Origin of the sequence: Nostoc sp. CCY 9925, assembly GCF_963920935.1 — a bacterium.
Classification (GTDB): domain Bacteria; phylum Cyanobacteriota; class Cyanobacteriia; order Cyanobacteriales; family Nostocaceae; genus Nostoc.
Genome location: NZ_CAWUDO010000049.1, coordinates 1 through 57,671, shown reverse-complemented (window position 1 = coordinate 57,671; position 57,671 = coordinate 1). Strand labels below are relative to the sequence as shown.

The 57,671-nt window shown below is 41.4% G+C and carries 37 protein-coding genes; 23 read left to right on the top strand and 14 right to left on the bottom strand.

Translation table 11 applies throughout. From position 1 onward, the window contains the following. Window positions 1-726: 726 nt before the first annotated feature. From ACM0OY_RS22830 to ACM0OY_RS22800, 7 genes are all read left to right on the top strand, one after another. Window positions 727-2,628 (top strand): calcium-binding protein, encoded by a 1,902-nt coding sequence (locus ACM0OY_RS22830; protein ID WP_414571123.1) that lies wholly within the window; start codon window positions 727-729, stop codon window positions 2,626-2,628. Between the two features lie 2,099 nt (window positions 2,629-4,727). Beyond that, window positions 4,728-6,680, top strand: coding sequence for a calcium-binding protein (locus tag ACM0OY_RS22825; RefSeq protein ID WP_414571122.1), 1,953 nt, complete (start codon window positions 4,728-4,730; stop codon window positions 6,678-6,680). 746 nt (window positions 6,681-7,426) lie between these two features. Beyond that, window positions 7,427-9,046, top strand: a complete 1,620-nt coding sequence (locus ACM0OY_RS22820) for a calcium-binding protein (protein WP_414571121.1) — start codon at window positions 7,427-7,429, stop codon at window positions 9,044-9,046. 691 nt (window positions 9,047-9,737) lie between these two features. After that, window positions 9,738-11,570: a calcium-binding protein gene (locus ACM0OY_RS22815; RefSeq protein ID WP_414571120.1), complete on the top strand. Its 1,833-nt coding sequence runs from the start codon at window positions 9,738-9,740 to the stop codon at window positions 11,568-11,570. 1,065 nt (window positions 11,571-12,635) lie between these two features. Then, entirely contained in the window at window positions 12,636-14,591 is a 1,956-nt protein-coding gene (locus ACM0OY_RS22810; RefSeq protein ID WP_414571119.1) for a beta strand repeat-containing protein, read from the top strand. Window positions 14,592-15,332: 741 nt separating this feature from the next. Further along, entirely contained in the window at window positions 15,333-15,533 is a 201-nt protein-coding gene (locus ACM0OY_RS22805; RefSeq protein WP_414571118.1) for a hypothetical protein, read from the top strand. Continuing rightward, the gene (locus ACM0OY_RS22800; protein ID WP_414571117.1) at window positions 15,505-17,721 is read left to right on the top strand and encodes a beta strand repeat-containing protein; all 2,217 of its coding nucleotides are present in this window, start codon (window positions 15,505-15,507) and stop codon (window positions 17,719-17,721) included. The genes ACM0OY_RS22805 and ACM0OY_RS22800 overlap by 29 nt, the downstream gene beginning before the upstream one ends. Before the next feature lie 155 nt (window positions 17,722-17,876). On the opposite strand, the gene ACM0OY_RS22795 is transcribed toward ACM0OY_RS22800, so the two are convergent. After that, on the bottom strand, window positions 17,877-18,923 hold the full coding sequence (locus ACM0OY_RS22795; RefSeq protein ID WP_414571116.1) for a 3-deoxy-7-phosphoheptulonate synthase: 1,047 nt from the start codon (window positions 18,921-18,923) through the stop codon (window positions 17,877-17,879). Window positions 18,924-19,549: 626 nt separating this feature from the next. Here ACM0OY_RS22795 and ACM0OY_RS22790 point away from each other — a divergent pair. Next, window positions 19,550-20,107, top strand: coding sequence for a GNAT family N-acetyltransferase (locus tag ACM0OY_RS22790; RefSeq protein WP_414571115.1), 558 nt, complete (start codon window positions 19,550-19,552; stop codon window positions 20,105-20,107). On the opposite strand, the gene ACM0OY_RS22785 is transcribed toward ACM0OY_RS22790, so the two are convergent. From ACM0OY_RS22785 to ACM0OY_RS22775, 3 genes are all read right to left on the bottom strand, one after another. Further along, on the bottom strand, window positions 20,036-20,824 hold the full coding sequence (locus ACM0OY_RS22785; RefSeq protein ID WP_414571114.1) for an SDR family oxidoreductase: 789 nt from the start codon (window positions 20,822-20,824) through the stop codon (window positions 20,036-20,038). The genes ACM0OY_RS22790 and ACM0OY_RS22785 overlap by 72 nt on opposite strands. A gap of 18 nt (window positions 20,825-20,842) precedes the next feature. Beyond that, a complete protein-coding gene (locus tag ACM0OY_RS22780; RefSeq protein ID WP_414571113.1) occupies window positions 20,843-21,664 on the bottom strand; it encodes an NADPH-dependent oxidoreductase in 822 nt (273 codons plus the stop codon). A 67-nt stretch (window positions 21,665-21,731) separates the two neighbouring features. Next, entirely contained in the window at window positions 21,732-22,841 is a 1,110-nt protein-coding gene (locus ACM0OY_RS22775; protein WP_414571112.1) for a sulfonate ABC transporter substrate-binding protein, read from the bottom strand. A gap of 825 nt (window positions 22,842-23,666) precedes the next feature. Here ACM0OY_RS22775 and ACM0OY_RS22770 point away from each other — a divergent pair. The 4 genes from ACM0OY_RS22770 (at window position 23,667) to ACM0OY_RS22755 (ending at window position 28,430) form a co-directional block, all read left to right on the top strand. Further along, window positions 23,667-24,035, top strand: a complete 369-nt coding sequence (locus ACM0OY_RS22770) for a hypothetical protein (RefSeq protein WP_414571111.1) — start codon at window positions 23,667-23,669, stop codon at window positions 24,033-24,035. Window positions 24,036-24,221: 186 nt separating this feature from the next. Further along, entirely contained in the window at window positions 24,222-24,572 is a 351-nt protein-coding gene (locus tag ACM0OY_RS22765; protein WP_414571110.1) for a hypothetical protein, read from the top strand. A gap of 145 nt (window positions 24,573-24,717) precedes the next feature. Beyond that, window positions 24,718-26,886, top strand: a complete 2,169-nt coding sequence (locus tag ACM0OY_RS22760) for a peptidase domain-containing ABC transporter (protein WP_414571109.1) — start codon at window positions 24,718-24,720, stop codon at window positions 26,884-26,886. Window positions 26,887-26,924: 38 nt separating this feature from the next. Continuing rightward, window positions 26,925-28,430, top strand: coding sequence for an HlyD family secretion protein (locus ACM0OY_RS22755; RefSeq protein ID WP_414571108.1), 1,506 nt, complete (start codon window positions 26,925-26,927; stop codon window positions 28,428-28,430). 95 nt (window positions 28,431-28,525) lie between these two features. Here ACM0OY_RS22755 and ACM0OY_RS22750 read toward each other — a convergent pair whose 3' ends face one another. The 5 genes from ACM0OY_RS22750 to ACM0OY_RS22730 all read right to left on the bottom strand — a co-directional run bounded on the left by ACM0OY_RS22750 (window position 28,526) and on the right by ACM0OY_RS22730 (window position 32,348). After that, window positions 28,526-28,876 carry a four helix bundle protein gene (locus ACM0OY_RS22750; RefSeq protein WP_414571107.1) on the bottom strand — a complete coding sequence of 117 codons (351 nt, stop codon included), beginning with the start codon at window positions 28,874-28,876 and terminating at the stop codon, window positions 28,526-28,528. Window positions 28,877-29,050: 174 nt separating this feature from the next. Then, complete coding sequence (locus ACM0OY_RS22745; RefSeq protein WP_414571106.1) at window positions 29,051-29,812, bottom strand: class II aldolase/adducin family protein; 762 nt, start codon at window positions 29,810-29,812, stop codon at window positions 29,051-29,053. Window positions 29,813-29,996: 184 nt separating this feature from the next. Further along, window positions 29,997-30,491 (bottom strand): hypothetical protein, encoded by a 495-nt coding sequence (locus ACM0OY_RS22740; protein ID WP_414571105.1) that lies wholly within the window; start codon window positions 30,489-30,491, stop codon window positions 29,997-29,999. Window positions 30,492-30,597: 106 nt separating this feature from the next. Then, entirely contained in the window at window positions 30,598-30,801 is a 204-nt protein-coding gene (locus tag ACM0OY_RS22735; protein WP_414571104.1) for an RRXRR domain-containing protein, read from the bottom strand. A gap of 650 nt (window positions 30,802-31,451) precedes the next feature. After that, window positions 31,452-32,348 (bottom strand): LysR family transcriptional regulator, encoded by an 897-nt coding sequence (locus tag ACM0OY_RS22730; protein WP_414571103.1) that lies wholly within the window; start codon window positions 32,346-32,348, stop codon window positions 31,452-31,454. Between the two features lie 259 nt (window positions 32,349-32,607). Here ACM0OY_RS22730 and ACM0OY_RS22725 point away from each other — a divergent pair, with 259 nt between their 5' ends. From ACM0OY_RS22725 to ACM0OY_RS22710, 4 genes are all read left to right on the top strand, one after another. After that, the gene (locus ACM0OY_RS22725; protein ID WP_414571102.1) at window positions 32,608-35,871 is read left to right on the top strand and encodes an efflux RND transporter permease subunit; all 3,264 of its coding nucleotides are present in this window, start codon (window positions 32,608-32,610) and stop codon (window positions 35,869-35,871) included. A gap of 373 nt (window positions 35,872-36,244) precedes the next feature. After that, window positions 36,245-38,098 (top strand): IucA/IucC family protein, encoded by a 1,854-nt coding sequence (locus ACM0OY_RS22720; RefSeq protein ID WP_414571101.1) that lies wholly within the window; start codon window positions 36,245-36,247, stop codon window positions 38,096-38,098. Window positions 38,099-38,458: 360 nt separating this feature from the next. Continuing rightward, the gene (locus ACM0OY_RS22715; protein WP_414571100.1) at window positions 38,459-39,721 is read left to right on the top strand and encodes an HhoA/HhoB/HtrA family serine endopeptidase; all 1,263 of its coding nucleotides are present in this window, start codon (window positions 38,459-38,461) and stop codon (window positions 39,719-39,721) included. A 645-nt stretch (window positions 39,722-40,366) separates the two neighbouring features. Then, the gene (locus ACM0OY_RS22710) at window positions 40,367-40,618 is read left to right on the top strand and encodes a hypothetical protein (RefSeq protein WP_414571099.1); all 252 of its coding nucleotides are present in this window, start codon (window positions 40,367-40,369) and stop codon (window positions 40,616-40,618) included. A 124-nt stretch (window positions 40,619-40,742) separates the two neighbouring features. Here the strand turns inward: ACM0OY_RS22710 and aroF are convergent, their stop codons facing one another. The 3 genes from aroF to rpsO form a co-directional block, all read right to left on the bottom strand. Further along, entirely contained in the window at window positions 40,743-41,801 is a 1,059-nt protein-coding gene (aroF, locus tag ACM0OY_RS22705) for a 3-deoxy-7-phosphoheptulonate synthase (RefSeq protein WP_414571098.1), read from the bottom strand. Window positions 41,802-42,340: 539 nt separating this feature from the next. Then, a complete protein-coding gene (locus tag ACM0OY_RS22700; RefSeq protein WP_414571097.1) occupies window positions 42,341-42,811 on the bottom strand; it encodes a PAM68 family protein in 471 nt (156 codons plus the stop codon). 12 nt (window positions 42,812-42,823) lie between these two features. Next, a complete protein-coding gene (gene rpsO, locus ACM0OY_RS22695; RefSeq protein ID WP_414571096.1) occupies window positions 42,824-43,093 on the bottom strand; it encodes a 30S ribosomal protein S15 in 270 nt (89 codons plus the stop codon). Window positions 43,094-43,711: 618 nt separating this feature from the next. On the opposite strand from rpsO, the gene ACM0OY_RS22690 reads away from it, so the two are divergent. From ACM0OY_RS22690 to ACM0OY_RS22675, 4 genes are all read left to right on the top strand, one after another. Then, complete coding sequence (locus ACM0OY_RS22690; protein WP_414571095.1) at window positions 43,712-45,130, top strand: AAA-like domain-containing protein; 1,419 nt, start codon at window positions 43,712-43,714, stop codon at window positions 45,128-45,130. Window positions 45,131-45,634: 504 nt separating this feature from the next. Then, complete coding sequence (locus ACM0OY_RS22685) at window positions 45,635-49,285, top strand: AAA-like domain-containing protein (protein WP_414571094.1); 3,651 nt, start codon at window positions 45,635-45,637, stop codon at window positions 49,283-49,285. Between the two features lie 1,197 nt (window positions 49,286-50,482). Further along, the gene (locus ACM0OY_RS22680; RefSeq protein WP_414571093.1) at window positions 50,483-52,594 is read left to right on the top strand and encodes a TIGR00300 family protein; all 2,112 of its coding nucleotides are present in this window, start codon (window positions 50,483-50,485) and stop codon (window positions 52,592-52,594) included. A gap of 350 nt (window positions 52,595-52,944) precedes the next feature. Further along, window positions 52,945-53,568 (top strand): hypothetical protein, encoded by a 624-nt coding sequence (locus ACM0OY_RS22675; protein WP_414571092.1) that lies wholly within the window; start codon window positions 52,945-52,947, stop codon window positions 53,566-53,568. A 107-nt stretch (window positions 53,569-53,675) separates the two neighbouring features. Here ACM0OY_RS22675 and ACM0OY_RS22670 read toward each other — a convergent pair whose 3' ends face one another. Together ACM0OY_RS22670 and ACM0OY_RS22665 are read right to left on the bottom strand one after the other, a co-directional pair. After that, window positions 53,676-54,131: a cupin domain-containing protein gene (locus ACM0OY_RS22670; RefSeq protein ID WP_414571091.1), complete on the bottom strand. Its 456-nt coding sequence runs from the start codon at window positions 54,129-54,131 to the stop codon at window positions 53,676-53,678. Window positions 54,132-54,339: 208 nt separating this feature from the next. Then, window positions 54,340-55,137 (bottom strand): cysteine hydrolase family protein, encoded by a 798-nt coding sequence (locus tag ACM0OY_RS22665; protein ID WP_414571090.1) that lies wholly within the window; start codon window positions 55,135-55,137, stop codon window positions 54,340-54,342. A gap of 81 nt (window positions 55,138-55,218) precedes the next feature. On the opposite strand from ACM0OY_RS22665, the gene ACM0OY_RS22660 reads away from it, so the two are divergent. The 3 genes from ACM0OY_RS22660 to ACM0OY_RS22650 form a co-directional block, all read left to right on the top strand. Beyond that, window positions 55,219-56,619 carry an amidohydrolase gene (locus ACM0OY_RS22660; RefSeq protein WP_414571089.1) on the top strand — a complete coding sequence of 467 codons (1,401 nt, stop codon included), beginning with the start codon at window positions 55,219-55,221 and terminating at the stop codon, window positions 56,617-56,619. A gap of 53 nt (window positions 56,620-56,672) precedes the next feature. Further along, a complete protein-coding gene (locus tag ACM0OY_RS22655; protein ID WP_414571088.1) occupies window positions 56,673-57,053 on the top strand; it encodes a hypothetical protein in 381 nt (126 codons plus the stop codon). A 360-nt stretch (window positions 57,054-57,413) separates the two neighbouring features. Further along, window positions 57,414-57,671 (top strand): hypothetical protein (locus ACM0OY_RS22650; RefSeq protein WP_414571087.1); only part of this gene is annotated, 258 nt, incomplete at its 3' end.

The window sequence follows — 57,671 nt, the reverse complement described above, 5'->3', positions numbered from 1 at the left end:
GCACAACGAGGGCATGAAAGTATTTATCTCCCAGTCCGCAGATCCTATTTTGAAAACAGTAAGACTTACGCATTGACAAACTAATTAAACTATAGGTTATGGGTTGAGCGCATTTCAGATTGGATTTTTAACTGTTTTTCAGCTATGTCTAAGGTAACTACTTGCCTGAGCTAGTGATGAAGCATGATTCAAATCACCCTCAAACTAATTGTTTTAGCTCTGAATCGACACCCTGAGAAATTTGTACAGTGCTTAAGACTTAGATAGTCCAAGATAGTTCGATAAATACTACTTGCAAGTTGCTCATACCGTTTCTTTGTGAAGCTGCATATATTTACCCCCCGCTACGCCGTCCCCCCTTGGCAAGGGGGGACTACAGGGGGGTCTTGATTATGTGCAGCTTCATACAGAATTGGTATCAGAGCCAATGTTGTGCAAAATAAAATCTGCTGAAAGCGTCAATTTTTAGCAAATTGTTTGGCTTTTCAAATATTATTGACCCGATTATTGACAACTGAATTATATCAGGTTCGATTGAATACTTAATAATTAAGGCTGACGCAAAGAGAAGTCTGTAGCAAGATCCCGCAGGGTGCGGTGACAATGTTTTGGAACGCCAAATGTGAACAGAACTTCCGGCGACGGACAGATGCGGATAACTTTGAATTATAGGTGATTTTCCGAATTTGATATTACTCTAAAAATCCTTTTAGGAAGGTAAAAGTTATGGCGAATATAAATGGGACTAATGCTGATGATTCTCTCAATGGCAGCAACTTACCAGATACGATTAACGGCCAATTAGGCAACGATACCATTACAGCGAAAGAGGGAAACGACACCTTAACTGGTGGAGGCGGCAAAGATACATTTGTTTACAAATTGGGCGATGGCACTGATTTCATCACCGATTTTGGTGGCATTGGTAAAGGGACAAGCCCAACAGCAGCGCTTATTGCCGAAGTTGATACGCTAATATTCCAAAGCTATGGCTTAATAGCACGAAATCTGCTACTTACCCAGAATGGCGCAAATTTGGAAATCACTTTTGAAAGGGTGGATGATGCCAAAGTCATCCTGCAAAACTTTGCCCTAGAAAACCTGGATAACCTGAGCAAATTGACTAAAGCTACTGTAGACTTGGGCAATATTGTGTTTTATGGACAAACTAGCACCACAGACAGCTTTGATGTTTTCGATGCTAACTCCAGCCAAAGCACTATTTTTAACAAGAATACAGTCACCTTCCTTAATGACTTGAACAATAATGTTAAAGGTTTTGATAACTCAGATGATGTCATCAATGGTCAGGGAGGTAATGACAAAATCCGTGGGTTAAGTGGCAACGACCTTTTGAGGGGTGGGACAGGCAACGATAGTCTCATTGGTGGTGTGGGAAATGATACTCTTATTGGCGGCGCAGGTAATAACTTGCTCAATGGTGACAGCGACAATGATTTACTCTGTGTCTATATCTACTACGACATTTATGATTACCCTCCCTATAAAAACAACCCTCGCTCAGATGGTAATAACACCCTCAACGGTGGCGTTGGGAATGATACCTTGATTGCTAGCCGTTCAACAGGCAATAACTTGCTTGATGGTGGCGATGGCAATGATTCTCTAGACATCTCTGGTTACGACGAGTATGTGCTACATAGCGACTATAGCGCTTTAGGCGATAACACCCTTAAAGGAGGTGCTGGTTTTGATAACTTGAATGCTAACTATTCATCAGGTAATAATCTACTCAGTGGTGGCACTGACAATGATAACTTGAGTGCTAGTGGTTCAAAAGGCAATAACCTACTCTCTGGAGGCGATGGCAATGATTTTGTCTCCGTCTCTGGTCAGCACCAATACGAGGAAGACTCATACGGACGTTTCCCTACCTTTAATTTCGACTCTCGCTCCTTAGGCAATAACACCCTCAACGGTGGTAATGGCCATGATACCTTGAGCGCTAGCGGTTCAAAAGGCAATAACCTGCTCAATGGTGGCAATGGCAATGATTATCTCAGCATTTCTGGCTCGTATTCTTATAACTACAGCGAATACTATGATGAATACGACCAAACCTACTACTACTCAGCCAGCGAAAACGACTCTCGATCGCTTGGCAATAACACCCTCAAGGGTGGTGCTGGTGACGATACCTTAAGTGCTGGCGGTTCAACAGGCAATAACCTGCTCTCTGGAGGTGATGGCAATGATTATATCTCTGCCTTTGATGCCTCTGGTAAAAACACCCTTAGGGGTGACTATGGAAATGATACCCTAAATGGTGGCTTTGGTAATGATACCCTTTATGGAGGAAGCGGTATCGATACCTTTGGTTTCAAAAGTTTCAATCAAGGGGTAGATACTATTTATGACTTTAATGCGACTAATGAGGTGATTAGCGTAGCTTTTGGCTACGATTTTGGCGGGAAAGGTATACTTTCATCTGCCCAGTTTACTATCGGAACATCTGCAACAACAACTGCTCAACGATTGATTTACAACTCTACGACAGGTGCATTGTTCTTCGATGAAGATGGCAGTGCCGGTACGTTTAGCCAGATACAATTTGCACAACTATCTGCCGGGTTGTTACTAACCAACAACAATTTTGTGATTGTTTAAGCTTAATTTGAAAATGCGAGGTGTTGAAAATAGCATCTCGCATTTGATTGCTTAATTACAGCTAGGTCGCATATTACCCTTGTTTAGTTTCTATTGTGCGTAGACGCGTTCGCGGAGCGTCTCGTTCGCGGAGCGTCTCGTTCGCGCAGCGTCTCCGACAGGAGAAGAGAAGCGGCTTGTCGTGAGACATCGCTTGAAATTTCAGCACCTGCCTCTGTATTCCAGGTATTTGCTATAGCCATCACTTCTTACTGTCGTCTTGCTCTCACTAGCCAGATTATCCAGACCTATACTACGGCATTCGTCTGGGTAGATGTTTTTGGCATGAGTGCGAATAGTTCGTAAATGTTCTTGGCTAAGTCCGAGTATGTCTGCATTTGTAGTTTTAGTTACTCCTAGCGATTTTCGCTTAGGTTCAAGATATTGCTACCTAGTGGTTTTTTCATAATAGCGATCGCCAAACAATCCCACAAAGACATCAAAAAGGTTTACTCCACTATTCCCCACTCCCAATTACCTAAGTAAGTTGGCATGATAAAACCAAACTCTACCAAAAAAAATCAACTCAGCTAAAACACTTATTCCTATTAGTTTTTTGCCATTTATTATTCCCTTATTTTAACGATAATTATTGACGCCGACTTACATATTTTCAAAAGAGCGATCGCCAAGTTAATATGTATTTTTACTCACTGCCTCGATCAACTGTTTTTTGGGATGAGTATGAAGAATACACAAAGATAAGTAAAGCTTGATTTGAATTAATAACGCTCTTTGTCCCATAAGGAATCCAGGCTTGCCCAGAATTATCTGTTTAGCAAAATTGACGAATTCTCAGCCTTTCGCCACCTAATTCACACAAAACATCAAAACTTAAAACATATACTTTTTTCAAGGAATAATATGAAGAGTATGCAAAGATATGATTTTAGGCGTAGACATCTAAGTAAATATTCAGTATTTAGTTAGTATGGTGTTACTTAGATGTTTCCTATTCTTATAGTTAAACGCCTACGGGTAATACTCTATAAAAAGGGCATGGCAATTTCTTTGCTTATTTCTTTTTGTCTGTAAACTGTCTCCTATTGTCAAGCTAGAGGTTCATGCGAACTATCGCACAACTATGGCATGAATGGATTTTTTACTGAGTCCCAAGTACCTAGTCCCCAGTCACTATTTTCAAGAAAGTCGCTCATGGAAAAAACTCACAATTAACAATGAGAAAGGTTTCGTCTTCTACTCACTTTTTCAAGCTCTACCCTCATGTGATAAATAACACAATAATCGCATGAAAATATTCCTTTCTCAGTCCGTATTTTCAAGACAGTCAATCACGGTAAAATCCCACAACCAACAATGAAAAAGCTTTCCTACCCTACTGCCTACCTCCTTTTTGAAGCTAGATTTTACAAACTAGCATCATTGATAGTTTTAGCAGAATAAAACCAGAAATCCTCAGAAGAGATATGTTTATAAGATCACTTCAATTTCGGCATTTTACATCCAAGCCTTGGATGTAAAATAATGTAAAGAATCTGCTAAGATATTTGTTGAAATATAGACATCTAAGTAAATATTCAGTATTTAATTAGTATGATCATATTTATATGTTCCCGATTCCGCAGTTAAACACTTTGGGGCGATCGCCCACAAGGAAAGCATAAAAATTTGTTTGGTTATTCCGTGTAAGCTGTTGGTTATTTTCAAACTAGTAGGGCTAGACCTTTCAAGATAGCTAAAAACCTTGCTCAAAAAATTCTTTTTTTAATCTGCTGACCACTGAAATGATTATGCCTTGGTTAGACATCGATGGCTGTGACAACACCAACGGGTAAGAAAACTTTCGTGGTTACAGAGGCAGAAAAAAGAGATTTACTCGCATTGAAAGGGTTGAACTGACATAATCCCAAATAGTTTAGATAAGACCTAATTGCAAGCTGGTTAACAAGGCGAGTATTGGGAAAATTGCTAAACCTGAAAGCGGATATTGAAGTATGCCGAAATATCTGATTTCGGTGTATTTTTGATGCCTCAGAACAGCATGAAAAATTGATAACTCAAGTTAGAAAAAAATTCATTGATTTAGGCAGGAAAAATTTATGGCGAATATTATTGGAACTCACGCTAACGATATCCTACTGGGCACCTCAAGCGCTGACACAATTAATGGTAAACCGGGGAATGATACCATCACAGGGAACAAAGGCAACGACACACTGACTGGTGGCGGTGGCAAGGATCTATTTGTTTATAACTTGGGCGACGGCACTGATACAATTACTGATTTTGGTGGCGTGGGTAAAGGCACAAACCCAACAGCAGGAGTTATTGCCGAAGTTGATACAATTAAATTTATTGGTGCTGGGTTGACTGCCGAAAATTTGTTGCTGACACAGAACGGTACAAACTTAGAAATCACCTTTGATGGGGTGGCTGGAACAAAAGTCATCCTGCAAAACTTCAAACTAGAAGATTTAGATAACCTGAAAGCTTCTGGAGGTAAACCAGCCATTGGCAATATTATCTTTAGTGGGCAAAGTAGCATCATTGATAGTTTTAATGTTTTGGATGCCAACTCTACTGATACGACCATCGGCATTAAGAACACAGTCACCTTTCTCAATGACCTTGCTAACAACATTAAGGGTTTAAATAACTCAAATGATGTAGTGAATGGTCAGGGAGGTAACGATAAAATCGACGGGTTAAGTGGTAACGATCTTTTGAGAGGTGGTGCAGGCAACGATACTCTCATTGGTGGGGTGGGGAATGACATCCTTAACGGTGGTGTGGGGAATGACAGTCTCGTAGGTGGTACTGGCAAAGACCTGCTGCACGGTGGTGCCGGAAATGATACTCTTGTTGGTGGTGCAGGCAATGACACCCTTAACGGTGGTAGCGGTAACGATTCTTTGAATGTTGACTCTTCAAGTGGCAACCATCTCTTAGATGGTGGCGATGGTGATGATACTCTCTCAGCTCTAGGCGACTACTACGGGTCTGTGGTGTCTGGTAATAATACACTCATTGGTGGCTGTGGTAATGATTCCCTGAATGCCGACTATTCAACAGGTGATAACCTGCTTGATGGTGGCAATGGCAATGATTCTCTTTCTGTTTCTGGCGATTATTACAGTCCTGAGGTCACTGGTAATAACACACTCATTGGTGGTATTGGTGACGATAATTTGGATGCTATCTTTTCCAAAGGTGATAATCTCCTGGATGGAGGCAATGGCAAAGATTATCTCTCCATCAGAGTTGCCGATGGTGATAATACGCTCAAGGGTGGTGCTGGTAACGATACCTTAGATGCTGGCATTTCTACAGGGAATAATCTGCTGTCTGGAGACAATGGCAATGATTACCTAACTGCGTCAGACTTCGAGGGCTACAGATTTGATAACACTTCAGGCAATAATACCCTCAACGGTGGCGCTGGTGACGATACCTTGAATGTTAACTATTCAAGAGGCGCTAACTTATTAGATGGAGGCGATGGCAATGATTATCTCTCCGGCTCTGACTACGGCTACGGCTATGGGGGAACATATTACAGTACCACTGGCAATAATACCCTCAATGGTGGCGCTGGTAACGATACCTTGAGTGTTGACTATTCAGAAGGCGATAATCTACTTGATGGTGGCGATGGCCATGATATTCTTTCTGCCTTGAATGCCACTGGAAAGAACACCCTCAAAGGTGGTAATGGCAATGATAGCCTCTATGGAGGAGGTGGTGTTGATACCTTTGTTTTTAATAGTTTCAATGAAGGTATCGATCGCATTTATGATTTCAACGCCACTAATGAAGTGATTGAAGTATCGGCTGCTGGTTTTGGTGGCGGTTTATCAGCAGGTGTACTATCTGCTAGTCAGTTGAGAATCGGAGCATCTGCAACTACAAGTAGTGAGCGATTTATTTATAATTCCACTACAGGTGCATTGTTCTTTGACCAAGATGGCAGCACTGGTGGGTTTGCTCAAGTACAATTTGCACAACTATCTACTGGTTTGGCTTTAAGCAACGAAAATTTTGTAGTTGTTTAAGGCTAATTAGCGTTCCATTACTGGACGGCAAGTAATATCAGAAATTATGAGAATGGGAGGTGTGTAGAATCACACCTCCCATTCATTATCAGTAAAAGGTTCCAAGGTTATGTAAAGTTATTTATTTAGAGAACAATAGCTCAGTAAATATTTTGTATATTAGTTTATTGACGGCTTATTGCAACCTTGCTAAAAATTAATCTCTTTATTCCCTCTTACTTAGTTCCCTATTTTTCAGCTAGACATCAAAGGCGATCGCTCAAAAAAAGTACGTAAATACAGCAAACTTCCAGAAGCCTGAAGTACACCATCTAGGTCTGGTAGCTAGACAAAGAGGCTATTCTAATTCTGAATTCCGTTCGGAGTAATGGAAAAGTCTCCGAATTTGCTCGTGAATTTTAAATTCTGCTGTATTTGTTTCCTTATTTTCAAGCTAGTAAGACTTATGCATTGACAAAAAGAAATATACCGTGTGAAAATCGGGCATTAAAGCCAAATTTTGTGATGCTTTTTGAGCGTTTATAAAAGCATAATAATGACTAATTTCGCACACCCTTAAAAATTTGTAAAGTGCTTAAGACTTAGATAGTTTGATACTTAAATAAGTCATATTTGCAAGCCAAAAAAAGAGAATTTTCCGAAAAATTAGTGACCCTTAAGGGTGACACGAAAGTATGCCAAAAGCGTCAACTTTTGGTGAATTATTTGTATGTTCAAACAGCACTAACATCAGCTAGAAAAAAGTTATGGCAAATATCATTGGAACCAACGGGAACGATACACTACTAGGCACCACGAGTGCCGACACGATTAACGGTAAACTTGGCAACGACATTATCACAGGTAATAAGGGCAACGATACTTTAACGGGTGGCGGTGGCAAGGATAGATTTGTTTACAACTTAGGTGACGGCATTGATACGATTACTGGTTTTGGTGGAGTGGGTAAAGGTACAAATCCAACAGCAGGAGTGGTTGCCGAAGTTGATACGATCAAATTTGTTGGGGCTGGGTTGACTGCGCGAAATTTGTTGCTCACCCAGAATGGCACAAATTTGGAAATCACCTTTGAAGGAGTGGCTGGTACAAAAGTCATCTTGAATAATTTCAAACTAGAAAACTTGGAGAACCTCAAAGCTTCTTCAACAAGACCAGCGATCGGTAATATTATCTTTGATGGCCAAACTACAATTATTGACAGTTTTAATGTTCTCGATGCCAACTCTACTGATACGACTATCGGCATCAAGAACACAGTCACCTTTCTCAATGACCTCGCCAACAATATTACCGCTTTAGACGACTCAAATGATGTGATTAATGGTCAGGGTGGTAATGACAAAATAGACGGCAAGAGTGGTAACGACTTGCTGCGGGGTGGTGTAGGTAACGATACTCTTATTGGTGGTGCAGGTAACGACATTCTGCGTGGCGATGCAGGGAATGATTCGCTGATTGGAAATGCAGATAGCCTCTTTGCTGGTAGCAATGATAATGATACTCTCTTTGGTGGTAATGGCAATGACACTCTTTCCGTCTCTGGTTACTACTCATATCCTTATGGTGGTGGATACAACGATTCTCGCTCCTCTGGTAACAACACTCTCAACGGTGACGTTGGTGATGACAACTTGAGTGCCAGCGGTTCAAAAGGCAATAATTTGCTCAATGGAGGCGATGGCAATGATACTCTATCTATCTCTGGCTACTACGAATCAATTAGCTACTCTGATGACTACGACTCTCGTTCTTCAGGTAATAACACGCTTAATGGTGGCGCTGGTAACGATAGCTTGAGTGCAAGCGGTTCAACAGGTAATAACCTCCTCAATGGAGGCGATGGTAATGATATTCTCTTCATATCTTCTGGCTACTATTCATACACCGTATCTTCAGACCCATATGATCCCCGCACCATCACTGATGAATACGACTCTCGTGCCTTAGGTAATAACACACTCAATGGTGGTAATGGCGATGATATTCTCAATGGTGGTTTGGGCAATGATATCCTCACAGGTGGCAATGGCAACGATACCCTTTATGGAGAAGGTGGTAATGATACCTTTGCTTTCAATAATTCTAATGAAAGCGTTGATATAATTCATGATTTTAACGCAACTAATGAAATAATTCAGGTATCGGCTACTGGTTTTGGTGGCGGCTTATCAGCAGGTGTACTCAAAGCTAGCCAGTTTACAATCGGTACATCTGCAACCACCAACGCTCAGAGATTTATTTACAACTCAACCACAGGTGCATTGTTTTTTGATGCAGATGGTAGTGCAGGTGCATTTACCAAGGTACAGTTTGCTTTAGTTACTGCTGGGTTGGCATTAACTAACAACAATTTTGTGGTTGTTTAATTGTAAATTAGCGATCGCACATAACTAATCCAGTAGAAGAAAATCAGAAATCCTTTGAATGCGAGGTTATACATACTTCGCATTTTGTAATTATATATACATTTATGTACTGATACAAAAGAATGTGAAGACTATGCAAAAATATTTCTCAAAATTTTATAAATCTACGTAAATATTCTGTATTTAGTTAGTAAGATGTTATTTAGATGTTTCCTATTTTTCAGTTAGACAGCCAAGGGCGATCGACCACGACAACGGGATGTAAATTATTTTGCCTATCCGCTGTCAAAGTTCCCTATTTTTAAGTTAGTAATACTTACGCATTGAGACAAAACTGAATATGAAGTGTGTATTAGACATTCAAGCTTTAATTTTTTGATGTTTTTTGAGAGCTGCTGGGTCTTGATGACGGCTGAGTTTGCGATCGAGGATACTTAAAAAAGCCTAAAGCGATCGCTATTACTCAATACACAGCCTCATAAATTTTTACAGTGCCTAAGGCTTAGATAGTCCAAATTATTTGGATAAGTGTTATCTGCAAACCATTGAAAATGTAAAACTTCCAGAAAAATTGCTAACCCTCAAGGGTGAAATCAAGTATATCGAAAGCGTCAACTTTCGAGAGGTTTTTGTGCGCCAAAATAGCACTAACAACCAAGAACTTAAACATCGATTGAAGTAGGAAACAATTATGGCAAATCTCATTGGAACCAACGTTAACGATACTTTACTAGGTACTACTAGCACCGACACGATTAACGGTAAACTTGGCAACGACACGATTACAGGAAACAAAGGTAATGACACCCTAACTGGTGGCGGTGGCAAGGATAGATTTGTTTACAACTTGGGTGACGGCATTGATACGATTACTGATTTTGGCGGAGTGGGTAAAGGCACAAACCCAACAGCAGGTGTTATTGCCGAAGTTGATACCATCAAATTTATTGGTGCTGGGTTGACTGCCAAAAATTTGTTGCTCACTCAGAACGGTACAAATTTGGAAATCACCTTTGAAGGGGTGACTGGTACAAAAATTATCTTGAAAAACTTCAAACTAGAAGACTTAGAGAACTTAAAAGCTTCTGGAAGTACGCCAGCGATCGGTAATATTATCTTTGATGGACAAACTACTATTATTGATAGTTTTAATGTCCTAGATGCCAACTCTGGTGAAACAACTATCGGCATTAAAAATACAGTTACTTTTCTCAATGACCTTGCTAACAATATTACTGCTTTAGACAACTCAAATGATGTGGTAAATGGTCAGGGGGGTAATGACAAAATCGACGGCTTAGGTGGCGATGACTTACTACGGGGTGGTGCAGGCAACGACACACTCATTGGTGGTGCTGGTAACGACGTATTGCGCGGTGATGCAGGGAATGACTCGCTCACTGGTGGTACTGGAAATAACCTGCTTGATGGTGCTGATGGTAATGATACTCTCTCTGTTTCTGGCTACTACGAAGATGAGCAGTATGACTATCGCTTGTCTGGCAAAAACACCCTCAACGGTGGTGCTGGTGATGATAACTTAAGTGCTAGTGGTTCAACAGGCGATAACCTGCTCTCTGGAGGCAATGGCAATGATTCTCTCTCTATTTCTGGTTACTATACCTTTCTATATCTCAACGATACTTACAACTCTCGCTCACTAGGAAAAAACACCCTCAACGGTGGTGCTGGTGACGATAATTTGAGTGCTAGCGCTTCAACAGGTAATAACCTGCTGTCTGGAGACGATGGTAATGATACTCTTTCCATCTCTGGCTACTACGACGGAGATAACTACGAGGAATACAACTCTCGCTCTTTAGGGAATAACACCCTCAACGGTGGTGTAGGTAACGATATCTTGAGTGCTAGCGGTTCAGAAGGCGATAATTTGCTCTTTGGAGCCGATGGCAATGATTCTCTCTCCATTTCTGGCTACTACAAGTACACTCCCTACGATAACCCATATGAACCCCGCGACTTATCCAACACATACGATTCTCGCTCCTCAGGCAAAAACACCCTCAGCGGTGGCACAGGTAACGACACCTTAAATGCTGGCGGTTCAACAGGCGATAATCTCTTGGATGGTGGCGATGGCAATGATATCCTCATAGCTTCTAATGCCACTGGTAAGAACACCCTCAAAGGTGGAAATGGCAATGATACCCTCACAGGCGGCAAGGGTAATGATAGCCTAATTGGAGGAAGCGGTATTGATACCTTTGTTTTCAATAGTTTCAATGAAGGTGTTGACAAAATTTCTGATTTCAACACTACTAATGAAGTGATTCAGGTATCTGCTGCTGGCTTTGGTGGCGGCTTAGCAGCAGGCGTACTCAAAGCTAATCAATTTAGAATCGGTGCATCTGCAAACACTAGCGCTCAAAGGTTTATTTATAACTCTACTACAGGTGCATTGTTCTTTGACCAGGATGGTAATGCGGGTGGGTTTGCTCAAGTACAATTTGCTTTAGTTACTGCCGGGTTGCCATTAACCAACAACAATTTCGTAGTTGTTTAATCGTGATTAAAACTTTATTAATCTAGGTAGAGAAAATCGCAAATGCTCGGAATGCGAGGTGTGTTAAATAGCAACTCGCATTCGACAGAGCAATGCAATTATAAAATTCCTTTGGAGAATATACATCCTCATCCATTTGGCTGATTCTGCTCATCCCGTAGGCGTAGTTAGCTGTAGGCATCGCTGCCATCAAAAAATAAAACATTTCTTGTCTTCTAATTCTTTGGAATATCTATTTTTTACTTCATGTAAAGAATTCGCTAGAAAAATATTAAGCGTATATAAAAAATTATCTGGCGAGATAATTATCAGTAAATAATTCATCAAATATGTAAAGATATTTTTTGATAAATCAATTAATCAGTAAATATTCTGTATATTAGTGAGCGGCAGTTGATTGGAATGTTCTGTTCGGTTTGTTTGTTTATGCTTTGCAATTAATTTGTTTTCTATTTTTGGCTAGATACCCAGGGAGAATAACCGACAACAAGGGCAAAAATATCTGTAAATCTGTTTTTGAGGCTAGTAAGACTTACGCATTGACAAAAGGGCTAGATTATAGTTTTTGGGTTTGAGAGATTCAAGCTTGATTTTTCAACTATTTCAGTGATGTCTATAGTAAATGCTTGCCTGCATAACTGATGACTGATGAATCAAATCATGTTGAAACCAGTTTTTTGTGAATCCACACACTGATGAATTTGTACAATGCCTAAGACTTAGATAATCCTCAATACTTGGATCGGTAATATAGGACTAGTATTTGATTTCTGAAAAAATCTAAGTATGTGTAGGGTGTGTTACGGCTTCCGTAACGCACCACCCGAAGGTTTTGGTGCGTTAGCCTACGGCATAACACACCCTACGTATATTTCAAAAATCAAATATGATTCCTATAGTTGCAAGTCAATCAAAAGGAGAATGTTCATTAAAAACTTGTAACGGTCAAGTGTGAGATTTAAGTACGCCGAAAGCATCAACTTTCAATAGATATTTTTGAGCCAAACAGAACTATAAACTGAGAACTGAACTTACTCCAAAAATCGATTCAGGTAGGAAAAATTTATGGCAAATATCATTGGAACCGAGGATTACGATACCCTACTAGGCACTAAGAGCGCTGACACGATTAACGGTAAAACTGGCAGCGACACCTTAACGGGTGGCGGTGGCAAGGATAAATTTATCTACAACTTGGGTGACGGTATTGATACAATCACTGATTTTGGTGGAGTGGGTAAAGGCACAAACCCAACACCAGGTATTATTGCCGAAGTTGATACGATTAAATTTATTGGTGCTGGGTTGACTGCGCGAAATTTGTTACTAACACAGAATGGCAAAGATTTGCAAATCAGCTTTGAAGGGGTGGCTGATACAAAAGTCATCTTGAAAAACTTCAAACTAGAAGACTTAGAGAACCTCAAAGCTTCTTCAACAAGACCAGCGATCGGTAATATTATCTTTGATGGCCAAACTAAAATTATTGATAGTTTTAATGTTCTGGATGCCAACTCTACTGATACGACCATCGGTATTAAGAACACAGTCACCTTTCTCAATGACCTTGCTAACAACATTAAGGGTTTAGATAACTCAAATGATGTAATCAATGGTCAAGGGGGTAACGACAAAATCGAGGGTTTAAGTGGCGACGACTTGCTGCGAGGTGATGCAGGCAACGATGTGCTACGTGGTGGTGTGGGGAATGACTCGCTCAGTGGTGGTGCTGGTAATAACTTGCTTGATGGTGGCGATGGCAATGATTCTCTAAGTGTCTCTGGCTACTATCAAACTGGTTACTATCAAGACTACGACTCCCGCTTGTCTGGGAAAAACACCCTCAACGGTGGTGCTGGTGATGATACCTTGAGTGCTAGTGGTTCAATAGGCGATAACCTGCTCTCTGGAGGCAATGGCAATGATTCTCTCTCTATTTCTGGTTACTATACCTTTTTATATATCAACGATATCTTCGACTCTCGCTCTATAGGCAAAAACACCCTCAATGGTGGTGCTGGTAACGATAACTTGAGTGCTAGTGGTTCAACAGGTAATAACCTGCTGTCTGGAGAAGATGGTAATGATTCTCTCTCTATCTCTGGCTACTACAACGGAAATAGCTACAACGAAGATGACTCTCGCTCCTTAGGGAATAACACCCTCAACGGTGGTGCAGGTAACGATACCTTGAGTGCTAGCGGTTCAAAAGGCGATAATCTGCTTTCTGGGGGGGATGGAAATGATTCTCTCTCCATCTCTGGCTACAATGAGTCCTACGTAGATGATAATCCCGATCCCCGCAGCTACTACGGCGGATACAACTCTCTCTCCTCAGGCAATAACACCCTCAACGGTGGCATTGGTGATGATGACTTGAGTGCTAGCGGTTCAATAGGTGATAACCTACTCTCTGGTGGCGATGGTAATGATACTCTATCTGTCTCTGGTGTCTTCTACGTAGTAAATAGTGATAGTTCATCCACAACGTTCAGCTCTCGCTCTATAGGCAATAACACCCTCAATGGTGGTGCTGGTAACGATAACTTGAGTGCTAGCGGTTCTACAGGCAGCAATCTTTTAGATGGTGGTGATGGTAATGATACCCTCACAGCCTTTGATGCCACTGGTAATAACACCCTCAAAGGTGGAAATGGCAATGATACCCTCACAGGTGGCAAGGGTAATGATAGCCTAATTGGAGGAAGTGGTATTGATACCTTTGTTTTCAATAGTTTCAATGAAGGTGTTGACAAAATTTCTGATTTCAACGCCACGAATGAAGTAATTCGGGTATCAGCTGCTGGTTTTGGTGGCGGTTTATCAGCAGGTGTATTAAAAGCTAATCAATTTAGAATCGGTGCATCTGCAACCACTAGCACTCAAAGGTTTATTTATAACTCCACAACAGGTGCATTGTTCTTCGACCAAGATGGCAGCGCGGGTGCATTTGCTCAAGTACAATTGGCTTTAGTTACTAGTGGGTTGTCGTTAAACAACACCAATTTTGTGGTTGTTTAATCGCGATTAAGGCTCTATTAATCTAGGTAGAGAAAATTGCAAATGCTGAGAATGCGAGATGCCTGAAATAGCAACTTGTATTTCCAGCATCAATGCAACCATAAAATCTATCTTGAGATAAAATACACCCTCATCCATTTGGTTGATTAGGCTCATTCTTTGGAGGTAGACAGCCATCAGTATCGCTGCAATCAAGAAATAAAATAGCTATTGTTTTCTGATTACTTCATGAAAGCATCTGTGTTATATATCATGTAAAGAATTAGCAAAAAAATTATTATGAGTCTATAAAAAATTGTTTCGTTAGATAATTATCATTCAATAATAATATTTCAAATATGTAAAGATATTTGTTCAAAAATCAATCACTCAGAAAATATTCTGTATATTAATGATGAGCAGAAAATTTGAACGTTCTGTTCGTTTGTTTACGCTTTACAATTTCTTTCCTATTTTTCAGCTAGATGCTCAGGCTTAACAACTGATAGCAAAGGCATAAATATCTGTTGCCCTATTTTGAGGCTAGTAAGACTTACGCATTGACAAATCATAAATGAGGTGGCTTTTTTAAATTCAAGCTTGATTGTTCGATATTTTTTGAGCAATATTTTAGTTCGGGTTAAGCTTGAAGTATTGCTTATAAAGATGATTGCAAAAAGCCTGAAATGAGATTTACTCAAATCCACACATTCATAAATTTGTACAGTGCCTAAGACTTAGATAGCTGAAATATTTTCCTCAGTGCTGCCTGCAAACCATGAAGATGTAAAACTTACCAAAAAATTGTTAGCCCTCAAGGGTGACATCAAGTATATCGAAAGCATCAACTTTCGAGAGATTTTTGTACGCCAAAACAGCACTCACAACCGAGAACTTAAATTACTCGAACAATCAATTCAACTAGGAGAAAGTTATGGCAAATATCATTGGAACCAACGGTAACAATACTCTACTGGGCACCACCAGCGCCGACACGATTAACGGTAAACTTGGCAATGATGCGATTACAGGGAACAAAGCCAACGACATCCTAACTGGTGGCGGTGGCAAGGATAGATTTGTTTACAACTTAGGTGACGGCATTGATACGATTACTGATTTTGGTGGAGTAGGTAAAGGCACAAACCCAACAGCACCAGTTATTGCCGAAGTTGATACCATCAAATTTGTTGGCGCTGGGTTAACAGCACGAAATTTGTTGCTCACCCAAAATGGTACAAATTTGGAAATCACCTTTGAAGGGGTGGCTGGTACAAAAATCATCTTGAATAATTTCAAACTAGAAGATTTGGAGAACTTGAAAGCTTCCGGTAGTACGCCAGCGATCGGTAATATTATCTTTGATGGACAAACAAGCATTGTTGACAGTTTTAATGTCTTAGATGCCAACTCTACAGAAACAAGCATCGGCATCAAGAATACTGTAACCTTCCTCAATGACCTTGCTAACAACATTACCGCTTTAGACAACTCGAATGATGTAGTAAATGGTCAGGGAGGTAATGACAAAATAGATGGTAAGAGTGGCGACGACTTGCTGCGGGGTGGTGCAGGCAACGATACTCTCATTGGTGGTGCTGGCAATAACACCCTCAACGGTGGTGCTGATAGCGATTACTTGAATGTTAAATATTCAACAGGCAATAACTTACTCAATGGTGGCGATGGTAATGATTCTCTCTTCGCCTCTGGCGACTTCAATGGTTCCACCGTATATATCCCTGGCTCTTCTGGCAAAAACACTCTTAATGGTGGCAATGGTAGCGATTATTTAAATGTTGACTATTCAACAGGTAATAATCTGCTCTCTGGGGGTAATGGCAATGACACTCTTTCTGCATCTGACTACAGCTACGGCGACTTTCCTGGATACCCTGGCGAACCATTTATTCTCTATAAGGGCGTGTCTGGCAATAATACACTCATTGGTGGTGCTGGCAACGATTACTTGAATGTTAGTTATTCGGCAGGAGATAATCTGCTGGATGGGGGCGATGGCAATGATATTCTATCAGCCCAAGGTTCTAATGATGACTACGGAAGCGATAGCAATAACACCCTTAACGGTGGCAATGGTGACGATAAGCTGAATGTTGACAATTCAAGAGGCGATAACCTCCTCAATGGTGGAGATGGCAATGATACTCTGAGTGCGTCTGGCTTTAGCTACAGAGGTTACGAACCAGCCTCAGGAAATAACACCCTCAACGGAGGCGCTGGTAACGATTACTTTGATATTAAAGATTCAACAGGTAATAACTTGCTCTCTGGTGGGGATGGTAATGATTCCTTCTATGTAACAGCCTCATATACTGCCCCCTCTTATTTAGTGACTCAAACGATAGATGGAGGCAAGGATAACGATTTGTTGTCAGGTGATTACAGGAGTTTTAGCGAAGGAATCACCTCGAATTTCAATGCCACTACTAATATTGGAGCTATTACGGCAGACACCTATCACTTTAACTACAAGAATATCGAACGATTAGATATCAAAGGTACAAATTACAATGACTTGATTGTGGGGAGCAATGGCAACGATACACTCAACCCAGGCTATCAGGGCAAAGATACAATAGATGGTGGTCAGGGTAACGATTTATTGTCGGTCGATTACATATATGCTACCGGAGGAATCACAACGACATTCAATGCCAATAATAACAGTGGCTCAATTAAGGCAGGTGCGGAATCGGTTAGCTACAAGAATATCGAACAATTAAATATCCGAGGTACAGAGTACAATGACCTCATTGTGGGTAACAATGGCAACGATACCCTTACAGGTGAGGGCGGTAATGATAGCCTAATTGGAGGAGCTGGCATTGATACTTTTGTTTTCGATAATATCTATGAAAATAGCGATCGCATTTATGATTTCAACGCCACGAATGAAGTAATTCAGTTATCGGCTTTTTTTGGTGGTGGCTTATCAACAGGTGTACTCAAAGCTAATCAATTTAGAATCGGTACATCTGCAACCACTACCACTCAAAGGTTTATTTATAACTCTACCACAGGTGCATTGTTCTTCGACCAGGATGGTAGTGCGGGTGAGTTTACCAAGGTACAATTTGCACAACTATCTGCTGGGTTGGCATTAACTAACAACAATTTTGTCGTTGTTTAATACGAGCAGAAAAAATTAGAAACTATTGGATTAGGAGGTGTATAAAAGAGATAGGAGGATGAGGAAATATTTTCTTCCCGATCTTCCCATCTCTTTTTCTGCCTCAATAAGACAATTTTGGAATCCTGAATTAATATTCTAGTCTCCCAAACAAGTTACTTCAGTTTTTCGTAAGCAGCCAAAATAATTTTCTCTGTTTCTTCCCAATTAATACATTTGTCAGTTACAGAAACACCATATTTTAATTCTTCTTTTTTCCCAGTAATTGGTTGATTACCTTCATAGATATTCGATTCCAACATCATACCAACTATTGATGTATTGCCGTCCAATATTTGCTCAATAATATTTTCCAAGACGGCTGGTTGTAATTTGTAGTCTTTATTTGTATTCCCGTGGCTACAATCAATGACAATCCTTGGTGCTAAATCTGCGTCTTTTAATTTCTTTTCTACCAGGCTGACGCTTGCTGCATCAAAGTTTGGCTGATTACCACCTCTTAAAATGACGTGACCGTAGGCATTACCTTTGGTTTGAAAGACGCTGACTTGTCCGTTTTGATTGATGCCCAAGAAATTATGAGGGTTTCTAGCTGATTGTAGGGCATTCAAAGCTACTTGAATATTGCCGTCAGTACCGTTTTTAAAACCCACAGGCATGGAAAGTCCGCTTGCCATTTCCCGATGAGTTTGTGATTCAGTTGTGCGTGCGCCGATCGCAGACCATGTAATCAGTTCGCTAATATATTGAGGGATAATTGGATCTAACGCTTCTGTACCAGCAGGTAAACCCAATTCTGTAATTTTTAATAATAGCTCGCGTGCAATTAATAAACCATTTTCTACATGAAAAGAATCATCCATTTCTGGGTCGTTAATTAATCCTTTCCAGCCGACGGTTGTTCTGGGTTTTTCAAAGTAAACTCGCATAATTAATAGCAGTTTATCTTGAACTTTTTCGGCTAATTCTTTCAATCTTTGGGAATATTCGATCGCAGTTTCAGGATCGTGAATTGAACACGGCCCAACTACTATGAATTTTCGGCGATCGCGAAAATCTAAAATCTCTTCTATTTCCTCTCTATACCTTAAAACTGTTTGTTCAGCTAATTGAGTTAATGGCAATCTTGATTTAATTTCATTGGGAGTTAATAGAACGCGATCGCTCTCGATGTTAGCATTAAATAATTGATGGTTGTGCATGGAGATTCTTTCGGATGTTTCTGAGTGAAATTTAATATACACAGTTTTAATCAAAAATACAATATGAGTTGATATTTTGTCTGAATAAATTTATAAAAATAGCTTATTTTAGTGAAACAATTACTGTTATGAATATTTGATTTGATTGTAAGATCGCTGTTTCCAATTGGGTCAAATATAGATGAATGTACAGTTATATATAAGTGTCAATTGATGCCAAGATATCAGACAAAATTTTGTTTTCACCTTAATATAGCCGTAGTCACACAGGTTAGGACATTTTGAAAGCATGGAAGCTAGGAATAGTAATACTTTTACCTCCTGCCTCCTGCCTCCTGCCTCCTGCCTCCTGCCTTCTGCCTTCTGCTATAACTGATAACTGTTCGATGTTCACTGATTTAAACTAATCGCCAAGGACGCCAAGCACGCCAAGGAAGAAGGAACGATCGTTTAGTGGAAGTTTACATTAGAGTTGGTAGAAGAAGGCAATAGTATTATTGAGCTACTGCGCTTATTATCGCAGATAGAGTGTTTGATATCATATACTGACAGCAAGAGAAGTTTGTAGACCCTTGTGTGGCTAGTTTTGCATAAGATTAAGAAATATTGTTTTTGCTCGATTGATTATGTATCTACAGGTGTTATCTGCTTCAATCGATGACAAACCGCTCATCCAAAGGATGATGGAGCTTTATCAGTATGACTTTTCAGAGTTTGAAGATCAAGACCTCAATGAACATGGTTACTTTGGATACCCTTATCTAGATTATTACTGGATTGAAGGCGATCGCTATCCGTTCATTGTGCGAGTACGCAAAAAGCTGGCTGGATTTGTTTTAGTCAATCAATTCACATACATTGCAGACAGTCAATATTCTATTGCAGAGTTTTTTATTTTACGAAAATATAGGCAGCAAGGAATTGGTAGATTGGTTGCCTCTCAAGTCTTCGACCGATTTTGTGGCAGGTGGGAAATTTATCAAATTACCACAAATACAGTTGCTCAAAAATTTTGGCGCAGTGTGATTTCAGATTATACAACAGGTAAGTTTACAGAAATTGCCATTGATGATGGCGATCGCCAAGGAATGATTCAATGTTTTGACAACACCTCAAAATGTTCCTTGAATAATTCCGCCATCTACTTGCAACATGACTCCATTCACAAACGAGGCTGCTGGTGAACTCAAAAATACTGCAACATTGGCAAACTCTTCTGGTGTCCCCATGCGACCTAAAGGAACTTTCGCATTAATGTTGGCGATTTCTGCTTCTTTGGTTTCGCCACTTTTAGTAATTTGGGCGTTGATTAATTCTTCAACTCGTTCTGTATATGTCCACCCTGGTAAAATACTGTTGACGCGAATTTGATCACTACCCAATTCTTGGCTGAGAGTTTTAGTTAAACCAATTACCGCTAATCGAATGGAATTAGACAATACCAGATTTTGGACTGGTTGTTTGGTTGACGTTGAGGTGATTGTTAAAATTGCAGGCGCAGTAGATTGGCGCAAGTGAGGTAAAGCGTACTTTACTAAACGGACTGCACTTAACAAAGTCAAGTTAAGGGAAGTTTCCCAAGTAGCTAAATCGATATCATCAAAAGTGCCAGCAGGTGGGCCTCCAGCGTTGGTAACGAGAATATCCAAACCGCCAAACTTCTCTACTGTGGCATTAATCACCCGTTCAATATCTTGTTGACTGGTAACATCTGCACGCAGAGATAGCACTTGGGTACCTGTTTCGCTGGTAATTTCCGCAGCAGCTTTGTCAACTGACTCACTGCGGGCACAAATGGCGACTTTTGCACCCTCACGGGCAAATTGCCTTGCTGTAGCTTTGCCCAAACCTTTACTAGCAGCTGTTACTAAGGCGACTTTGCCACGGAGTTGCAAATCCATAATTTTGATATTTTTTGTTTACAGTAACTTGAAGCCCAGGTTATTGAGAACTTGCCGCAAGCGATCGCGTCCTCTCAATGACTCAACGGTTGCAATCCGCCCAGCTGAGTGTTCTGACCAATCACCAGCAACATTCATCTTTTGTTCAGTATAGAACTCTTTGATGATGTTATTGTAATGAGCGATCGCTTCATCTTGTTCTGCCAATTTATAAGTCTCCCGGTGTAGCACAGCTGATTGTGGTAACCGTGGCTTAATTGCAGCATTCACTTCTGGATCTGGATAGCCTACACACAACCCAAACACAGCATACACAGAAGCAGGCAAATTCAAGGTTGCTGCTACTTCTTCTGGACGGTTGCGGATTCCACCGATATATACTGTTCCCAAACCCAGAGACTCAGCTGCTACTGTGGCATTTTGGGCTGCCAACGTGGCATCAACTGTTGCCATGACAAACATTTCCAAATATTCCAAACCATCATGGGATATACCACGGCTGTCAGCAACGTAAGCCAGACGTGCTAAATCTGCTAACCACACCAAGAATAAAGGCGCTTGGCGGATGTGCGCTTGATTTCCCGCCAGCTTCGATAACTCATCTTTGCGTTCTTGGCTTTCGACTGCTACCACACTCCAGGTTTGCAAATTTGAGGAAGTAGATGCAGATTGGGCGGCTGCAACCAGCAACTCCAGAGTTCCGGGTGGTAAAGGATCGGATAAATAAGCACGAATTGAACGGTGAGATAGTAGTGATGTCAGAGAGTCATTCCATTCAATTTCGGGATTGAAAGGAATTTCACCGTAGCGCGATCGCAATAGTTCTGTAGGATTGGTCATAATTCATTTCCCGATTCAAAATTTTCAGTTGTTTTATCAAGAAGAATTCAGGAGTCAAAATTCTTGATTAGATTTTGGATGAAAATGCAGCGTATTGTTCTTTGCTTAAAACTCCATCTCTGACATTCACCTTTTTGGGAATCAACTTTAACTGATAATATGTATCAGCTACTTGTTGTTGTAAATTTATCAGTTCATCATTAATTGCTACAATTCCAAACGTCCGCCTATTAGTAGCTTTTCTCATGCTTTCTATGTCAATTCCTAATACTGATGAGAGAGTTTGCGCTACTTCTTCTCGATGGGTTTTAGCCCATTCTTCTAGCTGTTGAATTTCCTCTAATACTGCCTTGACAATTTGGGAATTTTCAGTTACAAATTTACGGGTTGTTAAATAATATCCTCCCTGTTTATTAATTCCTGTACCATCAATCAAGACTTTGGCTTTAGTTGCTTCTTGAGCCGCTGCATAGAACGGGTCCCAAATCACCCAAGCGTCTACACTACCTTTAACAAATGCAGCACGCGCATCAGCTGGTGGCAAATATTTAGGCTCAATTTCACTATATTTCACTCCAGCTTTTTCTAAAGCTTGAACTAATAATAAGTGGGCGCTAGAACCTTTTTGAAAAGCAATTTTTTTGCCTTTCAAATCACTCACTTTTTGAATTGCAGAATTCTGGGGAACAAGAATTGCTGAACCCGCAGGACTAGAAGCAATACCAGCTATATAAGTTAATGATGCTCCTGCTGCTTGGGCAAATATCGGTGGTGATTCTCCGACATGTCCAAAGTCAATACTACCCACATTCATAGCTTCTAGCATTTGTGGGCCCGCAGGAAATTCAATCCATTCTACAGATATCCCATCTGGTGACAAACGCTTCTCTAAAACACCCTTATTTTTCAACAAAATATTCGATTTTTGATACCCAAATCGCACTAATGTTGCTTTGCTAGAAGCAGAGTTCGCCACAGATGTAGCACTAGGATTAGGAGAATTAACACTCGATGTCGATGAACAGGCAGCAAATAACAAGCTCAAACAAAGACTGGTAACAAAAGCCCCGACTATTGGTAAAGAAAAGAATAATTTATTTTGGTTGTTAAATGAATTCCTGATTTTTATCAAAGACATCCACTTGGCGATTAAGCGGCGAAAGATTTGGTTAACCATTAAAATCATCCCTCTGAACTATATTAATACTATATACCTATAGTGTTACCGTAGTATAGTCATTGGGCATAGGGGATTGGGTAGTGGGAAGAGTCAGAGGTTTATGAGGGGTTCATCTGGGATAGCTGCAAAATGGAACATGTTGTAAAGTCTTGTAATGCAAACAAAGCAAAACCCATGATACACGGTTGTTTCAATACCTAACTTTACTTGACTCCTCCAGCTAGAGACCATTTATAAAGTAAATCTTAAGTAGGGTGTGTTAGGCGCTAATCTCATATTTTTTGTGACAAATAATCTCCAAATACACACTTAATACACCCTACAAGAATTTTATTTTTACTTTATAAATAGCCTCTAAGCTAATCTAACTTTTGGTATTATCTAAACTCTTACCATAGCAAGGGAGATTTCAAAGCGTCTTCTCTTCTCTACCCTGCAAGAAAGGGTAGGAAAGATGTTTATAGAGAGGTTTTTCAGATTCTGTGAAAAGCAAAAGAAAAAATAAAATTTGTATAATTCGTATTTACAAATATCTTTTTCCTCATATAGTAAGAATAAGCGAGTTAATCATCCTCCTCTCGAAATAAATCCTGACGCTAAAAAGTTAACTCCTATTATTATGAATAGAGATAACTTTTGTTTTTACCTTTATGTCTACTCTGCAAGAAAGACTGCTGTCTGGGAACTACTAGTCTTTTATGACATTAAGGGTAAACGCCGTATAGGTGAGATTTAGATATTATTTATCAGCAACGCCTAACCTATCGGCGTTTAGAAATATTGAGCGTATTTTCTAAACACCAACTTTTAGGAGAAAATCACATGGCTATGACAGTGGAAACAGCCCAGTTAAACAACCAAAGCATCTTACAAAGTTTTGGTTGGGTTGAAGAAATTGACGAACAAGCTGCGGAAATAATTTCTGGTGGCTCTGAGAGATTTACGATCAGAAACAACACACAATATAACATTACTCATAATTTGGATGGTACTTTATTCACAATTCAACCAGGTGAAGCATGGATTTATACTACCCCTTACAACGGAATAATTGAATTTGACATTGACGGTCGAGATTATTTAAGGCTGGATAAATCATACAATTTGTCTGATGGGCAAATATATGAATTTCAAAACAACTACGACACTAGTAATCCCTATGATATTGATCTCTATCCGGTATACTCCTAATCAAATTTCTAGTTAAGAATAGGAGTCAGAAGTCTTCATATTCCAGTATTGATTAGATAACGAGCAAGTCATGAAGTCCTTTTGGCCACTTCAATGAATAATTTTTCTACTGAAGAAGAAGATTTTGCTGCGTTACGCTAACCCAATACAGTTCAGATATCTCTTAATTATTTTTGGAGTAATACCATGTTAGGAATGAATAAAGAGTACGACGTTTCTTTAAACGCTTTCAATAGCCAATTATTTCATGAATTAACCGATGGTGAAGCTTCAGTATTTGCTGGAGGATTAAGCTTGAGAAATGATACAGATAGGTCAATAAGTTTTTCCATTCTTAGCCCTGATTCTGACCCGAAAACGGTAGTTTTACAACCTGGGGAAGAAAGCTCTTATGATACTGAGTATGTACTTTACGATTCGATAGTAGGCGATCCATACCGTCCAGAACTGAAAGGATTAAAGAATGAGGGAAGTTACAGGTTTACTTTAAATGGAGATCAAATAAGTATTCTAGGTAAAGGCTCTAATTTCAGATAAAGGCTCTAATTCGATCTAAATACAGTCTCTTTCTGTTTTCAAAGAATAAGTCTAATTCGTAAATCCTAATTTTTCTGCGTAAATCTTCATTCAATATAGTCAATTTCTTTCACTGTACTTTTCGCCCCAAAAATCGCCCTGGAAAATGAAATACAAAATTGTCCTTCAACACAGTGAAGAAGATTGTGGTGCAGCCACTTTAGCCACGATTTCCCAACACTACGGACGCACATTTACCCTTAACCGCGTGCGCGAAGCTGTTGGTACTGGGGCGAGAGGAACTACTCTATTGGGATTAAGGCGGGGTGCAGAAGCCCTGGGATTCCATAGTCGGCAAGTTAAAGCCACTCCTCAACTCATCAACCAATTAGATCGAGCTCCTTTACCTGCCATTATTCACTGGAAAGGCTACCACTGGGTGGTATTATACGGGCAGAAAGGGAAAAAATATGTAATTGCCGACCCTGGTGTTGGTATCCGTTACCTGACTCACGAGGAGTTAATTAAAGGTTGGAGTAATGGGGTGATGCTGCTACTCCTTCCTGATGAAAGCCGCTTTTATCAACAAGAATCAGATAAAATTGGCGGTTTTAGCGGTTACCTGCAACGGGTTTATCCCTATCGGTTTATTTTAGCCCAAGCGATCGCCATGAATATCGCTATTGGGCTGCTTTCCCTGACATCACCCTTCATGATGCAACTACTTACCGATGATGTCTTAGTGCGGGGAGATACCCAATTATTAACCACCGTCGCTATTGGCGTAATCACCCTGAATTTAATTAGAAGCGCCATTAGTTTAGTACAATCGCACCTGATCAGTCATTTCAGTCAAAGATTGCAATTAGGACTAATTCTAGAATACGGGCGCAAACTCTTACATTTACCCCTATCTTATTTTGAAGCACGACGCAGTGGGGAGGTGGTAAGCCGCATTGCTGATGTTCACGCTATCAATAACTTAGTTTCCCAAATTGTCCTCGGATTACCCAGTCAATTTTTTATTGCTCTAGTCTCCTTGGGCTTTATGCTTTTTTACACTTGGGAGTTAACTCTAGCTTCTATAGTTGCATTTATCATAGTTACGGCTGTTAACTTGCTTTTTTTACCAGCACTGCGACAGAAAACCCGCAATATGATTGTTTCTGGTACAGAAAACCAAGGTTTTTTAGTAGAAACATTTCGAGGAGTACAAGTCTTAAAAACTACCCAAGCTACACCCCAAGCCTGGGAAGAATATCAAGGAAATTTTGGTCGTCTGGCTAACTTGGGCTGGAGTACCATGCAGCTAGGACTTTACAGCAGTACAGTTACAAGTATTCTTTCGACATTTATTAATATTGGTATTCTCTGGATTGGTAGCTATTTAGTAATTAATCGCACTTTAACCATCGGACAATTAATTGCCTATAACGGCATGAGTAGCAATTTTCTCGGCTTTTTGAGTTCTGTCATTGGCTTAGTAGATGAGTTTATCACTTCCCAAATAGTTATTCAACGTCTGACAGAAGTTATTGATGCTACTCCAGAAGATGAAAATGATGTGAGAAAGCAGTGGGTAGAAATTCCTGGAAATACAGATATTACTTGCAATGAAATTAATTTTCACCATACAGGGAGAGTTGATTTATTGCAAGATTTTTCCGTAACTATTCCTGGTGGTCAAGCAATTGCTCTAATTGGTAAATCTGGCTGTGGTAAAAGTACCCTAGCAAAGTTGATTACTGGTTTATATACAATTCAATCAGGAAATATTCGCTATGCTTTTTATAATCAGCAAGATATATCTTTAGAATGTTTGCGCCAACAGGTGGTTTTAATACCACAAGAAGCTCATTTTTGGAGTCGTTCGATTCTGGATAATTTCCAATTTAGTTATCCTCACATTAGTTTTGCTGACATTATTAGAGCCTGTCAAATTACTGGTGCTGATGAATTTATCAGCGAATTACCTGATAAATATCAAACTGTCTTAGGAGAATTTGGAGCTAATCTTTCTGGTGGACAAAAACAACGATTAGCTATAGCTAGAGCCATAGTTACTGACCCACCCATCCTGATTTTAGATGAATCTACCAGCGCACTCGACCCAGTAAGCGAAGCACAAATACTAGATATGCTTTTAGACCATCGTCAGGGGAAAACTACTATTTTCATTAGTCACCGTACTAGGTTGATTCAACGTGCAGATTGGATTATTTTTTTAGAAAAAGGGCGGTTAAAAATTCAAGGAACAGCAGAAGATTTGCGACAAATTAATGGCGAGCATTTAGACTTTTTGGATGATGTGGTTTTGAAAATGAATTGGCGTTGATTTGTTCACCTATATGGGAATTTTTAAGCGGTATAATTATGGTTGAAAACACAGATTTTTTACAACCAATTCAAACAGATCAATTTCTCCCACCGATTAGTCGTTGCATTACCTTTGGTGGACTCTTTGTTCTCTGCGTTTTGGGACTAGCGATTCCTGTCGCCACAGTCACCAAATATAAGGTGACAGTCAAAGGACAAGCAGTTGTCCGTCCATCTGGGGAATTGCGAATTGTGCAGGCCGCAACTGAAGGCCAAGTTATGCAGATTTATGTCAAAGAAAATCAAGTTGTCAAAACCGGAGATGCGATCGCCATTATTGACGACTCCCGCTTACAAACTAAAAAAAGCCAACTGCAAAGTAATATTCAGCAAGCTAAGTTGCAGCTAGGGCAAATCAACGCTCAAATTCACACTTTGAACAGTCAAATCCGCGCCGAAACTGCTAAAGTTAACCGGATTATCACTGCTACTGAGGTTGAATTAAGCGATCGCCTGCGCCAATATCAGGATAAAAAAATTACTACTGTGGCTGAATTCCAAGAAGCTCAAGCTTATGTGCAAATTGCTCAACAAGAATTGCAGGTTGGCATAACACAGTTAAAAACAGCACAAGCAAATCTGCATTCTACTGAGGCTGCTTGGAATGCAGCTAAGTCAAAGCAAAACCGATATGAGAGTGTAGCGCAAGCAGGAGCCTTGTCTAGGGATAAATTAGAGGAAGCGCGGTTAGCTGTAAAACAGCAACAACAAGCTGTAGCAGCACAAAAAACAGTTGTGGAGGCGCAAAAGCAAACAATTGAGCGATTACAACAAACTGTATATGCAGCGATCGCTAAAAAGCAACGTGCGAAAGCCGCCTTAAATCCCAGTCATGCAGAAGTAGAAATTGCTACTGAGCGGATAGCCCAAGAAAAAGCCGCAGGTGAAAGTAATAAAGCAGCTTTAGACAAAGAACTGCAAGGAATTATCAAGCAACGGATTGAAGTAGAAAAACAGTTAGAGCGCGATACTAGCGAACTCAAGCAAGTGGAAATTGAACTTAATCACACCACTATTACTGCTACTGCTGATGGTATCATTTCTCAGATCAACTTGCGTAACCCCGGTCAAAGTGTGCATCCTGGCGAAGAAGTCTTGCAGATTGTCCCCAGTCATGCAAAGCAGATTGTCAAGGCAGCAATTGCATCTGAAGATAAAAGTAAGCTCAAAATTGGTCAACAAGTTCAAATGCGGGTTAGTGCTTGTCCCTACCCGGATTACGGTACTCTCAATGGTAAGGTTGAGGCGATTTCTCCAGATGCCATGACTCCCCCAACAAGTAGCACAAATGGATCTTCTCCTCATGGCAATACCACTCCGAAAGCGGCTGTCCCAGGTGCTTTTTATCAGGTGACTATTGAGCCGGAAAGTCTGGTTTTAGGTAAAGGCGAAAATCTGTGTCAGATTCAATTGGGAATGGAAGGTAGAGTTGATATTATTTCCCGTGAAGAAACAGTACTGCAATTTTTCTTGAGAAAAGCGAGGTTAATTGCAGATATCTGATTAGCCGGACATGACATAACACCAGACGGGAGCAATGCGATTTTGTGAGGCAGGAGGCAGAGGGCAGGAGGCAGGAGGCAGGAGACAGAAGGGTTTTAAGACTTAATCTTTTGAATGCTTGACACTAAAATTCCTTGAAACCTATCGACTTGTTGCAAAACAGGAGTAAATAGTTCAGGCGATGCTAATCCGACTTCCTTGGAAATAATCAACTGAGTATCAAGTTCTCGAAGCGAACCTAAAGCAATGTGTAGAAATTGGATATATTCGTTCTGCGTCCGTCTTCCATAACCTTCAGCTATATTTGATGGCACGGAAACTGCCGAGCGTCTAATCTGGCTAGTTAATCCGTAAAGTTCAGATTTCGGAAATTTTTCGGTAAGTCGATAGCAGTTAATGGCAAGCTTGACACCACGCTGCCAAATAAATTGTTCTCTGTAACTCATGGCGCAAGAAGTTTGAAGTAGGAAGTTGGGAGAAATTACATCATTATACACCTCCTGCCTTCTGCCTCCTGCCTCCTGCCTTGAACACAGAATTCTCACAAAATCGCGTTGCTCCCCACCAGACTGGGGGCAGACAGGGGAAATAACCAATGCCCAATGCCCCATGCCCAATGCCTAATCCAGCAAATCAGGTTCTTCGCGGACAATTCTGTCGTAAAGAGGCTGGAAGCTGAACCACCCACTTTTAGGCGCTCCCACTTGACTATGTGTTAAACGGGCCGTTTCGTGTTTGATAATATTGGGTCTACCTGCGGCTTGTGCCAGGAGTTGTGCTTGGCACGATTGCTCTAAGCTAATGTACCAAAAAGCAGCTTCATCTACCGTATGTCCCACAGTTAAAATACCGTGGTTACGCAGAATTATGGCTTTACTTCCCGCCAAAGCTGACGCAAGTCGCTTACCTTCAGATGTATCTAATACGACACCTGTATAATCTTCAAACATTGCATGGTCTTCGTAAAAAGCACAAGAATCTTGAGTCAAGGGGTCAAGCAGACGACCCAAACTCGACCACGCTTTGCCATAAATTGAATGGGCGTGTGCAGCTGCAACTACGTCAGGTCGAGCCTCATGAATTTGAGAATGGATGGCGAAGGCAGCCTGATTTACTTGAGCATCCCCTTTAACCACCTCACCTTCTTTATTAACCAAAATCAGGTCAGAAACTCGGATATGACCGAAGTATACTCCCAATGGATTGACCCAGAAATGGTCTGTAAACTCTGGATCGCGGGCTGTAATATGCCCTGCGATGCCTTCACTGAAACCAAAGCGACCAAACAGGCGAAAGGCAGCGGCTAGACGTTGCTTGCGGTGCAGGCGTTCATCTTCAACTCGCTCGAATACAGGGGGTTGTGGTCTATCGTACTTGGGCATGTTCTTGTTCCTCTTCCTCTTTGCAGGGAGCATTAGAATATCCGGAGCGAAAAGATTTGACACTATGAGATTCTGGAATGAACTGGTGACGCCAGATGCAACCAGTATCATTGCCGAGAAGATGGATAGATACAAATTCGCTCTCGGATGTGGTTTTGACGGCGTGGATATCACCATCTGGAGGTCAGAGGCGGTAAATATCCCCTGGTTGAAGCGATGCCTGCGGCTGGCTACGCCTACGCACTTCAGTTATTTGTAATTGTGCGTGTCCTTCGGCATTGCCGTTATCTACACGCCGATAGACTGTTTCTTGTTGATTACCTTTGTATAAACCAATCAATCCCCAAGCTAAATGGTCATGGACGGGAGTGGTTGAACCTGGGGGAATCACCAAGCTAAAAACAGACAAAGAACGGTCTTTAGCTCGATAAAGTAGCCATTGACCGATACCACCACCCATTTTGCTTTCGGGGTTGACTTGGGTAAACTTTTCAGGTAACCATTGCTGTTGGGCAAGTAATTCTTGAAAATAGGGTTCTAATTTAGCGAGAGTTTGTATATGATTGTCAGCAGTGCTGGCAGTAATTTCACGGAGTTTTGCTACAAGCGATCGCAGTTCTTGGCTTTCAATAAACCATTGGTCTTCTGGCAATGGATCTAAATTAATATCATTGTTCATTTATATTCCTCATTAATCTAAGTAAGTCGGTTGAATATTCCTCGTTGCTTAGTTAATCTTTATTTAAATACTTTCGTTTTATTGTGCCAACTAATCGCTAAGTTTTTTATCTTTGGCGTTTGACATCAGGGTGAATTTTGAACCCAAGTTGCTCAAGTTTTAAATGAGAAAGCGACTCCTTGAGAATGATAGTAAAGGGATATCGCTGGAATACAGTAGCTTTACCTTGTGATAATAGCAACCTTGCACGGCTAATACGTACTGGGTATAACGGTTGTTGGTTAGCATCGAGAATGAAAACTTTGGTCATGTATTAAATTCCTGACAGATAAAGTTATACCAATTTGAAATTAGAATGGGACAGATATATGAGTAGGGGCGTACAGCTGTCATAAGTGTCAACTTAACGTGAAAGCCTAGCCTGATAAGCATTTGAACATTTGTCGATGTACCACCTAGATTTTCGATCCCCCCTAACCCCCCTTAAAAATGCAGGGCTGTTTCATTTCATTTCAAACACAATTTGTCAAGATGGTCAGCGAGAAAAATTGTAAGTGAGAGTGACGACCAGATGAACTTTTAAGCACTTAAACAACAGTAAAATTGTTCATTTTATCGGCACGTTGGTAACAAAATAATCAATCTTTAATTGCTATAACCCTTGATTTTTCAGGCTATTTAGGGAATGAAACAGCCCTGCCTTAAAAAGGGGAGAGCTAGAATCTTGTGCCCCCTTTTTAAGGGGGTTGGGGGATCTAAAACGAGGTAAAATTGCGTGTTTGAACTTAAGTTGACACCAATGTACAGCTGTACGCCCCTACAGCCGATTCATTTGTTGCAAAGATTTTTGCAATTGAGCTGTGGTAGTACTTTTAAAATACGGTAATTTGGTCGAATAAGTGTAGTTTGCTAAAAACAGAAGTTATCACATACAAATTCAAAAAGCAAGTCCTCTTCTAGTCACCTACTGGGCTGACTCACATCAAGACAAGCTTGCACAAAGTCTTCAACTACGCTGTTTGAAGAATCTCGTCGCCAGGCCACAGCTAACATACTGGGGCTGACATCCTGAACTGGACGGAAAGTTTGTCCGGACAGCGCGTAAACTTGTGTGGTAGTTTCGGAGACTAGCGCTATTCCTTGACCATTAATCACCGCTTCCATAGCTTCATTAGTATTGTTTACTTCCGTGCCAAAGACGATTGGATGGCCGTCACGTTCATTCTTTGCTAGCCAGTGATCTCGCCATATTCCTGCTTCAGCAGGTACTGTAATAAACGGTTCATTAACCAAATCAGCTATCTGCAAAACTTCGTGCTGCGCTAGTGGATGCTCAGATGATAAAGCAACCCATCTTGGCTCAACCCATAAGATTTTCGTGAATAGTTTTTCTTGTTTGGGAACTGGTAACCGTAATAGGGCAACATCAGTATTGCCAGAGAGTAGTCCAGCTGTAGGATCTGAAAACTCAAAGAAACGAATCGCTACCTTCCATCCTGGTTGTAGGGTTTGAAACCGTGAAAGGATAGATTTCGTGAATTCGCTGCCAATCCTGCAAATAAAACCAACACGTAATGTCTGCGTTTCCCTTGCTGCTACTTCTCGTAGCGTTAACAAGGTAAACTGCCAATCCTGAATTAGCCCTTGAGCTAAAGGCAAGAGTGCTTCACCAGCAGCAGTCAGCTTCACTTCTCGACTATTACGGCGCAGTAGTTCAATGCCCAATTCCCGCTCTAGTTGGCGAATTTGCTTAGATAATGCTGGTTGTGAGATGTATAACTGCTCAGCAGCACGGGTGAAGTTCAACTCTTCAGCCACCGCAACAAAGTAACGAAGCAACCGTAAGTTTGCATCCATGCTGTTTGGTAGTTTTTATCTATTCCTTTTGGTTATAGCAATATATCTTGGACTTTTGACGCAGTTTGCGATAAAAACTTTTAATAAGTCAGGGATTGGGAAGTGGGGACTGGCGACTGGGGATTGGGTACAAGAGGCTTTAAGTACAAAGGTCTGGGGAAAGATACCCTGCAATTTCTCGTCTACTCCCCACTCCCCAGTCCCTACTCCCCACTCCCCAGTCCCCACTCCCCAGTCCCTACTCCCCAATCCCTAGCCTATGTTTGTCAATACTTTCATCAGGCGTCCAGTTCTGACGACCGTCTGTACATTCATTATTTTGCTGCTGGGAAGCATTTGTATTCCTATCCTGCCCATTTCTCAGCTGCCAGATCTCGCTCCGGTGCAAATTACCGTTAGTTCTAACAATATTGGTGCGGATGCTCAAACAACAGAAAGCACTGTTACTAATATTATTGAGCGACAAATTAATGGCGTTAAAAATGTATCTTACATCTCTTCTAATACAGGTAATGATGGTTCGAGCAATATAGTTGTTTCCTTCCCAACCAATGTCAATAGCGATATTGCTCAAGTAAACGTACAAAATAAAGAAGCTCTCTCTGAACCTCAATTGCCGGATACTGTTCAACGAACGGGCGTTACTGTTGAAACAGCATCGAGTAGTCTGCTTCTCGTCTATGGATTTTACTCAGACAATAATGAATATGACAACATTTTTATTAGTAACTATGTTGACTTATTCATTCTCGATCAAATCAAACGAATTCCTGGTGTTGGAAGCTCCAGGATTTTTGGAGAACGCAAATATGCCATGCGTCTTTGGCTCGATCCCAACAAGCTTGCTCAACATCAACTAACTCCTCAAGATGTGACAACTGCCCTGCAAGAACAAAATATTCAGGTGGGTGCAGGGGCAATTGGTAAGGAACCAGCACCAGATAATCAAAGCTTTGAATTTGCTTTAAAGGCAAGCAGTCGATTCAAGGATGCGGCTGAATTTGAGGAGATGGTGTTGAAGGTGGGTCAAGGTGGCACTACTAACACCCTAGTTAAAGTCAAAGATGTCGGTCGAGTTGAATTAGGAGCAGAGAGCTATCTTGCTGATGCCAAATTCACCCTCCCAGGAGATGCTCCCAAGCCTGCTGTGGGTTTAGGTATATATCAACTTCCAGGCAGTAATGCTTTGCAAGTTGCCCATGCTGTTGAAGACCAAATTGCAATTCTAGAAAAGAATTTTCCACCAGGACTTAAAGCAGAGTTAGCATTTGATACTACTCCATTTGTGGAAATTTCCCTAGAAGAGGTGCTACACACGCTGGTTGAGGCGATTGTGCTGGTGGTGCTAGTAATTTTTGTTTTTTTGCAAGACTGGCGCACCACAATCATTCCCACTGTTGCGATCCCCGTCTCTTTGATTGGGACATGTGCGGCTCTTTTGGTTTTAGGATTTCAAATTAATACACTCACCTTATTTGGTTTCGTTCTGGCGATCGGTATTGTCGTCGATGATGCAATTATTGTGGTGGAAGCCGTTGCAGTCAAACTGGAGCAGGGCATGAAGCCGTTTCAGGCTGCTGTGGAAGCCATGAAAGAGTTGACAGGGGCAATCATCGCCACTTCACTTGTATTGATGGCGGTATTCATTCCGGTTGCATTCATTCCCGGCACCACTGGGATTGTCTACAAACAATTTGCGTTAACCATTGCTTGCTCGATCGCTATTTCAACTTTTAATGCTTTAACCTTCTCTCCGAGTATGGCAGCGATCCTCATGCGCCCAGCTCAGACTCCACGCGGCCCTTTGGGCTGGTTTTTTACGCTGTTTAATCGAGGATTTAGCTGGTTCACGCGCCGATACGTCAGGTTTGTGAGCTTCCTGACCCATATCAAGGCGGTTGTGATTGGAGTTTTCATCGCTGGTTTACTGGCAACGGTTTTCATGTATAAAACAGTGCCTACCGGATTTATTCCAGAGGAAGACCAGGGCTACTTTTTTGTAGTTGTCCAGGGACCTGACGGAGTTTCTTTGAAATACACAGAATCCGTGATGGAGCGCGTTGTCAAGGAAATTACGACGCTTCCGGAAGTGAGAGCTAGCTTCATGATTAGTGGCTTTGGTTTCGATGGCAATGCTTCTAATTTAGGTATTGCGTTTAATAATCTGAAACCTTGGAAAGAAAGAACTGAACAATCTCAGTCTGTTTATGGCATACTTCAAAGACTGAACAAAAAGCTGTCTGCAATTACCGAAGCTAGAGCGATCGCTGTGAATGCTCCTCCAGTCAGAGGATTAAGTACTACAGGTGGTTTTGAGTTTATTATTCAAGACCGCACGGGTAGTGCGCCGATTGAAAGTCTGGTTGATACCACTCAAAAGTTCATTGCCGCAGCAAATAAAAAACCGGTTCTCCAACGAGTCTTCACCCAGTTCACCGCAGACACTCCGCAATTTGAAATCCAGGTAAATCGCAATCAAGCCAAAGCTCTGAATGTTGAGATTAATGATATCTTTGGCGCATTGCAATCTTACTTGGGATCGCAATATGTGAATAACTTTGTCCAGGGACAGCGCCAGTACCGAGTATATGTCCAAGCAGATGGAGTTTACCGTTCAAATCCTGATGATATTGGCAAGTTGTATGTCCGCTCAACAACTGGGGCGATGGTTCCCTTGAGCAGTTTGGTGAAAGTTACTCCCTTTGTGGGGCCAAAGACAATTTCTCACTATAACTTGTATCGGTCAATCAAAGTTCAAGGCGCTCCTGCTCCTGGTGCAAGTTCTGGAGAGGCGATTAAAGCGATGGAAGAAGTAGCAGCACAGGTCTTACCCCAAGGATTTGGTTATGAATGGACAGGGACTTATCTGCAAGAGAAGACATCTGGAGGAGCCACCGGACTGATTTTTGCTTTAGCGATCGCTATTGTCTTTTTGGTGCTGGCGGCTCAGTATGAAAGTTACATTGACCCAATTATTATTTTGCTGACAGTTCCCCTGGCAGTTTTGGGAGCAATGACAGCGATTTGGCTGCGATCAAATATTTTCATGGCAGGTAGCCTATTCCCCAAAGTAGTAGATGATATTTATTGCCAGGTAGGTCTGGTGACTTTGATTGGTCTAGCCGCGAAAAACGCGATTTTAGTCGTAGAATTTGCCAATCAGTTGCACGAGCAGGGCATGAGCTACACGCGGGCGGCTGTGAAAGCCGGGGAAGAACGTTTGCGACCGATTTTAATGACTTCCTTTGCAGCGCTGTTAGGATTTTTGCCTTTGGTGATTTCTGAAGGAGCTGGAGCAAGTAGCCGCTGGTCTTTGGGGACAGCACTATTTGGGGGACTGCTGCTTTCCACATTCTTGAGTTTGTTCTTAGTGCCAATTCTCTATATTTTGGTTAAGACTTTAGCTGAGGCTATATTTTCTCGGCGGCGACGCGGAGGCTCAAACCCTCCAGATTCTCCAAATGGAACTTCCGAATCTGGACATAGAGCTTTGCCTAGTAGGTCAAGTCAGCCAGAAACTTAACAATTCAAAATTCACGCATTAAAGACATTTCAGACGAAGAGGAGTGCGGTCTTGGGGTCTCCCCAAGAGGAGCAACTCCGGGGGATTTAAACCCCGACTGAAATGGATGCTACATGTAGATGTAGGGGTCTTAAACCCTTTAATTTACGATAATTGCGATCGCAGTAAAAGGTATTGGGGAATAGTAGAGACGTTGCATTGCAACGTCTCTACATTTTGATTTATAACGCTTTCCCTTCCTCTTCTTCAGCGCGTGTCTAAGATTTTGGTTTGCAAAGCGATACTTCTGTATCAGAATATAGTTATCGCGAATATTTTTCAATTGGTATTAGTCATTCACTGAAAATCCTCAATCTTTATAACCAAAATTGAAATGATAGAGCAAACCATCATCAACACTATAACCCCGCAACTGATTAGCGATCGCACCAACAAGGAAATTGCTGAACAAGCAACAATTCAAAGCTTTTTCAATTGTTATTTGCGAGAAACTGGCTCCGGTAAAAGCATAAAAGCTAATACTGAAGTGATAGACGATGCCATAAATCAGGTATTTACTCGTATCCAAGCTCAGGAATTAATCTACTGCCATTTAGAGTATCAAAGGATACAAATATTGGCTGGTTTACGCTATTATTCACCAAGCGGACGCCATTTGTTTCACTTTCCAATTTATTATCAGCCAGCGGACAAAAGTGATGTTTTAGAAGTTGATTACGTTACCCTAATTACTCTGCTGACAAAAGAGTTGGCGCTGGCTGATGGTAGTAATGGCGATGGAGAGGAATTGCTGCGGCGAGTAGTGGAAAGTTGCTGCAATATAGAACAGTTTGTTCGCCAACGGCGACAGGATGCTGATATTCTTTATGCTTTCAAAAGTAATTTTATTGAAACCGAACAAGCGCTGATTTTTGGTCATCCTTTGCACCCAACACCGAAAAGCCGTCAAGGTTTTGCTGAGAGTGAATTAGCAGCTTATTCTCCCGAATTGAAAGGGCGTTTTTCTCTGCACTATTTTCGCGCCCATCAGTCGATAGTCGAGTCAGGTTCAGCACTGCCACAAACAGCTATAGAACTGATTAAAGCAGAACTTTTGACGGATGCTGAAGTAGATGAAAACTTCAAGATGAATTATTGCCGTACAGATGAATATGCTTTATTACCAGTGCATCCTTGGCAGGCAAATTTTCTGCGGCGTCAACCAGCAGTGCAGCAATTAATAAATCAGGGATTAATGCAAGATATAGGTTTACAAGGGCGAGCTTTTATGCCTACTTCTTCAATTCGCACAGTTTATCATCCTGATGCAACGTTCATGTTCAAAGTGTCTTTGAACCTCAAGATTACTAACTCGATGCGGGCTATCTCGTATAAAGAGTTAAAACGGGCGGTAGAACTTTATCAATTATTGAATACTGAAGTTGGCAAGGAACTTCGCGATCGCTTTCCACAATTTAATATTATCAGTGAGCCTGCCTACATCACTTTGAAAATAGACGGCGAACCAAGTACTGGTTTCGCTTCGCTATTGCGAGAAAATATTTTTCTATCCAATCCTGCTGCTGATGCAACTTGTTTAATATCTCTATGTCAGGATTCTATATTTAACGATGGCTCACGCTTGACAAATATTATCAACTTGCTAGCAGAGCAGGAACAACGACCCACAAATGAGATTAGCCGCGATTGGTTTCGCCGTTACCTCGCAATTTCCCTAGAGCCGATTCTTTGGCTTTACTTCACATATGGTATAGGGCTAGAAGCGCATCAACAAAATAGTATTTTGCAACTACAAGACGGTTATCCTTACCGCTTCTTTTTCCGCGATAATCAAGATTATTACTGTCACCCAGCTTTTCGGGAATATTTAGATAGTATCCTCCCTGGCTTTAGCAACAGAAGTCATACAGTATGCAAAAATGCCGTTGCTGCTGACGAACGCCTGGGTTACTACTTTTTCAACAATCATTTGTTGGGCTTAATTAATGCCTTTGGCGTGGGAGGCTTGGTGGATGAGCGAATTCTTTTTGCAGAAGTCAGAACTATTTTAGATAAATATGCAGATATAGAGCCAGATAGCTCGAAACTTTTGTATCAGCTTCGTCAGCCACAATGGCGTTGCAAAGCAAATCTCATATCCCGCTTTCATGACATTGATGAAATGCATAGTTCCTTAGCCACCCACTCGATTTATGTTACTATCAACAATCCTCTCATAGGATATTAATCTGCTTTGATTATTGAACTTATTTGTGTATGCAGATAATAGGGAATAGGGGACAGGAAAGTAGAGAACTAGACGTGTAAGTAGCTGGGCAAAATTAAATATAAAATGACGAACTATCTTATATTTATTTAGATCCATCTACTTATCAATACTACTCGGTTGAGCATTGGCGTGGCGAATTTTGAATACCCCCATGACTTTAGTCATGAGTTTTAATGTGCTACACTTGCCATTCTGGCATCTGAGTTCTTCAGTAGTAAAAAACTAGACCTTTCACAATAACGCAATACCTCTGCAACAAAACTGTCATAAATAATATCTAGATTAGTAATACATACTTCGATATGCTTCTAAACAGCAATGCAAAACCAATCTCGTGATGGAGAAAACCCATCAAATAGCATTTTATCCCACACTACTGACGCCAAATATCATCATCCAGCACCCTGGAAAAAGGCTGCGGCCTCTCTATCACTGGTGCTACTGGGATCGGGTATGACATTAGCAGGCGGCTATCTGGCTGGAAATCCTCAGCAAGTGTCTGAAACTGCATCTAATTTGGCAGTCGGTCGAGTCAATGCTGCCCCTCCATTACCAGTCAGCACAGATCCGAATTTTGTGACACAGGTGGTGCAAAAGGTCGGACCGGCAGTAGTGCGAATTAACTCTTCCCGAACCGTAAGAACCCAGGTACCAGATGAATTTAACGATCCGTTTTTTCGCCGCTTTTTTGGTTCGCAACTACCACAATCAGGGGAAAGGGTAGAACGGGGTACTGGTTCAGGTTTTATCATCAGTGCTGATGGTCGTATTCTTACGAATGCCCATGTGGTAGATGGGGCGGATACGGTGACAGTGACACTCAAGGATGGGCGCACTTTGCAAGGTAAAGTGCTAGGAAAAGATGAATTAACCGATGTGGCTGTGGTCAAGATTCAAGCAGATAATCTACCGACAGTAGCCTTAGGTAACTCAGACCAACTGCAACCAGGAGAATGGGCGATCGCGATCGGTAATCCCCTTGGCCTGGATAATACAGTAACAACCGGAATCATCAGTGCTACTGGACGGACTAGCAATCAAATCGGCGCTCCCGATAGGCGAGTAGAGTATATTCAAACCGACGCCGCAATTAATCCTGGGAACTCAGGCGGTCCTCTGCTCAATTACCGTGGTGAGGTAATTGGTATGAATACAGCCATTATCCAAGGAGCGCAAGGATTAGGCTTTGCCATTCCCATCAGCACAGCACAACGTATTTCTAGTCAATTAATAGCAACAGGTAAAGTCCAACATCCTTATTTAGGAATTCAAATGGTGGGCTTAACGCCTCAGCTAAAACAAAATATCAACTCAGATCCTAATAATGGTTTGAGTGTGAACGAAGATAAAGGTGTATTAGTTGTAAAAGTTATGCCGAATTCTCCAGCCGCTAAAGCTGGAATACGCGCTGGCGATGTTATCCAAAAGCTAGGCGGTCAAACAGTTACAGATGCTAGCAGCGTCCAAAAAGCTGTAGAAAATAGCCAAGTCGGCGGAGATTTAAGCCTAGAGTTACGCCGTAATGGGCAGAGTCTTAACGTAGCTGTGCAGCCTGGTGCTTTCCCTACAGGAGTACAATAACAGTTTTTGAGTCAAGGTGAATTTTTAAAGGATGGGTGTTGCACCTGTCCTTTTTTTTTCAGAGGATGAAGTGGCGTAGGTGTGTAAACCAATTCTCTAAAATCGGGCAAGAGATTCAAACTCCGAAACCCAGACCATCACTAGCTTTATTAACTAGGAATTACGAATTAAGAATTGGTATAAGTCCTCTTTATTACAATCAAAGAATGATTTTTATATTTTTTATTTATGACATTAGTCACGTTTTGACTAATTACCTTTTTCACTGGTATATAGTTCTCTTCAATCCTATTATTTACTTGTCCAAGAGATTAGCAAAACAGAATTCAGGAGTCACGAACCAGAAGTCTCTTGCTTATATTCTGTGTGACTTGGGGATAAATAAATCGGTTTAAATCTACCACTGAATTTAAAATTTGGTGGACTACAATTAGCACGAAGTCTGAGCTGAGGCTTCCTCGTCACAGACGGCAGTTTAAGCGCGGGAACTCCGCGAACAGACTGCCTCAAATTTGTACGATAGTTGAAGAACTCAATTCTTCAATAATTGGTTCTGAATTCTGAATTCTGAATTCTAAATTTTTCTTCAATCTTTGACGAAATTTAATCTCTTTGATATTTACATCATAGAAGGAAAGTTTGCCAATGAGTATTAAAAGAATGCTTGCTAGCGCAGCACTGATTTTACCAATTGTTGTTACCTTTATTCCTTCCCAAGCTGATGCTCAGGTCAGACGACAATTTAGGCGACCAGTTCCAGTTAGAGTAATCAAAAAACCAGCGCGAATTAGGGTTTATACCCCTGTTCAAGCGAGAAGGAGAATATTGGTTCCTGGACGTTGGGTGCAAACAAATCGTGGTCGCCAGTGGATACCTGCTCGCTATATATATAGATAAAAGGGTACTGGGGACTGGGGATTAGGGACTGGGGAGATGTGGGAGTGTGGGGAGATGTGGGGGGAAAGATTTCTTCCCCATCCTCCCACACTCCCAATGCCGCATTCCCAATCCCCAGTCGCCCTTACACCAGAGCTACTGCTGGTTGTTGCCAGCGTCCTACTGCTTTCCCAATGACTGATAATTCTTGCATCAAGTTATCAAAACGGTCTGGTGTTAGAGATTGGGGGCCATCAGATAAAGCTTTGGCAGGGTTGGGGTGAACCTCAATCATGAGAGAATCTGTACCAGCTGCGATCGCTGCCATTGCCATTGAAGGTACAAACTCAGACCAACCTACGCCGTGGCTGGGGTCGATCATGATTGGTAGGTGAGTTAGTTTTCGCAACACTGGTACTACTGATAAATCGAGTGTATTTCGTGTATACTGACGGTCAAAGGTACGTATTCCTCTTTCACACAAAATGACATTGGCATTGCCAGCTGCCAAAATATACTCGGCTGCCATTAACCAATCTTCAATGGTAGCAGCCATTCCCCGCTTCAAAAGAACTGGTTTTGACTGCGCTCCCACTCTTTTAAGCAAGGAGAAATTTTGCATATTCCTTGCCCCTACCTGAATCACATCAGCAATTTCGGCAATTTTATCCAGGTCAACGGCATCCATGACTTCTGTAATAATACCGAGTCCGCTGACTTCCCGCGCCTTTGCTAATAATTCTAAAGCACTCTCGCCGTGTCCTTGAAAGGCGTAAGGTGAAGTCCGGGGTTTATATGCACCTCCCCGCAAAAACTTCGCTCCTGCGGCTTTGACACGCCGCGCCGTCTCTACAATCATTTCTTCGTTCTCTACGGAGCAGGGACCGGCTACGACTATCAAGGGGTGGTGTTCACCAAATACCACCGTTTCATTCGGTAGATTAACCACTACTTCCGAAGCTTCGCCGTGGCGAAACTGGCGGCTAGCCCGTTTATAAGGCTGCTCTACCCGCAACACCTGTTCAATCCAAGGGCTAAGTTCTTGAATTTGTAATGGATCTAAGCTGGCAGTTTCACCTACTAGACCAATAACTACTTTGTGTTTACCAACAATTTTTTCTGGAGTTAATCCCCAACTAGTTAGTTCCTCGTCAATGCGGGTTATTTCCGCCTCTGGGGAACCACTTTTCATTACTATAATCATGTCAATGTTCCTGATTTACTGAGTAAATTATTCTGTAAATGGACGTAACTTTATTGTTACGTATTTGCCTAATTAGGAATAGTTCAAACTAAATTTATTTACAAAATAAACCGACAAAATATACTATTCAGTAAAATTACTATAATATCAATCAGTCTTGGGTATAAAACTAGCTAAAATATGAAAATTTTGAAGAATAATTCAGGAGTCAGAGTTCATCCTCAGTTGGGTTGAAACAGAATATTCTTACTCCCGTATGCATGGTATTAATGGCGTTTACACATACTCCCTACTCCCAGCCCAAGTTACTATTTTTGACTGCAATTTAAGTATCAGGAGTCCGACTCGCGGATAAATTAAGTAGGTTTAAGATATATGCTAAATTTTCTTCTCTGGGAAAGGCTGCATGAAGAATTTAGCATCTAAAATTAGCACTTGCTTGAGAGCCAAGGCTAGTAGCTATCGCAATTTTTGTGTAAGGGAGTGGCAACTTCCAATCCCCCACTTCTTGTTCTGAATTCTGGATTGTGAATTCTTCTTCAAGAGTTTTTTTGCCGAGTTTCCCGCCAAACTGCCACCATTCGTCCCCAATTTGTGCCGAATTCACTCAAACCTAGCAGACTTCCGGCTCTTTCTTCATCCCAAGAGGCAGAGAGAACACCATAGGTTATGCCTAAAACCCCCAAACCAAATAATCCCATGTTTACCAATAACACGGCAATGGGAGCTAGTTTGACGTTGGCGTAAGTGGCAAGCAGATAGCTAACAATTAAGGTGCTAATAGCCAAAGTTGTTGGTACACCACAAAACGCAGCTACCCGTCGAACCATCCGCTGGCTGACTACTTTCGGAATCGCCATTTCTTCTTTGGTGTAAGGCAGCTTTTTATCAGCTTGGTTGCTGGATTTTTGTGGCGTTACTGCTGGTTTAGTTGGAGCTTTTGCGGGCTTTTGGCGCTTTTTGTTTGGTTCAAAGGGCAAGCGGTCGCGTTCAGATTCTTCAGCAGACATAAGCGATCGCCTCTAACCCCGAATACCGAGACGACCAATCAAAGCTAAATACTTGTCGCGATTTTCCTTCTGGATATAAGCTAAAAGACGCTTGCGTTGACCAATTAGCTTCAACAATCCGCGTCGGGAAGAATGGTCTTTTTTATTTGCCTGGAGATGTTCGCTGAGGCGGTTGATCCGCTCAGTTAGCATAGCAACTTGGACATCGGCCGAACCAGTATCGGTTTCGTGAACTTGGTAGTTGGAAATTATTTCTTGTTTCCGCAGTTGCGTCAGAGCCATGATCGAATTTCTAGTTTTTCAAAATGTATGCAGCAGTCTCCCATAATATCACAGCCATAAAAGGGTGTGGAATCATCTAGCTTGAAAATAGCGTTGAATGTTGGCTAAAGAAATATTTTCCATGCCTTGGTTGTGGGATTTTCCCATGATTAGCTATTTTGAAAACAGGGAGTGGGGAAGGAGCCACTGTGTTGGGGAGTAGTAGAGGAGAGGTTTTTCATGGTTGGGGAATTTTTTCGTGATTTAGTATCTTGTTACACCTTTGAACTGTTCTCGACAAAGCAATTCAGCAGCCACACTTCAGTACTAGCCAATTAATTAGTGCTTTAAAATACTTTGCCGCCGACTCGACATTTAATTACAAACAAATTTTAAGTAACAGTTTCATCCAGTCCATTTGGATGGTTGATTAAGTAGGTATAAATAAATTCAAGTTCCCACCTCAAGCTTTAGCTTTTTGGTAGCAGCTTCTAAGCACTAAGCCACTTCTGTTTATTTGTACCTACTTTAAATAAAAGCTTAAAAGAGTTAAGTAACAATCAAATAAACAATTGAAAAAATTGAAAAATTAGGGGATATTGAAGAAAGTTAACAAAAAACAGGTTAATAACTAGCGACATGAAACCACAAAAAAGCACGCGAAGCCGGGGAGTTGTGCTGAGTTCTGTCGGGTTAAAGCGTTTACAGGCAGCGATTCTGGCTATGGAGGTAGCAGAAAATTATGGCCAGCGTTTGACTCTAGATAAGTTGGGCGAACGCATGAATATCTCTACAAAAACACTGAGCAGATTATTATCTTTGGATACAGGCGTAGACCAAAAAACTTTAAAACTTTGTTTTAGCGCTTTTAATCTAGAATTAAGCGCACAAGATTACACAATTCTCAACGAAGCAGATAAGATTCAAGCTTCGGAATTAATTACATTGAATTTACATAGACAAAAAGCTGATTTGTATCAAAGGTTACTTTTGGATTCCTTTGTCAACGAACAGGATGACCAATTTGAAAGTTTTTGGTCGTACCCAGATGGACCCGTACCTCTGGATTCTCCGATGTATATTGAACGTCAGCCGATTGAGGAATTGGTTTATCGAGAAATAATTCAACCAAGCTGTGTGATTCGGATTAAAGCGCCCAGACAGATGGGTAAGAGTTCTCTGGTGCTGCGGCTGTTAGCCTTTGCACAAAAGCAAGGGTATCGGACAGTGAATTTGAATTGCTACCAAATCGATTCTGATTCTTTGACTAACTTAAACAAGTTGTTGCGTGGTTTTTGTTGGCATATTGCCAGAGAACTAGGCATAGATCCCAAATTAGATGAAATGTGGGATGAAGAAATTGGCTGTAAGTTGAGTTCCAGCTTTTATTTGCAAAGCTATTTGCTCAAGCAAATAACAACTTCAGTTGTTTTAGTCTTGAATGAAGTTGAGCGCTTTTTTGAATATCCTCACATTGCTCAAGAATTTTTTGCATTATTGCGTTCGTGGTGTGAGGAAGCACAACAAAATCCCAATTGGCAGAAGTTGAAATTGGTAGTAGTTTATTCTACAGAAGAGTATGCCACCCTAGATATTAATCGCTCTCCGTTCAACATTGGGCTACCTATCCGTCTTGGGGAATTTACCCAACAACAGATAGAAGATTTAGCTAGGCGACACGGCTTAAGCTGGAAGACTAGCAAAGAATCCAACCAACTGATGTCATTTGTAGGCGGTCATCCAGGACTAATTCGGATTTCGCTATATTTTCTTTGCTTGCAAGAACTGACTCTAGAAGAACTTATCCAAGAAGCGATCGCCAATGGTGGCATTTACCGCTATCATTTATGGCGACTCTGGCTGCAACTACAAGAAAAACCCACTTTAGCCAAGACTTATGCCCAATTGGTGAAATCGCACCAAAGCACTTATGTCGATCCCATTGAGACTTATAAACTTGACAGTTTAGGCTTGATTCGCTTTGAGGGCGATCGCATCTTACCAAGTTGCGAACTCTACCGCACTTACTTTGGCAAACAACTATCAACAATTGTTTAAAGCCGAAATTGATTGAAATTTATCGCAATTTCGGGCATTACTCTTAATTTTGCTTTTTTATAATTAATTTCGCCCAAATACTAGTCAACATTATCCTACTTTTTTTATCAAAATGTAAGGACAGTTAAGACACTTAAGCAGACAGTTAATCCTAAATTTAAATATAGTATTTGAAGCATAGTTGAGGACATAAACTGACCGTCAAACCCAAACAGCAAGAAACTTTCAAGCCTATTGCCTATTTCATACTATAAATAACGGACAGTTAAGACAGTTAAGCAAAAATCAACAGATTATATACTTAGGAAAGTGATACAATCCAAGTTGAATAAAAGCTGTAAACTGTAAGATGTTTACTTCTAAGAAAGTATCTATAGCAATCTCAAATCATCGTTGATAAACAAGATACCCGATTTTTTTAATAAGTCGGGTATCTTGGACTTGCAACGATGGCAAATCAAATAGAATTGCTAGTTAATCTCTTTTTTGTAGTCGCACTTTGATATGAGATACCAAGTAGGGGGCAGCCTTCGTAATGACGATCCCACATATGTTCTCCGTCAGGCAGACGAAAAACTTTATACCAGCTTGAAAGCTGGAGATTTCTGTTACGTCTTAAACTGTCGGCAGATGGGCAAATCGTCTTTACTACAGCGCACAAGTTATCGCCTCAGACAAGAAGGTTATAGCTGTGTTTACTTGGATATGACCCGCTTGGGTAGTGAAGATAGTACACCAGAACAATGGTACAAAGGTGTAACGATCAGCTTGTTCTACAGCTTAAATCTCGGAGAACAGGTCAATTTTCAAGAATGGTGGAAGATGCAATCAGGCATTTCCTCGGTGCAAAAATTACACCAATTTGTAGAAGAATTGTTATTACCAAATTTTGAAATTAAATCTGAGAATAATGGCAAAAACCGACGTATTATTCTCTTTATTGATGAAATTGATAGTTTATTGAGTTTAAATTTTCCCGTCAACGATTTTTTTGCCTGGATTCGTCATTGTTACAATCAACAGGCATCTGACCCGAATTTTCAACGCTTAGGATTTGCACTATTTGGAGTAGCCAGTCCATCTGATTTAATAGCGGATAAACGCCGAACACCTTTTAATATTGGTACAGCGATCGAGTTACAAGGCTTTAAATTACATGAAGCCACACCATTGCTCAAAGGGCTAGAGGAAATCATCACCCAACCACAAGTAATACTGCGAGAGATCATTAATTGGACAGGAGGACAGCCCTTTTTAACGCAAAAACTCTGCCAACTAGTTGCCCAGACTGCCTTGAAAACATCTTACGGAAGAATCTCATTACTTCCAGGAACTGAAGAATTTTGGGTAGAACAATTAGTGCGATCGCAGATTATCGAACATTGGCAAACAAAAGATGAACCACAACACCTCCGGACAATTCGCGATCGCTTACTTTTCCACGAACACCGCGCAGGAAGATTACTTGGACTTTACCAACGAGTGCTGCAAGCAGAAGAGGCAGAGGATGGAGGGACGCGGGGACGCGGGGACAGGGAGACAAGGGGACAAGGAGACGCAAAAAAAGAAGACACCAGCAACTCTTTGCGTCCTCTTTCCCTTGTCCCGACGGATGATAGTCTAGAACAGACGGAACTATTATTGTCTGGTTTAGTTGAGAAACGCAACGGCTATCTCAAAATTAAAAATCCCATTTATCGTAATGTTTTCAATGCCCAATGGGTACTCAGGCAGTTAGACAATCTCCGTCCTTACTCGCAAACATTCAACGCTTGGGTAGCATCGGCTTATAGAGATGAATCGCGTTTGTTGCGAGGACAAGCTCTCAAAGATACTCAAAATTGGTTTTATGGCAAAAGTCTTAGCGATTTAGATTATCAATTTTTAGCTGCTAGTCAACAATACGAACAGAAAGCACTCAAAACGGCATTGGAAGCAGCACAGGCTAAAGAAGTAGAAGCACGACTAGCACAAGAGAGGAAAACTGCAAAATTACAAAGATTTCTGCTAATTGCGGTCGGTATTGGCTTATTCGTCTCTAGCGGGTTGGGTATAGGAAGTTTCATTTTGTACCGCGAAACTCTCAAAAGTGCATATCAAGCAAAAAGTAGCGAAATCCGAGCACTTGTATCTTCTTCTGAAGGACTATTTGCTTCAAATCGCCGATTAGATGCCCTCATAGAAGCCATCAAAGCCAAGCATAGACTAGAAAAACTAGGTAAACCAAACGCAAAGATTGAGCGTAAGGTGAATAACGTACTCCAACAAGCGGTTTATGGAGCAGATGAATACAACCATTTTTCTGGTCACACAGCAGCTGTTTTGGCAGTAGATATCAGTCCTGACAGTTCTTTAATTGCCTCAGCCAGCATAGATCAAACAATCAAGCTTTGGCGACGAGACGGTACAGAAGTCGCAACTCTCAAAGGGCATAAAGGAGCAGTGAGAGCGATCGATTTTAGCTCTGACAGTCAAATGCTTATCTCTGCGGGTGAAGATGGCAGCATTAAACTTTGGAAGCGAGATGGCACTTTGCTCAAGAGTTTTAAAGCTCACACCGCTTCCATCTGGGGAGTAGCGTTTAGTCCCGATGGTCAATTTATCGCTTCCGGCGGTTGGGACAGAACTGTGAAACTTTGGAAGCCAGATGGTACTTTGGTTAACACATTTCAAGGTTACGAAACGGGGTTTTTCGGAGTCAGCTTCAGTCCTGATGGTCAAATCCTTGCTGTTGGGAGTCTAGATAGGACAGTAAAACTTTGGAAACGAAACGCTTCCGGCTGGCAAAACGCCAAACCATTACAACCTTTGCAAGGTCACACCTCTTGGGTTCTGAAAGTAGCTTTTACCCCTGATGGCCAGACCATTGTTTCTGGGAGTGAAGACAGAACTGTTAAACTTTGGAAACGAGACGGCAAAAATGGCAGCTACCGCCAGTATAAAACTCTTAAAGGTCACACTGCGGGGATTTGGGGAGTCGCCTTGAGTTCTGATGGTCAAACTGTTGCCTCCGCCAGTCTCGACAAAACAATTAAACTTTGGAACATTGACGGTACAGAACTGAGGACGCTTAGAGGACACAGTGCCTCAGTTTGGGGAGTAACTTTTAGTCCTGATAACAGCTTTATTGCTTCGGCCGGCACAGAAAACGTTGTCAGGCTGTGGCAGAAAGAGAATCCATTCCAAAAAAGTATTATTGCCCATGAAGCCGGGGTTTGGTCGATAGCTATAACCTCCAACAGTTCCACCATCGCCACAGCTAGCCACGAAAACACTGCTAAACTTTGGAGTCGTCAAGGCAAATTGCTCAAAACTTTTACTCAATCTGGCGGCCCATTCTTCGAGGTTTCATTCAGTGAAGATAGTAAATTAATTGCGCTTCGTTCCTACGATGATACGGTAAAACTCAAGAAGCTAGACGGGAGTTTGGTCGCCACCTATAAAGATCTTCTCACTAAACTCTTAGCAGCAGTATTAAGTCCCGATGGTCAAACCATCGCTATAGCAAATGTTGAAAAGGTCGTTCAGATCTGGAAACGCGATCGCTCTACACCCCAAGTCCTCAAAGGACATCAAGCTGAAGTCTGGGAAGTTGCATTTAGTCCAGATGGTCGCCTCCTGGCCTCAGCCAGTGGTGATGGTACTGCTAAGTTGTGGACGCTGGATGGCAAGTTGTTCAAAACCCTTATGGGACACTCGGCAGCAGTCTGGAGAGTCGCCTTTAGCCAAGACAGTAAAATGGTAGCAACTGGAAGTGGCGATAATACCGTTAAGTTGTGGACTCTTGATGGCAATTTGCTGAAAACACTCAAAGGTCACACAGCTGCAATTTGGGGAGTTGCCTTTACTCCCGACAACAAAGTAGTTGCTTCTGGCAGTGTAGATACTACAGTCAAACTTTGGAAAATTGATGGTACAGAACTGACTACCCTCAGAGGACATACCGCAGCCATTAGGAAAATTGCCATCAGCCGCGATGGGACAATGCTTGCTTCCGGAGGTGATGACAACACCCTGATTCTGTGGAATTTGCAGCGAATTCTCAACCTAGATGCACCAGCTTATGCTTGCGCTTTGGTGCGCGATTATTTGAAAACGAATATAGCAGTGGAACAGAGCGATCGCTCCCTTTGCGAACCACTCAATTCCAAGTAGACATTAAGCTAATGTCATTCATGTTTCCAGAGTGATTCGCTTGTAGTAAGCCCCTCCAGCCCTGGTTTTATGCAACTTAAATGCTTATTAGCTTATTATATCATGTCCGCTTGATTACTTATTAAACCCGAAGAACCCCACCCCTTAATCCCCTAAGAGCAAGCCTACGGTGTACACACAAGTCAGATCCAGTTTTATTCCAATACGCTTGGGATAAGCCAGAAAGCCCTCATGTAGAGACGCGATTTATCGCGTCTAAAAGACTGACACGTTCACAAGACGCGATAAATCGCCGTCTCTACAGAGAATTTACTCGTCAATTATTCTTTCACAGACTACTATTTCCGACTTGTGTGTACACCGTAGCCCCGCAAGCTCTTAGGGTAGACAAAGCGCAGCTTTGGCTCTTTGGGGTGCAATGACTGTGGGAATCATAACTAATTATGCGGACATGATATTACTTGTGATGCTCTTCAAGAGTCCAGAGTCTAGTTGAATCTCAATACTGCTCGCTTTGTGCATTTTTAACTCGGCATTGGATTTGGGGAAAAGGTTAATGGTTCGACAAGCTCACCAACCGGGTAAAGGTTAAAGGTTTTTTCTTTCCCTTTCCCCCTTTCCCCTTCCCCTTTTCCCCTTAACCGACAAGTATTGAGTTGAATCTAGATTCTGGACTCTTGACTTTTGAGTATCTAAAATATTATGATCGTCTGCCGCGTTCAATGCATGGCAGCTTAACACAGTAGTAGAAAACAGCGATGGCTACACCAAGGTGTGCGACTAACGTATCCTTGGCAATCACTTCTATTAGTTAGTGGCGCAGCAGTAATATATAAAGATTTGTGTCAGTAAAAAGTACACAAGATACAAGACGTGCTTGACAACGGATTTCAATTTGGTGAAATACACAACCTGAGCTTGGTAGCCAGACATCGAGCTTGTCTTACTTGAGAATTCATCAATATCTGCTGGATTACCAATCAAGGGAGTTAGAATAACACGAAATCACACCACCAGTTCCATGCCATTTTGTCACTTTGTCTGATTCTTAACCTTGAGTTTATGTTTTCCAGTAATAGAATTATGAACGAAGCCCTCGTAAAACCTTCAACTATCCAAAGGTAGAAGCTCTAGTGGCAGATTTGACAAAACTGGAAAAACGAAAATCTGTATCCAAAATACGCTTGTAAAATTTTTATGACTTCCCGGATTCGCTTTTTGATGTGTCCTCCCGATCACTACGATGTAGATTATGTGATTAATCCCTGGATGGAAGGGAATATTCACAAATCATCGCGCGATCGCGCCGTAGAACAGTGGCAAGGACTACACCAGATTCTTAAACAACACGCCATTGTAGACTTAATACCACCAGAGAAAGGTTGGCCAGATCTGGTTTTTACAGCCAACGCTGGTTTGGTACTAGGAGAAAACGTCGTACTTAGCCGCTTTTTACACAAAGAACGTCAGGGAGAAGAACCTTACTTCAAACAATGGTTTGAGGCAAATGGTTATACAGTCAATGAACTTCCCAAAGATTTGCCTTTTGAAGGCGCAGGAGACGCACTGCTAGATCGGGAAGGACGCTGGTTATGGGCAGGATACGGTTTCCGCTCAGAATTAGATTCCCACCCCTACCTAGCCAAGTGGCTGGATATTGAAGTACTCTCACTACGACTGATAGACGAACGTTTCTATCACTTAGATACCTGCTTTTGTCCATTAGCAAATGGCTATTTGCTCTACTATCCAGGTGCTTTTGATTCTTACTCCAACCGCTTAATCCAAATGCGAGTTGCACCAGAAAAGCGAATCGCCATTGCCGAAGCTGATGCAGTCAACTTTGCTTGTAATGCGGTGAATGTAGAAAGCATCGTCATTATGAACAAGGCGAGTGATGCTTTGAAATCCCGCCTTGCAGAAGTCGGTTTCCAAGTGCTGGAAACGCCGCTGACCGAATTTCTCAAAGCTGGTGGTGCAGCGAAATGCCTAACCCTACGGGTGACAGAACCAGTTAGAGATGAAATTCATGCCAATGTCTCGGTGGAAAGCCGGATCATTCGCATGGAAGGACATTTGCTAGACGCTGGTTTGATTAACCGCGCTCTGGATTTGATTGTAGACGCTGGCGGAAGTTTCCAAGTTCTGAATTTCAACTTGGGAGAACAACGCCAAAGTACCTCAGCTGCCGAAGTCAAGGTATCAGCACCATCCCATGAAGTGATGGAAGAAATCATTTCGCGGTTGATTGATTTGGGTGCTGTAGACTTACCCCAAGATGAGCGAGACGCTAAGCTAGAGCCTGTCATCCAAAATGGCGTAGCGCCTGATGATTTCTACGTCAGTACAATTTATCCCACCGAAGTGCGGATTAAGGGTCAGTGGGTGAAGGTAGAAAATCAGCGGATGGATGGGGCGATCGCCATTACTCAAACACCCAATGGCTTCAATGCAAGGTGTAAAATCCTACGTGATTTAGAAATTGGCGAACAAGTAGTTACAGACGTGTTAGGTATCCGCACCATCCGCAAAACAGAATCGCGGGAACAACGCAGTACCCAGGAATTTAGCTTTATGTCGTCGGGAGTTTCCAGCGAACGCCGCGTGGAATTAGTCGTCGAGCAAGTGGCTTGGGAACTACGTAAAATCCGCGATGCTGGTGGTAAAGTAGTTGTCACCGCTGGTCCTGTGGTGATTCACACTGGTGGCGGCGAACACTTAGCGCAACTAATCCGCCAAGGATATGTACAAGCGCTGCTTGGTGGGAATGCGATCGCTGTCCACGACATCGAACAAAATATCATGGGCACTTCCTTGGGTGTGGACATGAAACGGGGTGTCGCCGTCCGTGGTGGACACCGCCATCACCTGAAGGTAATTAATACCATCCGCCGTTACGGTAGCATTCCCAAAGCTGTGGAAGCGGGAGTGATTAAGAGTGGCGTGATGTATGAGTGCGTCCACAACGACGTGCCTTTTGTGCTTGCTGGGTCGATTCGGGATGACGGGCCTTTACCTGATACCCAAATGGATTTGCTCAAAGCCCAAGAGCAATATGCCAAAAACTTAGAAGGTGCAGAGATGATTTTGATGCTGTCATCAATGCTGCACTCCATTGGTGTCGGCAATATGACGCCGGCGGGGGTGAAAATGGTATGTGTGGATATTAATCCAGCTGTGGTGACAAAATTGAGCGATCGCGGTTCTGTAGAATCAGTGGGTGTAGTCACAGATGTGGGATTATTCCTCAGTCTTCTGATTCAGCAGTTAGATAAATTAACAAGTCCCTATGTTAGTAAGGTAGGTTAAAAAACGAACCGCTTCAGATACCGCACAGAAGTTTGATGCACAGCTATCAAAACTTCTGCTGCGATCGGCATTAGGCGTAAAAAATTTAATAGTAGGGTAGAAAATGCCTACCCTACTATTTTTTGTTTTTTAGGATAGGATTCAATACACTTGGATTAAGCCTAAAAAATATTCATGTACAGACGGATTCATCGCGTCTCAAAGATTGAACAATTTAGTGTGGATAAACAAAAAAGTAGGTAGACATAATTAAATATAAAATAAAAAAGTTTAAAACCCCGATAAAAACTGGTTTTTTCCTTCTGCCTTCACCCTTCTGCCTCCTGCCTTCTACTTATCAGTATAGAGTAATGAAAGTTCATATACTTGGAAAAATATTTATTTTTATTTTTTTAGGCTTTATATCCATACTTCTCTGGGTTAACTTGCGATCGCCAGATGATAAACGGCTTGACTTTTGTAATAGTCTCAAGCCCCTGAACCAAATCGAAGTTAAAGATTACGATAATAATGGAATTAAGTCGCGTCAAGGGACATTTACTACAAAAGTTTCTTTTGGCGATCGCAGAGAACTAAAAGTAGTCATTTTTCCCAAAGCGCTTTCTCGTAATATTTGGTCAAAAGTATCCCAGTCATCAATTCAATATATTGGTAACGGTGGCGATAATAATTTGCAAGAATGGTTAAGCCCTGATTATTTTTATTTACTTGAAGTTCCTCCACAAGCAACAGCCTTAGCTTTTGGCAGACTTTGTAATCGCAATGGAGATGTTGAAGTTGAATCTATCAAAAAGTTGGAAAAAATTTCTCCTACAAAAATAATTATCAATGACAAAATTTATCTTTCTGTTTCATCACCGCTACCAACTATTAAACCTTATACTGTCATAGTCAATACTGGCAGTAATCGTCTGGATACATTAGGTACTCAAACAGAAGTATATTTCACCAAAGAAAACCTCAAATTTGAGTAAAAGGGGGTGGAGTGTGGGAAGACAAGGGGGACAAGGGGACAACGAGAATAACTCTCAATGCCCCATGCCCAATGCCCAATGGCCCATGCGCAATTCTAAATTCTTCTTCAACAAGGCATTAAAGCATCTAATCTCCCTAATACTGCCATATCTTCTGCATCTAACTCTACTGGTGTTCCACTGCGAATTAATTCTGAAAAATCTTCATTAGGCACCATTACAGTTAGGGTATATAAGCGAGTGGAACCTGTATTTTTAATTAAATGCGTGCCAGTGGGAGGCACTAATAAACTATCTCCAGCTTGGATATTAGCAATCTTGCCGTCACACATGGCGATCGCTTCACCTTTGAGGACAAAAAACATTTCCACTGCCCACTGATGGCGGTTTGGTGGTGTTTGTCCGCCAACATCAAATATTTCTACACAGCAAGTCAAGGAAGTATTTGCATTAGTCGAATCGAAGATAATCGCTAAGCGATTAGAGTCGTTAGGACTGATGCGATATACTTGGTAATCTTTGGGAGATTTGATAATAGGAATTACACAACGAGTAGCGTGCATTTATTTATCCCCTCGAAGTTGTTGATGGTTATGACAAGAGATGCGAGTGTTGAATATTTAGTTGTAGAGTTATCCTATTTGGGCTGTGAACAGAGATTTGGAAAATAATCTCACGCAGAGGCGCAAAGGCGCATAAAAGAGATTTTTACAAGTTGTATGTCTAATTTACAAAATTACGAATCTCTAAATACTCCTAACTCCCCACTCCCTACTCCTCAGGTGCTAAACGCCCCGTTACTGTTGACAGCACTTTTAAAATTGCTTGAGAATCTGTGACAAAACCGAAGCATTGTTTGACGTTGTATAATGTCGCCAACCAACAATATTCAGGTGATGTTGTGGCGGTGCAGTCTTTGACTAATATGCAGTCATATCCCAAGAAGTTGGCATCACATAATGTGGTCAGCACACATTGGTCAGCGTTGACACCAGCAAAAAATAGTGTCGTTTTTCCCAGATTCTTCAAGATGCTATCCAAAGGTGTGTCCCAGAAACCACTCATCCGGTATTTGTCTACGCAAATATCTTCTCTTAGCGGTTGTAGTTCATCCACCACTGCCGCAGCCCAACTACCCGCCATGAGTACTTTAGCACCATTTTTAGGTAAGGGATCGCCCAAACCCACGCCGTCACCCGTAGGGTTGTAGACGTGAAGTGAAGCTGCACTAATGTTGAGTAAGTCGGGACGATTCCCCCAATTCACCCAAATTATTGGTACACCAGCAGTACGCAGTTCTGGGAGTAAATTCTTTAAAGGTTCAATGGGCTTACGAGCTGGGGTGACATCCACGCCGATATGCGCTAACCAGCCGTCAGGGTGACAGAAGTCGTTTTGCATATCAATGACGAGGATAGCGGCTTTTGCGAGGTCTAGACGCAGGGTTTTTGTTTCTGTTGCTAAGATAACGGGTTGTGGGGTCTTTTGCGGACGAGTGATATCTGCAATAGCATCATTCACTGTCCACGCATTTGGTGGAAACCCTAATGTCCGTAATGGTAAGTTCATAAAATTGCAATAGCCAATACCATTTTCTATTTTGTAACTTGAAACTCAGTTCAGAATACGATCGCTTAATCAAGGTTAAATATGTTAAGTTTTACTATCCAAAATGTTTTAATTGCCACTGCTGATGATTACGCGACTGTAGATGTACAGGTTGTAGATGGTAAAATCACTGCCATTGCCCCGAATCTACAGATAATCGGTACAGCTATAGATGGTAAAAATAAGCTGCTGCTTCCTGGCTTCTTTAACGCCCACACCCATTCTTCGGAAATGTGGCAACGCGGGATCATGTCGGTTTTGCCTTTAGAATTATGGTTGGCGGAACTGTATGATTTTGCTCCTCTAGATACCGAACAAGTATATCTCAGTGCTTTGGGAACGGCGGTGGAAACTTTACTTTCGGGTGGGACGAGTGTAGTAGACCACTTGGTGTTAATTCCCGGACTTGAGTTAGAAACCATCGCTATTGCAATTCGCGCTTACACACAAGTCGGAATTCGGGCTTTTATTGCGCCTTTAATTCAAGATGAATCTCTCACCGCAGGTATTCCATCTGGTGAGTCAACACAAAATCATCAACCTTATTTTCGCTCAACTGCGGCAACATTGGAAATCATCGAAGAAGCGGTGAGAAAATTTCATCGCCCAGATGAGGGTGTGAGTATTTTAGTTGCACCAACAGGGATACAATTATGTACTGATGCTTTGTTTGCAGGATGTATTGAATTAAGCGATCGCTACAATCTTAGTCGTCATTCCCATTTACTCGAAACCAGGGCACAAGAAAAACTCGCCCAAGAAAAGTACGGTTGTACAGCCGTCGAACATTTAAAAAGAATCGGCTATTTAAGCAATAAAACTTCTCTTGCCCATTGTGTTTGGTTAAATGATACTGATATCGCTATTCTTGCCGAAACTCAATCTACAGTTGTTCATAATCCCTTAAGCAATTTACGTTTAGGCAGTGGCATCGCCCCAATTTTAAAATATCGCCAAGCTGGAGTAAATGTCACTTTTGGTTGTGATGGTGCCTCTAGTAATGACTCTCAAGATCTGTTGGAAGCCATCAAAATTGGTTCGATTTTACATAACGTTACAGATTTAGATTATCAGCACTGGATTACACCCCGACAATCAGTAGAAATGGCATCCTTAGGAGGTGCAAAAGGATTAAATGTTGACGATAAGCTAGGTTCTTTAACTGTTGGTAAACAAGCCGATTTAGTACTTTATGACCTCACCAATTTATCATTGTTACCGCGTACAGACCCCATTGGTTTATTAGTTTTGGGGCGTCCAAGTAATGTTGTTCATAGTGCTTGGGTAAATGGTAAGCAGATTATTAATAATGGTAAATTTACAACAATTAATGTTGATGAATTGCGCCAAGAATTATTTAACCGCAGTCAATGGGAAACTAAGCGTAAATCTGAAACTGTGGCACAAATTGAAGCACATTATCGTAAAGTAATGGGTTTGTAAGATACAAAAGAACATATTTTTGCAGAGAATTGCTTCTCCTCTTATTACGACGAATGGGTTTTCTCTTCGTCCGCTACACACATGGAACAAAAGAGTATGGCAAAGATTTCACTTTTTCTGAAATCACCTCCTTTGGAAACTATAGACACTATGGTTTGCAAGCCAAAGCCGGAAATATAAGTGGTGGAGTAAATTCACAAATCGATGAGCTTATTGGTCAATTACATGATGCATTCTCAATGCCATTCTACGAATTGGGGTCAAATGAGCAACGCTACATCTCGAATTTCGTTATCGCAATAAGCGGAATTTTTACTGAGAACGCCCGTGAGAAAATTGTTGAGAAGATGCCTAAAGGTTTAATAGGTTCGGTCTATTTTTTAGACAAATATCGAATTAATGAATTAATCGAACGTTATTGGAATAACAATTAACTGGGGCAGAACGGTAGGTTGGGTTGAGCGACAGCGAAACCCAACAAAGCTTCGATAATGTTGGGTTTCGTTCCTCAAACGCCACTTGCTTCAAGCCGGGGAACCCGTCCAACGCAGTGGCTCCCCAACCTACGCTAGTTATAGTTTTTAGCCTTAACACCAAGCTTATTGCCTTTTAACCAATTAAGCGGAGATCATCTAGAGAATTTACTTTGCATATACAAAGAAGTGTTAGCCGATTCTTCAGGCAAGTTGCCTAAAACTTGTATTTGCTCAAAAACAAATTCTTCTTGCATCAACAAAAATTGCTGTGTTTGCTAGAATATTGCCCACAGGCTGAATCCCCAAGGAAGTAGCTCTATGTCAATTGTCATTTCCCTTAGCCCAGAATTAGAAGCATTACTACGCGATAAAGCTGCTCGCCAAGGTCAAGATGTTAGTCTTGTAGCGTCTGAGTTGCTTACCAGTCTCTTAGAGTGGGAGGTACAAGAATCAGAGGAGGCGATAAAGGGAATTCAACAAGGATTAGATGATTTTGAGGCTGGAAGATTCCGGTCTTTTAATAGACTTGTCCGAAAATTTATAAGCCAGTCTGTGCAAACCTTTGAGAGTCCGCTT

Coding starts and splice junctions, on each gene's coding strand:
- ACM0OY_RS22830 (WP_414571123.1), top strand. CDS start 727: ATGGCGAATATAAATGGGACTAATGCTGATGATTCTCTCAATGGCAGC.
- ACM0OY_RS22825 (WP_414571122.1), top strand. CDS start 4,728: ATGGCGAATATTATTGGAACTCACGCTAACGATATCCTACTGGGCACC.
- ACM0OY_RS22820 (WP_414571121.1), top strand. CDS start 7,427: ATGGCAAATATCATTGGAACCAACGGGAACGATACACTACTAGGCACC.
- ACM0OY_RS22815 (WP_414571120.1), top strand. CDS start 9,738: ATGGCAAATCTCATTGGAACCAACGTTAACGATACTTTACTAGGTACT.
- ACM0OY_RS22810 (WP_414571119.1), top strand. CDS start 12,636: ATGGCAAATATCATTGGAACCGAGGATTACGATACCCTACTAGGCACT.
- ACM0OY_RS22800 (WP_414571117.1), top strand. CDS start 15,505: ATGGCAAATATCATTGGAACCAACGGTAACAATACTCTACTGGGCACC.
- ACM0OY_RS22795 (WP_414571116.1), bottom strand. CDS start 18,923: ATGCACAACCATCAATTATTTAATGCTAACATCGAGAGCGATCGCGTT.
- ACM0OY_RS22790 (WP_414571115.1), top strand. CDS start 19,550: ATGTATCTACAGGTGTTATCTGCTTCAATCGATGACAAACCGCTCATC.
- ACM0OY_RS22785 (WP_414571114.1), bottom strand. CDS start 20,824: ATGGATTTGCAACTCCGTGGCAAAGTCGCCTTAGTAACAGCTGCTAGT.
- ACM0OY_RS22780 (WP_414571113.1), bottom strand. CDS start 21,664: ATGACCAATCCTACAGAACTATTGCGATCGCGCTACGGTGAAATTCCT.
- ACM0OY_RS22775 (WP_414571112.1), bottom strand. CDS start 22,841: ATGGTTAACCAAATCTTTCGCCGCTTAATCGCCAAGTGGATGTCTTTG.
- ACM0OY_RS22770 (WP_414571111.1), top strand. CDS start 23,667: ATGGCTATGACAGTGGAAACAGCCCAGTTAAACAACCAAAGCATCTTA.
- ACM0OY_RS22765 (WP_414571110.1), top strand. CDS start 24,222: ATGTTAGGAATGAATAAAGAGTACGACGTTTCTTTAAACGCTTTCAAT.
- ACM0OY_RS22760 (WP_414571109.1), top strand. CDS start 24,718: ATGAAATACAAAATTGTCCTTCAACACAGTGAAGAAGATTGTGGTGCA.
- ACM0OY_RS22755 (WP_414571108.1), top strand. CDS start 26,925: ATGGTTGAAAACACAGATTTTTTACAACCAATTCAAACAGATCAATTT.
- ACM0OY_RS22750 (WP_414571107.1), bottom strand. CDS start 28,876: ATGAGTTACAGAGAACAATTTATTTGGCAGCGTGGTGTCAAGCTTGCC.
- ACM0OY_RS22745 (WP_414571106.1), bottom strand. CDS start 29,812: ATGCCCAAGTACGATAGACCACAACCCCCTGTATTCGAGCGAGTTGAA.
- ACM0OY_RS22740 (WP_414571105.1), bottom strand. CDS start 30,491: ATGAACAATGATATTAATTTAGATCCATTGCCAGAAGACCAATGGTTT.
- ACM0OY_RS22735 (WP_414571104.1), bottom strand. CDS start 30,801: ATGACCAAAGTTTTCATTCTCGATGCTAACCAACAACCGTTATACCCA.
- ACM0OY_RS22730 (WP_414571103.1), bottom strand. CDS start 32,348: ATGGATGCAAACTTACGGTTGCTTCGTTACTTTGTTGCGGTGGCTGAA.
- ACM0OY_RS22725 (WP_414571102.1), top strand. CDS start 32,608: ATGTTTGTCAATACTTTCATCAGGCGTCCAGTTCTGACGACCGTCTGT.
- ACM0OY_RS22720 (WP_414571101.1), top strand. CDS start 36,245: ATGATAGAGCAAACCATCATCAACACTATAACCCCGCAACTGATTAGC.
- ACM0OY_RS22715 (WP_414571100.1), top strand. CDS start 38,459: ATGCAAAACCAATCTCGTGATGGAGAAAACCCATCAAATAGCATTTTA.
- ACM0OY_RS22710 (WP_414571099.1), top strand. CDS start 40,367: ATGAGTATTAAAAGAATGCTTGCTAGCGCAGCACTGATTTTACCAATT.
- aroF (WP_414571098.1), bottom strand. CDS start 41,801: ATGATTATAGTAATGAAAAGTGGTTCCCCAGAGGCGGAAATAACCCGC.
- ACM0OY_RS22700 (WP_414571097.1), bottom strand. CDS start 42,811: ATGTCTGCTGAAGAATCTGAACGCGACCGCTTGCCCTTTGAACCAAAC.
- rpsO (WP_414571096.1), bottom strand. CDS start 43,093: ATGGCTCTGACGCAACTGCGGAAACAAGAAATAATTTCCAACTACCAA.
- ACM0OY_RS22690 (WP_414571095.1), top strand. CDS start 43,712: ATGAAACCACAAAAAAGCACGCGAAGCCGGGGAGTTGTGCTGAGTTCT.
- ACM0OY_RS22685 (WP_414571094.1), top strand. CDS start 45,635: ATGAGATACCAAGTAGGGGGCAGCCTTCGTAATGACGATCCCACATAT.
- ACM0OY_RS22680 (WP_414571093.1), top strand. CDS start 50,483: ATGACTTCCCGGATTCGCTTTTTGATGTGTCCTCCCGATCACTACGAT.
- ACM0OY_RS22675 (WP_414571092.1), top strand. CDS start 52,945: ATGAAAGTTCATATACTTGGAAAAATATTTATTTTTATTTTTTTAGGC.
- ACM0OY_RS22670 (WP_414571091.1), bottom strand. CDS start 54,131: ATGCACGCTACTCGTTGTGTAATTCCTATTATCAAATCTCCCAAAGAT.
- ACM0OY_RS22665 (WP_414571090.1), bottom strand. CDS start 55,137: ATGAACTTACCATTACGGACATTAGGGTTTCCACCAAATGCGTGGACA.
- ACM0OY_RS22660 (WP_414571089.1), top strand. CDS start 55,219: ATGTTAAGTTTTACTATCCAAAATGTTTTAATTGCCACTGCTGATGAT.
- ACM0OY_RS22655 (WP_414571088.1), top strand. CDS start 56,673: ATGGGTTTTCTCTTCGTCCGCTACACACATGGAACAAAAGAGTATGGC.